This is a genomic window from Donghicola sp., assembly GCF_025210255.1.
GTDB classification, from domain to species: Bacteria; Pseudomonadota; Alphaproteobacteria; order Rhodobacterales; family Rhodobacteraceae; genus Donghicola; species Donghicola eburneus.
Window position 1 is genome coordinate 1 of sequence record NZ_JAOARZ010000004.1, and the last position, 43,280, is coordinate 43,280.

Annotated in this window: 45 protein-coding genes; 27 read left to right on the forward strand and 18 right to left on the reverse strand. The window is 58.0% G+C overall.

Annotated features, from left to right (window positions below):
* Positions 1-241 precede the first annotated feature (241 nt).
* Both N4A58_RS00075 and N4A58_RS00080 read left to right on the forward strand, forming a co-directional pair.
* A complete protein-coding gene (locus N4A58_RS00075; protein WP_293706863.1) occupies positions 242-1,264 on the forward strand; it encodes a ThiF family adenylyltransferase in 1,023 nt (340 codons plus the stop codon).
* A gap of 4 nt (positions 1,265-1,268) precedes the next feature.
* The gene (locus tag N4A58_RS00080; protein ID WP_219929054.1) at positions 1,269-1,676 is read left to right on the forward strand and encodes a DUF6527 family protein; all 408 of its coding nucleotides are present in this window, start codon (positions 1,269-1,271) and stop codon (positions 1,674-1,676) included.
* 60 nt (positions 1,677-1,736) lie between these two features.
* Here N4A58_RS00080 and N4A58_RS00085 read toward each other — a convergent pair whose 3' ends face one another.
* Positions 1,737-2,360 (reverse strand): SMC-Scp complex subunit ScpB, encoded by a 624-nt coding sequence (locus N4A58_RS00085; protein ID WP_009574263.1) that lies wholly within the window; start codon positions 2,358-2,360, stop codon positions 1,737-1,739.
* Positions 2,361-2,362: 2 nt separating this feature from the next.
* Positions 2,363-3,247, reverse strand: a complete 885-nt coding sequence (locus tag N4A58_RS00090) for a DUF1403 family protein (protein WP_009574264.1) — start codon at positions 3,245-3,247, stop codon at positions 2,363-2,365.
* A 517-nt stretch (positions 3,248-3,764) separates the two neighbouring features.
* On the opposite strand from N4A58_RS00090, the gene N4A58_RS00095 reads away from it, so the two are divergent.
* The 3 genes from N4A58_RS00095 to N4A58_RS00105 are packed head-to-tail and all read left to right on the forward strand — an operon-like array spanning position 3,765 to position 5,448.
* Positions 3,765-4,022 carry a CopG family ribbon-helix-helix protein gene (locus tag N4A58_RS00095; RefSeq protein WP_293706865.1) on the forward strand — a complete coding sequence of 86 codons (258 nt, stop codon included), beginning with the start codon at positions 3,765-3,767 and terminating at the stop codon, positions 4,020-4,022.
* Positions 4,023-4,030: 8 nt separating this feature from the next.
* Entirely contained in the window at positions 4,031-4,375 is a 345-nt protein-coding gene (locus tag N4A58_RS00100; protein ID WP_293706867.1) for a type II toxin-antitoxin system RelE/ParE family toxin, read from the forward strand.
* Positions 4,376-4,404: 29 nt separating this feature from the next.
* On the forward strand, positions 4,405-5,448 hold the full coding sequence (locus N4A58_RS00105) for a tyrosine-type recombinase/integrase (RefSeq protein ID WP_293706910.1): 1,044 nt from the start codon (positions 4,405-4,407) through the stop codon (positions 5,446-5,448).
* Between the two features lie 12 nt (positions 5,449-5,460).
* Here N4A58_RS00105 and repC read toward each other — a convergent pair whose 3' ends face one another.
* The 4 genes from repC to N4A58_RS00125 form a co-directional block, all read right to left on the reverse strand.
* Positions 5,461-6,744, reverse strand: a complete 1,284-nt coding sequence (gene repC / locus N4A58_RS00110; protein WP_293706868.1) for a plasmid replication protein RepC — start codon at positions 6,742-6,744, stop codon at positions 5,461-5,463.
* Between the two features lie 234 nt (positions 6,745-6,978).
* Complete coding sequence (locus N4A58_RS00115) at positions 6,979-8,022, reverse strand: ParB N-terminal domain-containing protein (RefSeq protein WP_293706869.1); 1,044 nt, start codon at positions 8,020-8,022, stop codon at positions 6,979-6,981.
* Positions 8,019-9,374 (reverse strand): ParA family protein, encoded by a 1,356-nt coding sequence (locus N4A58_RS00120; protein WP_367176498.1) that lies wholly within the window; start codon positions 9,372-9,374, stop codon positions 8,019-8,021. Before N4A58_RS00120 ends, N4A58_RS00115 begins: the two co-directional genes overlap by 4 nt.
* Positions 9,375-9,600: 226 nt before the next feature.
* Positions 9,601-9,939, reverse strand: a complete 339-nt coding sequence (locus N4A58_RS00125) for a DUF736 family protein (protein WP_293706871.1) — start codon at positions 9,937-9,939, stop codon at positions 9,601-9,603.
* A gap of 400 nt (positions 9,940-10,339) precedes the next feature.
* Here N4A58_RS00125 and N4A58_RS00130 point away from each other — a divergent pair, with 400 nt between their 5' ends.
* A complete protein-coding gene (locus N4A58_RS00130) occupies positions 10,340-10,567 on the forward strand; it encodes a DUF6429 family protein (protein WP_293706873.1) in 228 nt (75 codons plus the stop codon).
* Between the two features lie 255 nt (positions 10,568-10,822).
* Here the strand turns inward: N4A58_RS00130 and N4A58_RS00135 are convergent, their stop codons facing one another.
* Together N4A58_RS00135 and N4A58_RS00140 are read right to left on the reverse strand one after the other, a co-directional pair.
* Positions 10,823-12,688: a ParB/RepB/Spo0J family partition protein gene (locus N4A58_RS00135; RefSeq protein ID WP_293706875.1), complete on the reverse strand. Its 1,866-nt coding sequence runs from the start codon at positions 12,686-12,688 to the stop codon at positions 10,823-10,825.
* A 121-nt stretch (positions 12,689-12,809) separates the two neighbouring features.
* A complete protein-coding gene (locus N4A58_RS00140) occupies positions 12,810-13,178 on the reverse strand; it encodes a hypothetical protein (RefSeq protein ID WP_293706877.1) in 369 nt (122 codons plus the stop codon).
* A 670-nt stretch (positions 13,179-13,848) separates the two neighbouring features.
* On the opposite strand from N4A58_RS00140, the gene N4A58_RS00145 reads away from it, so the two are divergent.
* From N4A58_RS00145 to N4A58_RS00155, 3 genes are all read left to right on the forward strand, one after another.
* Positions 13,849-14,313, forward strand: a complete 465-nt coding sequence (locus tag N4A58_RS00145; RefSeq protein ID WP_293706878.1) for a helix-turn-helix domain-containing protein — start codon at positions 13,849-13,851, stop codon at positions 14,311-14,313.
* Entirely contained in the window at positions 14,310-14,879 is a 570-nt protein-coding gene (locus N4A58_RS00150) for a putative toxin-antitoxin system toxin component, PIN family (RefSeq protein WP_293706880.1), read from the forward strand. Before N4A58_RS00145 ends, N4A58_RS00150 begins: the two co-directional genes overlap by 4 nt.
* 147 nt (positions 14,880-15,026) lie before the next feature.
* Positions 15,027-16,802: an AAA family ATPase gene (locus N4A58_RS00155; protein WP_293706881.1), complete on the forward strand. Its 1,776-nt coding sequence runs from the start codon at positions 15,027-15,029 to the stop codon at positions 16,800-16,802.
* A 54-nt stretch (positions 16,803-16,856) separates the two neighbouring features.
* Here N4A58_RS00155 and N4A58_RS00160 read toward each other — a convergent pair whose 3' ends face one another.
* From N4A58_RS00160 to N4A58_RS00175, 4 genes are all read right to left on the reverse strand, one after another.
* Positions 16,857-17,327: a hypothetical protein gene (locus tag N4A58_RS00160; RefSeq protein ID WP_293706882.1), complete on the reverse strand. Its 471-nt coding sequence runs from the start codon at positions 17,325-17,327 to the stop codon at positions 16,857-16,859.
* 241 nt (positions 17,328-17,568) lie between these two features.
* Positions 17,569-18,513: a toll/interleukin-1 receptor domain-containing protein gene (locus N4A58_RS00165; RefSeq protein WP_293706884.1), complete on the reverse strand. Its 945-nt coding sequence runs from the start codon at positions 18,511-18,513 to the stop codon at positions 17,569-17,571.
* Between the two features lie 8 nt (positions 18,514-18,521).
* Entirely contained in the window at positions 18,522-18,830 is a 309-nt protein-coding gene (locus tag N4A58_RS00170) for a WGR domain-containing protein (RefSeq protein ID WP_293706886.1), read from the reverse strand.
* Positions 18,820-19,638: a WYL domain-containing protein gene (locus tag N4A58_RS00175; protein WP_293706888.1), complete on the reverse strand. Its 819-nt coding sequence runs from the start codon at positions 19,636-19,638 to the stop codon at positions 18,820-18,822. The genes N4A58_RS00170 and N4A58_RS00175 overlap by 11 nt, the downstream gene beginning before the upstream one ends.
* 72 nt (positions 19,639-19,710) lie before the next feature.
* Between N4A58_RS00175 and N4A58_RS00180 the strand changes: the two genes are divergently transcribed.
* The 3 genes from N4A58_RS00180 (at position 19,711) to N4A58_RS00190 (ending at position 24,214) form a co-directional block, all read left to right on the forward strand.
* Positions 19,711-20,856 (forward strand): exonuclease SbcCD subunit D, encoded by a 1,146-nt coding sequence (locus N4A58_RS00180; protein WP_293706889.1) that lies wholly within the window; start codon positions 19,711-19,713, stop codon positions 20,854-20,856.
* Positions 20,853-23,909 carry an SMC family ATPase gene (locus N4A58_RS00185; protein ID WP_293706891.1) on the forward strand — a complete coding sequence of 1,019 codons (3,057 nt, stop codon included), beginning with the start codon at positions 20,853-20,855 and terminating at the stop codon, positions 23,907-23,909. The genes N4A58_RS00180 and N4A58_RS00185 overlap by 4 nt, the downstream gene beginning before the upstream one ends.
* 152 nt (positions 23,910-24,061) lie before the next feature.
* The gene (locus N4A58_RS00190; RefSeq protein WP_293706911.1) at positions 24,062-24,214 is read left to right on the forward strand and encodes an HNH endonuclease domain-containing protein; all 153 of its coding nucleotides are present in this window, start codon (positions 24,062-24,064) and stop codon (positions 24,212-24,214) included.
* A 77-nt stretch (positions 24,215-24,291) separates the two neighbouring features.
* Here the strand turns inward: N4A58_RS00190 and N4A58_RS00195 are convergent, their stop codons facing one another.
* The 3 genes from N4A58_RS00195 to N4A58_RS00205 are packed head-to-tail and all read right to left on the reverse strand — an operon-like array spanning position 24,292 to position 30,373.
* A complete protein-coding gene (locus N4A58_RS00195; RefSeq protein ID WP_293706893.1) occupies positions 24,292-26,475 on the reverse strand; it encodes a DEAD/DEAH box helicase in 2,184 nt (727 codons plus the stop codon).
* Positions 26,476-26,484: 9 nt separating this feature from the next.
* The gene (locus N4A58_RS00200) at positions 26,485-27,795 is read right to left on the reverse strand and encodes an ATP-binding protein (RefSeq protein WP_293706894.1); all 1,311 of its coding nucleotides are present in this window, start codon (positions 27,793-27,795) and stop codon (positions 26,485-26,487) included.
* Complete coding sequence (locus N4A58_RS00205) at positions 27,782-30,373, reverse strand: TerB N-terminal domain-containing protein (RefSeq protein ID WP_293706896.1); 2,592 nt, start codon at positions 30,371-30,373, stop codon at positions 27,782-27,784. Before N4A58_RS00205 ends, N4A58_RS00200 begins: the two co-directional genes overlap by 14 nt.
* Positions 30,374-30,592: 219 nt before the next feature.
* On the opposite strand from N4A58_RS00205, the gene N4A58_RS00210 reads away from it, so the two are divergent.
* A complete protein-coding gene (locus N4A58_RS00210; protein ID WP_293706898.1) occupies positions 30,593-31,348 on the forward strand; it encodes a hypothetical protein in 756 nt (251 codons plus the stop codon).
* A gap of 114 nt (positions 31,349-31,462) precedes the next feature.
* On the opposite strand, the gene N4A58_RS00215 is transcribed toward N4A58_RS00210, so the two are convergent.
* From N4A58_RS00215 to N4A58_RS00225, 3 genes are all read right to left on the reverse strand, one after another.
* Positions 31,463-31,693, reverse strand: a complete 231-nt coding sequence (locus N4A58_RS00215) for a hypothetical protein (RefSeq protein ID WP_293706899.1) — start codon at positions 31,691-31,693, stop codon at positions 31,463-31,465.
* A gap of 172 nt (positions 31,694-31,865) precedes the next feature.
* On the reverse strand, positions 31,866-32,123 hold the full coding sequence (locus tag N4A58_RS00220) for a helix-turn-helix transcriptional regulator (protein WP_293706900.1): 258 nt from the start codon (positions 32,121-32,123) through the stop codon (positions 31,866-31,868).
* Positions 32,124-32,247: 124 nt separating this feature from the next.
* Positions 32,248-32,508 carry a hypothetical protein gene (locus N4A58_RS00225; RefSeq protein WP_293706912.1) on the reverse strand — a complete coding sequence of 87 codons (261 nt, stop codon included), beginning with the start codon at positions 32,506-32,508 and terminating at the stop codon, positions 32,248-32,250.
* Between the two features lie 202 nt (positions 32,509-32,710).
* On the opposite strand from N4A58_RS00225, the gene N4A58_RS00230 reads away from it, so the two are divergent.
* The 14 genes from N4A58_RS00230 to N4A58_RS00295 are packed head-to-tail and all read left to right on the forward strand — an operon-like array spanning position 32,711 to position 43,144.
* Positions 32,711-33,064 carry a hypothetical protein gene (locus tag N4A58_RS00230; protein ID WP_293706902.1) on the forward strand — a complete coding sequence of 118 codons (354 nt, stop codon included), beginning with the start codon at positions 32,711-32,713 and terminating at the stop codon, positions 33,062-33,064.
* A gap of 43 nt (positions 33,065-33,107) precedes the next feature.
* Entirely contained in the window at positions 33,108-33,728 is a 621-nt protein-coding gene (locus tag N4A58_RS00235; protein WP_293706903.1) for a lytic transglycosylase domain-containing protein, read from the forward strand.
* The gene (locus N4A58_RS00240; protein WP_293706904.1) at positions 33,725-34,018 is read left to right on the forward strand and encodes a TrbC/VirB2 family protein; all 294 of its coding nucleotides are present in this window, start codon (positions 33,725-33,727) and stop codon (positions 34,016-34,018) included. Before N4A58_RS00235 ends, N4A58_RS00240 begins: the two co-directional genes overlap by 4 nt.
* Before the next feature lie 12 nt (positions 34,019-34,030).
* Positions 34,031-34,309, forward strand: coding sequence for a VirB3 family type IV secretion system protein (locus tag N4A58_RS00245; protein ID WP_293706905.1), 279 nt, complete (start codon positions 34,031-34,033; stop codon positions 34,307-34,309).
* A complete protein-coding gene (locus tag N4A58_RS00250; RefSeq protein ID WP_293706906.1) occupies positions 34,299-36,674 on the forward strand; it encodes a type IV secretion system protein B4 in 2,376 nt (791 codons plus the stop codon). Before N4A58_RS00245 ends, N4A58_RS00250 begins: the two co-directional genes overlap by 11 nt.
* Complete coding sequence (locus N4A58_RS00255) at positions 36,671-36,838, forward strand: hypothetical protein (RefSeq protein WP_293706907.1); 168 nt, start codon at positions 36,671-36,673, stop codon at positions 36,836-36,838. Before N4A58_RS00250 ends, N4A58_RS00255 begins: the two co-directional genes overlap by 4 nt.
* Positions 36,822-37,982 carry a lytic transglycosylase domain-containing protein gene (locus N4A58_RS00260; protein ID WP_293706908.1) on the forward strand — a complete coding sequence of 387 codons (1,161 nt, stop codon included), beginning with the start codon at positions 36,822-36,824 and terminating at the stop codon, positions 37,980-37,982. Before N4A58_RS00255 ends, N4A58_RS00260 begins: the two co-directional genes overlap by 17 nt.
* Positions 37,982-38,809, forward strand: coding sequence for a type IV secretion system protein (locus tag N4A58_RS00265; RefSeq protein ID WP_071974212.1), 828 nt, complete (start codon positions 37,982-37,984; stop codon positions 38,807-38,809). Before N4A58_RS00260 ends, N4A58_RS00265 begins: the two co-directional genes overlap by 1 nt.
* A 17-nt stretch (positions 38,810-38,826) precedes the next feature.
* A complete protein-coding gene (locus tag N4A58_RS00270) occupies positions 38,827-39,489 on the forward strand; it encodes a virB8 family protein (RefSeq protein WP_071974211.1) in 663 nt (220 codons plus the stop codon).
* Complete coding sequence (locus N4A58_RS00275) at positions 39,486-40,187, forward strand: TrbG/VirB9 family P-type conjugative transfer protein (protein WP_071974210.1); 702 nt, start codon at positions 39,486-39,488, stop codon at positions 40,185-40,187. The genes N4A58_RS00270 and N4A58_RS00275 overlap by 4 nt, the downstream gene beginning before the upstream one ends.
* Positions 40,184-41,575: a TrbI/VirB10 family protein gene (locus N4A58_RS00280; protein WP_071974209.1), complete on the forward strand. Its 1,392-nt coding sequence runs from the start codon at positions 40,184-40,186 to the stop codon at positions 41,573-41,575. The genes N4A58_RS00275 and N4A58_RS00280 overlap by 4 nt, the downstream gene beginning before the upstream one ends.
* A gap of 3 nt (positions 41,576-41,578) precedes the next feature.
* Positions 41,579-42,577: an ATPase, T2SS/T4P/T4SS family gene (locus N4A58_RS00285; RefSeq protein ID WP_071974208.1), complete on the forward strand. Its 999-nt coding sequence runs from the start codon at positions 41,579-41,581 to the stop codon at positions 42,575-42,577.
* Positions 42,564-42,743 (forward strand): hypothetical protein, encoded by a 180-nt coding sequence (locus N4A58_RS00290; RefSeq protein ID WP_071974207.1) that lies wholly within the window; start codon positions 42,564-42,566, stop codon positions 42,741-42,743. Before N4A58_RS00285 ends, N4A58_RS00290 begins: the two co-directional genes overlap by 14 nt.
* On the forward strand, positions 42,740-43,144 hold the full coding sequence (locus N4A58_RS00295) for a hypothetical protein (RefSeq protein WP_071974206.1): 405 nt from the start codon (positions 42,740-42,742) through the stop codon (positions 43,142-43,144). The genes N4A58_RS00290 and N4A58_RS00295 overlap by 4 nt, the downstream gene beginning before the upstream one ends.
* The last annotated feature ends 136 nt before the right edge of the window (positions 43,145-43,280 follow it).

Consider the following 43,280-nt stretch of genomic DNA (forward strand, 5'->3'; position numbering starts at 1 on the left):
GCAACTGAGTCTTCGCCATCATTTTCCATCGATATCTGCCGCACAAGCCTGTGAACCCTGTCTCAGGTTTAAGGGCAAAAATATCGGAATTAAAGGCAAAATCTCATATTTAAGGGCAAAACACAGTCGTTGAATTCATTGCATTTCTCATCTCACAATTAAGGGCTACGCGACAACACAGGACGAAAAAAACGAACGGGAACTGTATCGACTGGCGCGGAACCGGAATGGTGCCGGCGTCATGTTAGCAAGCCTGCTGCTGATTGATGGTGATATCTGTGATTACGCAGCACGTCTGTGGATCGACGACACCCAGCCGATCGACAGCGATGCTGTCATAGCCGTTGGTGCACGGCTTCGTGTTCTGAATGGGCTGAGCGGGTTTTCCGGAGAAGCCTTCGAGCGGCAAGCGCTTGCCTTCGGACCTTCACTGAATCTTCTGCTGGCCCGGCTGAAAATCGGTGTCGTGGGCTGTGGCGGCACGGGTAGTGCGGTTGCGATGCTGTTGGCCCGGCTCGGCGTCGGCCAGATTGCCCTTTTCGACGAAGACATTGTTGAAGTGAGCAATCTGAACCGCTTGCATGGAGCTCGACGGGACGATGCCGATGGCATGCGGCTTAAGGTCGAAGTCGTCGCGCGAGAACTGGCGGGTCTTGGTCTTGGTGTCCGCCCGGTTGTGATCCCGCACTGGGCGGATGCAGATGAGGCACGCGATGCCTTGCTCTCCTGCGACATCATCTTTGGGTGCACTGATGATCACGCAGGCCGACTGTTTCTAAGTAGGTTCGCATATTTTTACCTGCGCCCGGTCATTGATCTGGGACTCGCACTCACACCGCGTGGTGAAGACGGTCAAGTTGGGAACATGATTGGCCGGGCGACGGTCTTGCGCCCTGGCACACCTTGCCTGCTGTGCCGCGGTATCGCACACCCACATCGGGCGGCGGCGGAAGAACTGCGTCGTGCCGCGCCGGCGGAGTATGAGCGTCAGAAACGTGAAGCTTATGTGCGCGGCGGCGGCAATCCAGCACCAGCGGTCGTCACGTTCACGACGGAAACAGCGACTATGGCCGTCAACGAGCTGCTGCAGGGTTTGACCGGTTATCGAGGCGATGGCGGCTGGGCGGCGCAGCGCATTCGGCGTTTTGATCTCGGGATTGATCGATTGCAGGGGGCAAAGCAAAATCCCGGGTGCATCCTGTGTGTCGATCAGGGTTACTGGGGCCGGGGTGATGTCGACCCTTTCATGGATAGGGTGGGTTGAGAAGATGTTTGGTAACATTGCACGACGCTTTCTGACCTGGTGCCGGTTTATCCCCCGCGTCGACCTAGTCGGCCGGGTGCAGGCCACGCATCCCGAGACCACTGCCCTAACGGCAGATGCATTGGTTGTCGTCCGAGACGGCAGCATCGAAAAATGGGCTTGCTTCCAGTGCCCGGGCGGCTGCGGCCAGAAGATCCAGCTGTCGCTGAGTAGAAGTCGGCGCCCGCGTTGGTCGGTGCGGCTTGACTGGCTCGGTCGGCCGACTGTGGAGCCATCGATCCGGCAAACTAACCAGTGCCATTGCCACTTTTGGGTTCGTCAAGGGCAGGTACAATGGTGCGCGGACAGTCCGAAAATTAAGTCGCACCCAAATCGAAGCCGAGAGATGGAAGCGGCCATAAAAGCAAGATAGAATTGCTGGTGGTCAGAGCAAAAGCCGCTGGATGGCTCATCTCGCACACGTTGTTCAACTTTAGGCTTGCTGGGAACACACTACCTGATCTGGAACACCCATTACACCGGCATCCACCAGCTGCTCCCGATCGGGAAGATCGCGCAGGCTCTCCAACCCGAACGCGACAAGGAACTGCTCGGTCGTCACAAATGTATAAGGCGCCCCACGCCGAGGCGACCTTGGCCCGGTCCCGATCAGGCCACGGGCATGCAGCCGCCCGATCAGGTCGCGGCTGATCTCCTTGCCGAAGATGTCTTTGAGCCCGTCGCGCGTAATCGGCTGATGGTAGGCGATGGCCGCCAGCACCGCGACGTCGAATTCACTCAAGTCCAGCAGTTGGTCGCCGACATCTGCCGCCGCGCGGATCGCGGGGGCGTAGGTGGCGCGCGTGCGGAACATCCAGCCGCCAGCGACCTGGGCGATCTCGAAGGCCCGCCCCTCCAGATCGGCGGCGAGGTCCTCAACCAGCAGGTCGACCGACGCCCCCTGCCCCACCACGCGCGCCAGATCGTCGCGCGGTACCGGCGAAGCTGAGGCAAAGAGCACCGCCTCGATCCGGCGCATCCATTCCCGCCAGCGCAGCTCAGGCGGCAAGTCGGGCAACTCGCGATCAAGTTGGGCTGCGGGGCGATCCTTGGCCATCCCTACACCCCATAAAGCCGGAAGGTGTCGCGACCGGTCAGTTCACGGATCGCGCCAAGATCGACCAGCCGGTCGCAGAGCCGCCGCGCGGCGCGATCCGGCAAGGGCAAAGATGAAGGCGCCACGGCATCGTGGGTCAGGAACATCTCAACCGCTTTTCCCGCCCCCTTGGCGCGCAGCTTTGGCGCGACTGTGTTCAAGTGTGCCGCGCGCCGGGACAGGTCGACCGCCACACTTACGACTTCCATAGCCGAAGCCGTCACCGCGCGATAACAGGCCATGCGCAAATCGTCCCTGCGCTTGCGTAAATCGGCGCGTTTCAAACCGATCACCATGAGAGGCAGCAGCGTCTCCCAGCCAAGCGCCTGTGCCAAAGCGGCATCGGCGAGGATCAGTGCTGACGTCTCCGCGCGCGACCTGTCCGTCAAAACAGTTTCCAACACCCTGGCGGCTCGGGCCACCGGCGCGCCCTGCCCTGCATCCAGCCAGTCCGCGATTTGTCCTGTACCCAACCCGCCTATGGCCCGAGACAGTACCCTGATCGACACCGGCCGCTCCACCGCACGCCGCCACGACAGGTATGTTTCCCCTGCTGGCCCCGGAAGGTCTCCGGGGCGCAAAAGGTGTACAGCGTCGCGCAACTCCGCTGCCCGCTCCGGGCGGCCAGAGAACGCGACACAAACCTCCGCTGCGCGCAGTGCCAAGCGGTCCCGCAACAAGGCGTGGGGCACCTCCGTGTGTCCCAACACAAGATGCAGGTGGTTCAGCGTCGCGCCCAACAAAAACGCAACATCTTCAAGGGTTTCAGCACGCGTGGAGGTGACCCAGGCAGGCATCCGGGGTAACGTGTCGAGGTCGCTGATGTGATCTAGCCGGGCAAAAGTCATGCCCGAAGCCTACATCACGACGGCGCTTTTTGCCAGAAAATAGCACATAAACCGCCTCTCTTTGCCGATGCTATTTATGTCCAATAAGTTTGCCTTATCGGACATAATTGGGATAGGCTCCAAAACATGGATGTCAGCTCATGTTTCACCAGTGGACTCGCCCGAAATCGGCTCTCTGGCCGAGTTCGTTCGTATTTCATTGCTGGACAAGGCTTTAGGTCCATCGTTGGACTCCCGACGCCGAGCCAAATCGGTTCAATGTGGTCCAAGTTCACGACGGTATTTGTGAGACTGGACAGGCCGGAATTCGTGAGACTGGCGTCGTTTGGAGGCTCTTTAGCAACCTGGCGCTCTCTCGTCGCGCTGAGTGCGCTAATACCGGGCAGAGATGCGTCGTTTCAACGAGAGAGGCCACGATTGAGGAATCAGAACCCCCGCTCCTTGAGTGATCTTCTTGACAGCGCAAGCGGTCCACCTACATTGTAAGACAACTGAACTCGAGGTCCAAAACAGCTTCATGGCCACAACATCTTTCACCACCCGCATCGACACCGATCTCAAAGCACAGCTCGATCGTATCGCGCGCTTCGAAGATCGCTCATCTTCCTATATGGCCAATCAGGCGATCAGGGCCTTTGTCGAAGAACGCCTGGCGACGCGTGATCTCGTTGAGACCGGGCTTGCCCTTGTCGAACGGAATGCACCCTCTCTGGCTCCGGATGCGGTCCACGATTGGCTGAAGGCTGATGACGACGCCCCCTTCCCCGACGCGTGAGTCCACGCATGGACCTTCGATATCTCGAAACCTCTGAGCCGGGCTTGCGCTGGTTCAGAGCCTATTACCGCCAAAACCCGCAGCTCAACCTGGCCAAAGCCATTGATGCCTTGATCCAGGCAGAGCACATGCTCAAGGAATTTCCTTTTTCGGGGCCGTCCTTCGAGGATTTTGACTTGGTGCGCGAATTCAAGATCAAGGGGACCGCGTTTTCGCTGCTCTACACAGTCGCTCGAGACACCGTCTGGGTCATTGATTTGCGGGATCAACGTGGACAACGCAGTGCAGAAGCTATCCGATTGCACGCCCAGGAACTCCAGGCCCAATACGGAATTGGGGAGGGTAGCACGTGACACGACGCCTACCAGCCCAGGGTCCCGCCATACCGCACGAGACACCGGCAGAGGTTTCGGACAGTGCCATCGCCCTGCCATCTCATGTGGCCGGATCCGGCACTCTCGATCGCCTTGTCGACACTGCCCGCGACTATGCCAAGGCCTCAACGGCCGAGAACACCAATAAGGCCTACGCGGCCGACTGGAAGCACTTCGCGCGGTGGTGCCGCCTGAAAGGCACCGATCCCCTACCCCCGTCACCGGAGATGATCGGTCTTTACCTGACCGACCTGGCCGCGCCATCAGGCTCCTCCCCTGCTCTTTCGGTCTCGACCATTGACCGTCGCCTCTCCGGTCTCGTCTGGAACTACGCGCAGCGCGGATTCGCGCTCGACCGCAAGGACCGGCACATCGCCACCGTGCTGGCCGGGATCAAGCGCAAGCATAGCCGCCCGCCGGTGCAGAAGGAAGCAATCTTGCCGGAAGACATCCTCGCCATGGTGGCCACCTTGGGTTTCGATCTGCGCGGGCTACGTGACAGGGCCATCCTGCTTCTGGGATATGCTGGCGGGTTACGTCGGTCCGAAATCGTTAGCCTGGATGTCGGGAAAGACGACACAATCGACTCTGGCGGTTGGACCGAGATCCTCGACGACGGCGCCGTGCTGACGCTGAACGCCAAGACCGGATGGCGTGAGGTGGAGATCGGTCGCGGATCCTCGGACCAGACCTGCCCAGTCCATGCGCTCGAACAATGGCTGCATTTAGCGAAGATCGACTTCGGGCCAGTGTTCGTGCGCACCTCCCGCGATGGCAAGAAAGCCCTGGAAGCTCGTCTGTCGGACAAACACGTCGCGCGCCTCATCAAAGCCACCGTCCTGAAATCCGGCATCCGCGCCGAGCTGCCCGAGAATGACCGCCTCGCTCTCTTCTCGGGCCATTCCTTGCGCGCCGGGCTCGCCAGCTCGGCAGAAGTTGACGAACGCTACGTCCAGAAGCAGCTCGGGCACGTCTCGGCCGAGATGACCCGCCGCTATCAGCGCCGCCGGGATCGGTTTCGGGTGAACCTGACGAAAGCCGCGGGTCTCTGATCCGCACTTCCATCACGCTGCCTGTCCGCTGAGCCTGCCGTAGAAACTGCGCTCGAGATGCAACTCCCCTGCCCCGGCTTTCTGGACAATGCCCCGCAGGTACCCGCCCGGAGAGGCCACTTCGCCGGCGCAATGCTTGTCGAAAGTCAAAACCAACGCTGCGGTTGCGATTTGAGGCCCAAGCCGGTCCTGAGCGAGGTTCCAGGCATGTTCGGAAACGCCGATCATCGGCCTCAACTGCCCTGCAACCCGGTGCAGATCGCCCCAATCCTTCATATATCCGCCTATATTGCGCGCCCAGGAGGCAAATTCCGGACAAGCCTGCATGACTGTCGGCAAATCGAGTGCTACACCGCGTTTCTTGCGCGTTTCCGCAACCCAATCCTCCAACTCCCTATCCAGCTGCTCTTCGGGTGGCGCATTGGGCACCACGCCCGCCGCTTGCTCAGTTTCTGAGCGATTACAGGTTACAGGATTAAGTTGGGTTGTAATTAGTATATGAGGTTCAGAATTGACCTCCCTGGGGTTCATTTCTTGAGTCTTTTCACTGACTTGTTCATTGGTTTCCGGCGTGTTTTCCACAACTTCATCTGCACGAACTGCCTTGAGATATGCCGCTTCGACGCGCTCCTGAAGCTCCCTGAACCATGCCAGGAGTCGCTCAAGCGTCTCAGAGGCCGTGTTCCGGCGCGGAAGACGGTCCAGGAGGTCCTCGAACAGCCCTGAAAGATGATCCCAGGGGCCTCTCAGCGCCGCGTGAGACGCCGCTTCGATCCGGGCGCGGATCATCCGACGCGCGACCGTAATCTGACGCTTCAGGCGCTGACAGAGCTCACGCTCGGCCTGCAGCTCGGCCTGCAGGTGCTCGAATTCCTCGACACGGGCCGACAGCGGCGACAGATCGAAGCCATAGGCCTCAATGATGCGCCCGTCAGCGTCTCTGTGACCCCAACGTTTACCATTGGGGCTGTCCTTGAAGGAAATCACGCCGATCTCGGCCAGGCGCCGGGCATGGCGCTTAAGCGCCGAGAGCGAAAAGCCGGTCTGCTCCATCAGGTAGGCGTTTGACGCCCAGACGATCGGGCGCTGCCCCTCTTCCCAGTCCTGGGCCTGTGTGAAGGCCCCAAGCGTGTCGAGAAGCAGCATGTCGCCGGCCTTGAGGCCGATGTGGGCTCCTACGCGCTTCACCGCCACAAAGGCCTGTGTTTTGGGAATAGCTATCACTTCACCGGCTTGGGCAAATTGCTCTGCAATGCCAAGGCCCGGTGTCGGCTTGCGCCAACCAGAATGTTTCATGAGATGTTTTGCCTCCTCTGCTCGATGGAAGGCAAAAGAAACCCGTTCGCTCAGGAGCGTTCGTCGTTGACAGTGATTCGCCGGAGAACTATCTTGATAGCGACCAAACAATCTTGATTAGCTCTCAGGCCCTCAGCTTGGGGGCTTTTCTTTTGCCGTTATCTCAAAGCATACGCGCTCCTGTTTCTTACCTCGTTTTTGATCGAAGATGACCGTCTCCGCGGCTCCTGCCTCTTACTTCGATCCATGTTTCTCCAAATACTCGGCGATGACATCGCCTAACCCATTGAGGACATCTTCATCCAATGCGAGCCCCGTGGCGGCAACAGAGAGCTTCCCGCCCTGCCCCGTAACACTCAGCTTCCGGGAACCGATCTTACGTTGCACTGTGAGCTTTTTGGGTTTCGTTGACTTCTTTTTCGCCGGCTTAGCGGCCTTGCCAGACAAGTCATTGAGGACCTTTTCGAGATCCCGATGGCTGAGATCGTAGACGTTTTTGCACGCGTGCAAAATCTCGTCCCTGGCCACAAAAACTGCACGGCCGCGCGAAACGGCACTGTTATGAACTCCGACACGTTTAGCAAATTCGGTCGCAGTCAATTTCTCATCTGGTGTTGCTTCCTGAAGCCGCTCAAACATTTCGCCGATGGATACAAGTCGCTCAAACGCACTAAGGTTTTCCCGTTCCTCATTTTCCCGAAACCGCATGAACAGCATTTCAAACTGCTCTTCGCGAGAACCGCGAGATGCCTGCGGAACGAGTAAGGCCCGAACTGGTAGGCCCAACGCTTGAAGGATCGCATGGCGTCTACGCCCTACGATCAAATGAAAGGTTACTCCGTCGACATTCTCGGGTTCGCGCTCATCTGGGCGCCAGTCCGGGTCCGCGGGCCAAACATGAATAGGCGTGTCTTGCCCATTATTCGTGATGCTTTCTTTGAGCCTTTCGAACGCATCCTGGTCACGCCAATCTTCACGCCGATCGGATCCAATCACATCGATGATCTGAGACGGATCGATCCGAAGCTCGTGACGACCAGACAGGATTCGTTCGACAACCTGTGTCCGTTCGACTTGAAGGATTTGGCTCGCATCCGATAAAGCTCCGGCTTTCCAGGCACTGCCGGAACCGCCCAACCGAGGTTTGACCCCACCAACAAGCTTGGAGTCACCCCCAGAAACCCGCTCGGTCGTTTCGGCCTCAGAAACAACAGCCGCATCGTCATCAGGACGCACGGCTCTCTTCTTGAGGACCGAACTGCTTAGAGTTCTTTTCATCCGGCTTCCTCCTCAAAGTCGTAGAATTTCTGCATCCATTCATCCGCGTATCCGCGCTCGAGCCCAGGCCAAAGCCGCGAAACGATCGCATCGTTCACAGCGTCAGCGTTTTCAATGAAGCGATTGATGCCCTTGCGCTTGCCAGGCGTATCGGGGTCATACTCATAGACCGACTGATAGACGTCAGAGGCGTTCGAAATGGCATCTGAGCGGAGGTAAAATACCGGAAGGACTTCATCGGGGCAGTTTTCAAGGAGGTTACCCACTTGAGTGAGGTCCTGCTCATTTGTCCGCTGAACAATGGTAGGCAATAGCATGTGCGCCGCTCCACCCATATCGATACGATCCGTCGCGAAGATATGGCGCAGCATCGTGAGGAGACCTGTCACAAATGTGGACAAAGTCGCAATGTCGAAACCCTTCATTGTCTGGGGAATAATCAACGACGTTGAAGCCATGACGTTGTTCAATTGGAACAGTGTCAACGCAGGCTGATAGTCGATGATGATACAGTCCAACGTTTCGTTCAGGGCCTGATCTAGCTTTCCTTGATCAACCATGCCGTTGCTCACCAGCTCGTTTGGTCGTGTGACAGGCGGATGCCCTTCCTTCCACCGATCGATAGAGTCCCTCAGAAACCGATAAAAGCGTTTCTCGGGCGTGCCAGCCCGCAACAGTCGGGCGATTTGGATTTCACCTTCGGACGTCTCTCCATGGGCCGGAACCAACCTCACGCCCGGCCAAGACGTTTTCTTGAAAAAGCCGTCTAGAGTTTCGGCATCGTAGTCAGTGTAAGGAACGGCCTCGTCAGTTTGAAACAAACCCGCAAAGTCGACCATCGTTGGTGTCTCATCATCGGGCAGCGCGGGCATTTCTTCACCCCCGACAAAATAGAGAGTAATGGTGCTCTGCGGGTCCGCATCCATAACGCCTACGCGCATTCCGTAGTTCAGGCTCAAATACTGCGCAAAATGAGCCGCACTCAGGGATTTTGCAGTGCCGCCTTTCTGGCTTGCGAATGAGATTACAGGCAAAGGATCGTCAGGCTTTCGCCATGCGAGGAAGTGCTCAGGTCTCTTGGCGGACGCAGCCATCAATGCCCGGATATGCATCAGCTCGGCAAGTGTGAAGACTCGTTCCCGTCCAACATGCTTTCCCGCAGGAAAATCCTCATTGTCTTTGGCAAACTTCGTCAGATGCTGATGACTGATGTTCAAGAAACGAGCACACTGGCGCATGGACCAGGAACGCTTAATTCGCTCCCTCATCGTTAGCTCTTTGTTGACCGAGACCATCGTCCGACCAAGGCCTCGCTCGAGCTCCTGGAGAAATTGTTCTATGCTTCCGCCCATAACACCGCTCTCTTTCGATTCTCTCTTGGAATCGCTTCCAGAGATAAATAGCACGGTTTTTGACGAAATGTACATATATTGTACGCCTACGGGAATTTTGGCGCACAATATGGGCTGCACTGGAGAGAAAACCGAACAGCAATTGGCCGTCAACTTGGGTTTTGCACGCGTGCAAAATAGCCCGCATGGGAAAAGAGCTGGCCGGTTTCCCGGCCAGCTAAAAGCTTCAAGCAGCTTCCTTCGGACCCCAAGGGATCACGGCCTGAACCGTGTCATCATCCTGGTTTGCGGCCTTGCCGAGATTGGCGTTGAAGCCGAAGTCCCGGATGCTCAGAGTGAAGTAGTCAGCGCCGGTGTCACGGTTCTGCTTCTTCCAGATGCCGCCGCATTCGACCAGGCGGCCGCGTGGCGAGCGGCCGAGAACACGGTGCGTGGGGGCCATGGGATTTTCACTTTCGACCGGCTCCACCGTGATATCGATGTCGAAGGTCAGGGTGGAGATCGAACCGACGCCTTTGGCAGTCTCGATGTCAGCGGTTTCGAATTTGATGCAGTTGGTGGTCATTGCTTTGCTCCTTTTCTGGTGTTGCAATGATGGTCACCCGGCAAGGGCAAAGGGCCGGAACACACCAATGGCGGAGCGCAGCGAAGAAGGGCAGGGGGACTGAATTTTGTTTCGCGAGGAATGACCCGAAGGGGCAGGGGACAATTCTGGCAACCGCCCTTTGTGTTCAGGACAGACCTTGCGACCAGCATGTTATGCAACACAGGACAATGGAGCATCGTAGACACCACGCACAATGCAAGAAACGGCTGCGATAACTGGGCAGCTAAAGGTGCCGAGCGTCGCCACCCGAGAAGCGCGACAATCGACGGACCAAGACCAGGCGTCGATTGTGTAGAATTGCGTCAGCGCCGGTTTCGCCATCAAATGCGATAACGAAGGTGGACAACGGATTCAGGCCATGGACATTGACACCGACAAACTGGATGCCGCCGCATTGGCCATTCTCAGCCTGACGCTTCTTGACGGGTCGCGGGTTTGGAAGGGGATAGACTGGGACGTCACGGATCGGCTCTATCAGAAAGGCCTGATCGAAAACCCGACGAGCAAAGCAAAGTCCCTCGTTCTCACAGCACAGGGTTTGGAACTGGCCAGGCGCGCTCTGGAAGAACAATTCGGCGAAGGCTGAAAAGAGCATCGCCTGAATCTCTCAAACTTTCGGGCAACAGAGCAGAACGATCAAATCCCAAGACGCGTAGCGTCTGAACCCCGCACCGCCCAGGCGGTGCTCCCGCGCGGACAGCGCCGGTCCTGCGGCGGGGCAGGGGGCTTGTCCTTCTGCCCCGCCGCAGGACAATATTCCAGGCCCTGCCTATGGATAAACGCTGAACAAAAAGAAGCCCCGCCGAGGCGGGGCCAGTTGGGTCTCCCCACGAAGGAGCCGTCAGGTGCAGTCGGGCACCCATTTCTCGAGTTTGGCTTTTTGATCCGTTGTCAGCCCCATGAGCTTCTGGGTGGTGGGATCACTGACCAGTTTTTCCATCTTCTCGGCCTTTTCCGCTTTCTTGAGCTTGGCGAAAGCAACGACCCGCTCGTCGCGGGCGTCGCAGTCGATGAATTCGCAGAGCAAATCGACCAGATGACCCGCTGACACTCGCGAGAAGAAATTCTCTGCCGTGGGCGTCCAGTGCTTGCGGATATCGGCCCCGGCCTCGTCCGCGATCAGGTCGAAGAACTCCGCGCCGCCAGCCTGGTAGGGCAGGGTGCGTGCGATCGCCTCGGTAATCTGGGCGTTGCGGGCTTTCTTGCCGTCCTCGCGGAATGCCGTGAAAGCCTCGGAAAGGTCTTCAACACGGGTGCCGTTCTGCCAATATTCGCTGGCGTCGATCCCATGCTCGAGGCGCGGCTCGTGGTCAAACCCGTCCTGAACGCTTGGCGCGTTTGTCGGGCGGCCCAACCGAATACCGAACACGCTCTCAAAGCTGCCCGACGCCTCCGACAGTCCAAAGCCCAGCAGGTCCAGAACCAGTTCCGGCTTGGCCAGAAGCGCTGCCTGAACCGAGGCCAGCCGGATCGCCTGCATATCCGCCACCAACTTCTGCGAGTAGGGGGATTTCGGGGTGTCTGATTTGGTGGTCTGCGGTGCTTGCAGGACTCCTGCCTCGATGGCGGCTTTCTTGTCCTCGGGACGGACCAGACCGGCAGTGATCTCGGGTTTGCCCGACCCATTCACAAGGATGATGCACCCCGCATGGGCCTTCTGGTCCTCAGAATAGTCACCATCGAGAATGGCCTGTAATTCGGAGAGCCGCGCTTCACCGTCCTCGTCCAGAACCCCTCCATTGGCGAGGTCAGCCAACTCGTCGTATTCTTGCGTCTCTTCCTCGCTCAGATCGCCTTCGATGGGATAGAGACGGGCCAGCTTCATCTGATCGAGCTCATAGTAGTTGAGCCAAGCCTCGCTGCGGGTCTCGGCCCATGCCCAGGCTTGGGTCTCGACCAAATCGGCCCGTGCCGCTTCCAGCTTCTCAGCTAAGAGCCGATCCAGAAGGGCAGGGGAGGCGAGGAAGACCTCGTCGGAGAAGAGATCGCGCGTGACCGTCCCGCCCTCGGCCTCGTAGGTCTCAAGACCGACGAACTTGGCGCGGCGGTCTGTGGCCTTGATCGCATCGGGATGCAGCGCGTTCTTGATTGCGCTCTCAGAGACGGCTTGACCTTTGACCTGATCCAAAAGGTTCAGGGTGAGCGCTTCATCATCGGAGAGGGTAAAGGCCTTGGCGGTGCCGAGGCTGATTTCACCCGCCGCAAGCGCCTCGAGCACTGGCTCGGGCAGGCCTGCCAGTGCCAGCCGCTGATAGACGCGGGCCTCGGTGACGGCGAAGGCGAGGGCGATTTCCGGCACGGAGGCCCCGCGTGACTTCATGCGGCCAAAGGCGCAAATTTCGTCGGCGGGGGTCATGTCTTCGCGGGCCGCGTTCTCGGCGCTGGCCCAATCCTCGGCCTCAGTCGCATCAGCGGCCAGCTTGACCGGCAACGTCGTGAACGGATGGGCCTTGGACCGCTCTGCAATCATCTGGACCGCGCGAAGGCGGCACCCACCCGCGACGATCCCGACTTTGCCGTCCTCGTCCATGAGACCGGCGAGATTGTGGATGAGGCCGAAACGCTCAATGCTGTCTGCGAGGCTTTCAATATGAGCATCAGAGACCGCCTTGCGCGGGTTCAGATCGGAGATGTAGAGCATCTCCAAGGGGATTTGCAGGATCACGGCGCTGGCGGTGTCGGTCTGGATGGGTTGTTGCTTGGTCATAGGATTGTCCTTTCTAATGGATGTCAGGCCCGCCCAGAGCGCAGCACAGGCGCTCGGCGGCTGGTTTTGTTAATGGGGTAGGGGAGGGGGCCGGGGCGTCGGAGACCCCAGCCCGATGGCGTCACCACCAGCAGGAATAGATCACGGTCGATCCCTGTTCGATCTCGGCCCGCGCCCAAGCGCAGAACTCAAGATCGTAGTCGCGGGACTCGGCTGCCACCTCGTCTTGGAACTGGTGCCCGTAGAAGAACCCGCCCTCGCACTGGGGCAGGGCGCTTCCTTTCACGGCTTGCTCCAGCGAGTCGATGTCGGCGGTTTCCAGATTCAACTCGCCACAGTTCAGATCGGACGCCGAAAGCCCGGTCCGCTCGGTGTAGAGCGCCTCCATAAAGGTTTGCAGCTTGGAATGCTTGCGCCAGACGAATTTCGGGCTTTCGCCCTCGTCGCCGCTCTCGGGGGTTTTGACATATGCGTATTGATCAAGGCCCATGGCCTGCTCCTTTCGTGGTTAGAGCGGCGCGGTATCTTCTTCTTGAGACCTCTCGGTCTTGTCGTGGATTCGGGGTAACGCTCCACTGGAGCGTTCCCTGATCCTCACCACTCCGCCAGTGGCGGAGGCCTCGACTGATCTGTCAGTCCGAAAAGCCCCCGTGCTTTTCGGCTGGGCAGAGCAGGGGAGGGCGAAGCCCGTCCTGCGGCCGGACGGCGACCCGACACAGGGGGCCGGAGCGGTGAAATCGGGAGGGACCCACGCGCCCGCGTGGGAGGAACCAGATTTCTCCGCAGAGGCTGGTGCGGAACGCGACACCAGAGCCCCTGTTCGGGACACCGGCCGGATGGCAGGCGGAATCAAACAACGAAAACCTGCCAGCCGGGTTAGAGCGGAGCGGAGACCCGGCTGACCGCTGGCTCAAGCGATCGCGGTCTCGCCCGCGATCTCACCTGAGACATGCACGAAGGATCGGCACCGAATGGCGGAGACGCGAGTCACGCGGCTCCGGGCGCAGCCAAGAGCCTGGTCAGCGCCAATGCGCTGGCGTGCCAAACCAATCATTTCTAACAACCAGATTCACCGAACAATGCATGATCTACACTTAATTCATTTGTTGCATTTATTGCGTTTATGCCTATATTGAGGTTCGCAGCAAAGGAGATGGCACATGAACATGATGGCTCACCGGCAATTGCCTCCGAGCGCCCAGGAGGCCGCAATCGCACGCGCATCCGGGCAGCTCCTGTCGCGCTATGCACGGAGCAAAGCGCCTCTCAAGCTGCGTGTTACTGATGGAGAGCAGGCCGAACCAATTGAACTGCCGGCAGGCGCCGTCGCGCTTCTGATGGATATCCTGGAAGCCATGGCAGCGGGGCAGGGGGTCACGATCATTCCCGAGAATGCCGAGCTGACCACGGTTCAGGCAGCTGATGTGTTGAACGTCTCCCGTCCCTTCCTGATCAAGCTTCTGGATGAGCAGAAGATCCCGCATCGCAAGGTGGGCAAACACCGCCGTATCCGGATGGAAGATGTGATGGCCTACAAGGCCTCCATCAATGCCGAGCGGGAAAGCGTGCTCGATCAACTGGCAGCTGAAGCGCAAGAGCAGGATATGGGTTACGGCAAACCATGAGCCACTATACGGCGCTTCTCGACGCCAACGTTCTCTATCCAGCGCCGATGCGCGACGTGCTCATGCAGCTCGCTGTGACCGATATCTTCAAGGCCAAATGGTCGGAAGACATCCACCGTGAGTGGATCGACGCTCTGATGCGCAACGAGCCGCACAGAGACCGCGAAACACTCGAGCGCACGCGGGATCTGATGAACCACGCGACACGAGATTGCCTGGTAACAGGCTACGAAGCCCTGATCCCGTCGCTTGACCTCCCCGACCCCGACGATCGGCATGTCCTGGCAGCAGCCATCGTCGGCAGATGCGATGTGATCGTGACGCAGAACCTGAAGGATTTCCCCGAGGACGCCCTCGAGCCTTACGGCATCGAAACGCTGCATCCGGACGACTTCCTCAGCAACCACCTTGCGCTCGCGCCGGGCCTGTTCTGCTCAGCCCTTCGCAAGGTCCGCGCGCGCCTCAAGAACCCGCCTTACTCAGCCGAAGACTACCTCGCCATCCTCACCCAGCAGGGGTTGGTGGCGACGGCGGCCGAGTTGGAGCAATTCAGAGATTTGATTTGAAGGATTGCCGAAAGGCGGACATGAATTTCGGCAAGAGCCTGAAGAGAGTTTTGTCGGCATCCACGCCGCGCCTACAAAAGCCGCCACCCGTTGCAACTCTGCAACCGATAGGAGAAAGTTGTCTCGCTTTATTTGTGTGAGGGTGAGATGCACCGAATTTCTAAAATCAAGATCGAAAACTTCAAATCCATCAAAGAAATCGAATTACCCCTTGCAGCCTATACACCGATGGTCGGCTACAACAACGCGGGCAAAACGAATATCCTTCAAGCGATGTCTTGGGTAATCAAGAAATCCTCGTTGCAAGCGTCCGATTTCTTTGATCCAGAACTTCCCGTTGTTATCACCGCCGTAATATCAGGAATAGACGCCGCCGTTCTCGAAGCGTTGGAACAGAACCACCGGAACCGTGTTGAACCACTTGTAGTGGACGGCACAATTCAGTTGCGTCGAACCCAAGCGGTACCTGGCGTAAGCGCCACCCAAATTCGCTTGGAAATCAAGCAGGAGCAAGAAGGTGAAGAGCAGTGGGTCGTGAACCCAGCTGGTATCGACCAAGCAATAGCAGCGATGTTTCCCGAACCGATCTTCATTGGCGCAATGGAGAACGCGACGGAAGACGTCGGCAAGTTCGCCTCAGGAACCACAATTGGAAAGTTGATCAAGGAGATTATTGGTCCTGTTGCCGAACGGAATGCAGGTCCTGTCACGGATGCGCTCGCACAAGTCTCCAGCCGACTATCTGCCGAAGGGGCCGAGAAGGACGAAACACTGGTTGAACTCGACAACCAGATCCAGACTGAACTTGGTCGCTTCTTCCCGGGCGTCGTTGCTAAAACCCACATTCAAACACCTGAGTTTTCCGACTTCCTAAAAAGTGCAACAATCAAAATCTACGACCAGCAGTTCGATCACGAAACAGGTCGAGATGCGTCGTCCTTCGGACATGGGGCTCAGCGGTCGGTTCAAATTGCCCTAATCAAATGCTTGTCCGAAATCCGCAGGCAGGCGATTGCCAATGAGGCGCGGACAACCTTGCTGCTGATCGACGAACCTGAGCTCTACCTGCACCCCCAAGCCATTGAAGTTGTTCGGGCATCGCTAAGCCGCCTTTCAGAGGAGGGTTATCAAGTCGCATTTTCAACTCACTCGGCCAACATGATTGCTCGATCGGATGCACCGAACGCACTACTGATCCGCCGCACGCCTGAGGATGGAACGATTTGTTTTCCCAGGATGGCAGATGCCGTTCAAGGCGCAATTGCCGATGCCGAGCATCAGTCAACGACTCTTTTTGCATTATCAAATTCGACCAAGCTGCTCTTCTCAGAAAAGGTGGTACTGGCCGAAGGCAAGACCGAGCAAACGCTACTACCGGACCTGTTCCAGCATGAGGCCGACTGCTCGCTTGAGGAAGACAAATTGGGATTGGTTTCACTTGGTGGCTCGAGCGACGTGCCCAAGGCGTTGCCCGTACTTGCGGCAATGGGAATCCCTACAAAAGCTATCGTCGATCTTGATTTCGCATTTAGACCAGCCATCCAGCACGGCCTGATTGGCAACGACAACGCAGCTGTAGTCGGGTGCAAGGCGGTGCTGACGCGCCTTCAAGGTGAGGGGAAAATCGACCTGGCCGAAGACGGTTTTCCAAAAAAGTTCGGCGAAGTTAACGCAGCTAAAGCGTACGAGATCATGGCTGCTGAGACAGACGCTCGTGAGCACGTGTATGCCATCCACGAGCACTTCAAAGAACACGGCATCTGGGTTTGGACGGACGGCACAATAGAAACGCATTTGGGCTTGGAAGGCAAAACCGCGTCAGTACACAGCACCTTTTTATCTTCATTCCCAAACGAGGAATTTCGGGACGCGCTCCCGAACTACGAGAGTGTCCAAGGGATGTTGAATTGGCTGAGGCAATAATAGTTGTTGTGCCGCAATCCTGATCACTCCCCTCTACCAAGCTCTCGACCGCAGCTAGGGGTTGCCGCTGTCCGGCATCGACCACACAACGCGCGTGTTTTGTCCCTCTCCGACAACGACCTGCCACTTCGTAAACGCTGCCTGATATTCACCTGCTGACGTGAGGTTGTCGTGAAGCGTAATCAGCGTCGAACGCCCAAATGATCCCTCGCTCTTGCCTGCCACAACGAGCCTTGTGTCTATCCTTGTCACAGATAGAAACGGTGCGTCTGTGTTATAAGCGTCAACACAGCTCGTTTCATCTATCTCAATACGAACATCCGGGATGATTAGTCCACCCCAACTCTTGTTCCCCTCGCTTTCAATGAAAAGCGCCTTGTGGTGCCCAGTGAGAAATACTGCCACCGCAGCTTTGTTGGATTGGCCAACAAGCATTGTTTCTTCGTACTTGCTTGTAGGCAAGATCAGGCTAAGCGGCTTTGCATCCTCGATTTTTCCGATTGTGAATTCATATGGCGATAGCATTTTTTCTCTCTAGCTCAAGGTCGTCAGGTGACAAACGTGAAGGTAAAAAACAGTGCCATAGACCTTGGTTCTCCGGTATCCTGATCAATCCCAACCCCGCCGAATGTCGGTGCGGCGGCACTCAGGGCAATGCACTGCACTAGTTGGGCGATCTTCACGACGGGCTTCTCGGCGCTCAGCTTCATCAAGCACATCGGCTTCAAAGCGATGCCCACAATTTTTGCAGCGGAAGCGGGCGCGTTCAGGCATGGGTGATCCCCGCTTGTTCGATAAACTGGTTCCACAGGTATTCGGCCGCTTGCTCAAAGTTTAGCCGCTCTGGTGCGTTCCCGAACATCGCCATAGTGACGACTAGGAACTGCTCGTACTCGTCCGAGGAGACGTTGAACCCGCCATTTGCGGTGTTGTCGCCGGCGTTTTCGTTGAAGGAATAGTAAATATCTCCCAACGCGAATCCTGCGTTTCGGCAGTGCACCGTGATGTGTGCGGTTCCGTGCTGACGACCGCGGTTAACAACCGTGCCGCCAAATGAGTTCGCACCTCGGTCGACAAATCGGCCCCGCAGGCCATCGACCGCATCTATTTCGCTAATCGCCCGTTGGAAATAGTCTTTGATGGTGGCGAACGCCGCATCGCGATACTCTCCACGGTCAATCTCATCAAAGTCACGTTGAACTCGGTAGCGTGGAATGCCGTGTTGCGGTGCAGTCGGCACGAATTCATCCCCTGCAAGTTCGGGAGTTTCAATCTCTACTGCATCAACAATGCGGCGGATCTCCTGCACAACATCAAGATAGGCAGTATTCGCGTTCGCCCATTCAGATATCGGAACACCGTCTTTTGGGATTGCTTTCAGTTGTCGAAGTTGTGGCATCGCTGCCCAATCACACGGTTCGACGATGATCGGCACAACCCGCACTTCCCCAGCGTCATGCCGTTGCAACGCAAACCGCATTTCGTTTTCGACACAATAGTTGGACGCAATAAAATCGGGACTGACCATTAATAGGAATAAGTCGGCTACTTCAAGTTCTTGGTTAATCTCATCGTCCAAAACGTCTCCCGCCAATATTTCGCGGTCGTACCATGTTTCGATCCGGCCTTCCCTTTGAAGGTTGGCAAGATGGACGTGCAAACGGTCAAGCGCGGCTGAATCTTGGTGGGAATAGGATATAAATGCTCGCATTTTCTGGCCTAGTTATCTTTAGTTTCATTTTGTTTTCGCGCAAGCGAAGCGACGAAACCGATGAGATTGTTGTTGGGCGGTTCCCTTGTTTCTATAGGAGCGTAACCTCTTTTCAGTTTCGCTTTGACCAGTTTGGTCATTGCCGAGGACGCATCCATTTCGCTTTGGTACCAATCAAGCCGATGCCGCCCCGAGGTGCCACGTCGACCCCAAAAACGCTCGACGCCTGCGTCACCGAAGATCCCTTTTGTCAGTTGAACGTAATAGAACCTGTTCATATTCACGTCAGGATCGGTTCGTGCCAGATCAACCCTCATGGATCTCATCCTCGGTCATGGCCTCATAGTCACGAGATACACATTTAAGCCGCGGGTTTTCCTGATCGAGGCCCCATCTTCGTTCCGTGTAAAATTCTAACGCTTTGCGAATGCGAATTTCGAGACAATCTCCATCAAAACCAAACTCGATGCGCACGACCCTCTTTTGATCATCCGTTAGATCGTCGTGTGGTTTCAGTTTCAAAATCGCCCAGGAATACCAGTCGTCATCTTTGGGCACATCCGACGCGGCTCGTCGGTTGATGAAAGACCTGGACACATCAATGCGTGAGGGTATGAAATCGCGAAATCCCTGCCGAGTGTAGCACCATGCCCGCAAATGGAGGCGCACACCATCAGAAGCAAAACGGAGTGGCGCAATCCAACGCGTTTCAGGTTCCGGGTCGCGCATGGATTGGTAGACGATCTCGATAGCCTCGTTGGCCAGAACGGCGCGATAAAGAGGTCTAAATACTCGGACATTCTGTGTGCGTTGCAGGTCAGGCAACATATCATACAGAGCCCCGCGTCGACCCCCCAGCAATTCCTCAAGCTCGTCCGTGGAAGCTTCGCCGCTTAGTCGGGAAAAGCGCTCGGTCGCCAGATACCGCTTCGAGGAGGCATCATATTTCAGCGCCTCGCGGCCTGCGGCTTGCAGGTACATCTTGAAGTCCAGCGCCGCTTGCGGGTTCGAGATCCCGAACCGATCGATAAGCGAACTCCGTGTCGCCGCGCCATCCCAAAACAGCAGACGATCAAGGTACTCGAGACGTTCTTTTTGGGCATGTTTAAGGTCGTCAAAAGCCATGTTTCATTCCTACCTTGACTCAGCCAAAATGTCCATCTAAAAATTATACGTATAAAAATTATTGGTGCGAAAATGAGAGTACTTCACACAGCGGACTGGCATCTTGGCAAGACCTTGCGAGGCGTATCACTTCACGAAGATCACGCGTACGTACTCAATCAGATCTTTGAAACGGTCGTGGCTGAACAAGTCGATGTCCTAATCGTCGCGGGTGACGTTTACGACAAGGCCTCTCCATCCGAGGCCGCGATAAAACTCTACAGCGATTTCCTTGAGCGGGTTCATATTGAGACTGAGGCCGCCATTGTGGTGATTGCCGGAAACCACGATTCAGGACAGCGGCTTGGAGCGGCATCGAAGCTCTTTGACCGGAACCGCATCTTAGTGCGCGGTCCTGTCTCGAGCGATGAGTTGCCGCTCGTGCTCGAGGACGGTGCTGGTCCAGTTGCTATCTCTGCGCTTCCATATGCGGAGATTTATGCCGCTCGTCGTGCCTTCGGAGACGAAAGCATCCGCTCGCCAGAAGACGTCTTGCGCGCACAGATCGCTGCAGCCAAGGCGCACGTCCCAGAGACCGCCCGCTGGATTGTCGTCGCCCACGCCTTTGTGACGAATTGCCAACCATCCGAAAGCGAACGGACGCTTTCCGTAGGCACAGTCGAAACCGTGCCAAGCTCCATCTTCGACGGCGCGAACTACGTCGCGCTTGGTCATCTGCATCGCCCGCAGATCGCGGGTCGTGACTCGATCCGATACAGCGGGTCGCCTTTAGCCTTCGGGTTTGACGAGGCCGGAACCACAAAATCCATGACGATCTTCGATCTCAATCCGGATGGACAGATTGTTGACCTTAGAACTGTCGCCTTCGAACCCCTGCGGCACGTGCGAGAGGTGAAAGGACATCTGGCCGATTTGGTCGCCGACGCGGCTAAGCACCCCAGCGACGACTACATCCGTGCAATCTTGCTTGATGAAGGTGCCTTAATCGAGCCGGCCGCTCAACTTCGACCCTACTACCCCAACATCCTGCAGACCCTTCGAGAGAAAGCCCGTGAGCTCGTGATGAGCAGTGCGGGTCGTGCCCAATCCAAGTTAGATGATCCTATCGGCGTGATCGGCGAATTCCTCGAATACGTTCGCGGAGAGGGATCGACGGACCAGGAACTCGAAGTAACCAAGGAAGTGCTGGATCAACCCATTCTGGAGGACACCGAATGAAACCGATCCGTCTGACAATGACCGCGTTCGGGCCTTACGCGGGCACCGAGGTCGTCGACTTTTCAGCTCTCGAAGCGAGTATTTTCGGCATTTATGGGGAAACCGGTGCCGGCAAGACCACGGTGTTTGACGGAATCTCTTTCGCTCTTTTTGGCCAGTCTTCTGGGGCAGAAAGAGCGCCTGAAGATATGGTGTGTCATCATGATCATGCGAAAGATATCACTAAAGTAGAACTGGTCTTTGATCTGGGAGAGGACCGCTACGTCATCCGGCGTATTCCCGTCCAGCAACGCGCTGCGCTTCGCGGTTCCGGCACCACAACGCAGGCACACGAGGCTTATCTCTTCCGGGCGACGGGAATGAAACTCGAGGAAATCTCCGAGGACAATCCAGGTGAAGTACTTGCGGAAAAGAAAGTCGGCCTTGTTGACGCACGGGTCGAAGAGCTTCTCGGATACAATGCGAAACAGTTTCGGCAGATCATCTTGCTGCCGCAAGGGGATTTCCGTCGCATCCTGACTGCCAGTTCAGACGAGCGCTCACCAATCCTGAAACAGCTCTTTGATGTCGGGCTTTACGAGACATTCGCCGCCCAGATTAAGGCCAGGGCAGCCACGCTTTATCGTCAGATCAGCGACGAAAAAATCCGACGCTCAACTCTTCTTGACGATCAGAGCGAAGACCAGCTCTCGCAAGCGATCCAATCAATGATCGATGAGATCGCCGTGCTCGATACGACCATCGAAACTGAAACAAGGGTACTTGAGAAACGTCAAAAAGGCTTGTCTGCGGGCGAGGTACTTGCCCAGAAATTCAAAGCCCTTGCAACCGCACGAGAGGAAGACTTGGAGTTGCAGGCAGAATGCAAAACGATCGATGCCGTGCGCATCCGGCTAAAGCAGGCGCGTGCCGCCCAACACGTTCTAGTTTCCGAGGCGGCACTGCAGACTGCCCGCGACGAAAGCGCCACAGCGGCGGCCCGCGAACACGAGGCAAGAGACAACCTAAAGAGCGCAACCGATGCCATCATGCGGGCACGGGAAACGCTGTCGCGTACCCATATGCAGAAAGAGGAGCGGGAAGACGCACAGGCCAGGGTGTCAGAACTTCAACGTCAACAGGTGACGCTCGATCAATCCAAAGCACTGCTGGAAGAGTTGAATGCTGCGAATTTGACCTCACAAACGGCTGAGGAAGCCAAAGCCGCCGCCGACCAGAAGAACGTAGAAGCCCAACAAGCATTGTCGGCCCTGCGCGACCTGCAAAAGCAGCACCCCCAACACGTACGCGCGCTTCAGGAAGCAACAACCGCAATGAGCGCACTTGACGCAGAGTCGCAAGCCCTGGATCAGTTTGAGACTGCCGTTCTCAAGCGGGACCGTCAGTCAAAGGAGGTGGATCGCCTCTCGATCCAGCATGACGAGGCGCTTGAACAACTTGAGGCAGCCAAAGCGGCCTTTGAGCATGCGGAACAGGACTTAACCGAAATTCAGGCGCTTCACATCGCCCGAAAACTGAAGCCAGGCGAGCCCTGCCCAGCCTGCGGAGCCCTAAACCACCCCGATCCCGCCAGCGGGGATCCAGAGCGTCGTGGTCGGCATGATGAATTCGAGCGAGCAGGTAAGATACTGCGCTCCGCCGAGAACGACGAGCTTGAAGCCAGAACCACGTTGGCGGCGGCGAAAGCTACGCTTGTCGAGCGGCAAAATGAGGTGGATGCGCTTGAACGCCCCAAGAGAGATCGCGTGGCACTGGCCCCGATCCTCTTGGCGGCACGCGAGGAGAAAACTGCGCTCGAAGCTGATAACAGATTTGCGGATCTCGAGGGTGAGATTTCTTCCGCCGAAGCTTTCGCCAGCAATGCAGCCCAAGCACTAGAAAACGCAAAGTCGGCCGAATCGGATGCCAAAGGTGTCGAGGTCCGGGCACAGACCGCCTATGACACGACGCTCAAAGGCGTACCCGATGAGCTGCGCCCCGTGAACGCGCTTTCTGAAGCGCTCTCGGCAGCTATTGCAAAGCACGACGAACTGGCCGCCGATCATGAAGCTGCCGTTGCCGACGAAAAGGATGCGGCCGTTGTCTTCAGCGCAGCCGAGGAAGCCGCAAAGATCGCGCAGAACGGTGTCGCAAAAACATCCGAGGGCTTGAAGAAAGCACAAGGTGAATTCTTCGGCCAACTCGAAAAAGTCGGGCTGAGCGAGGAGGCTTTCCAGGCAGCAAAAGACGATGTTGCCCAGTACTCCGTTCTAGAGGCACAGATAAGCGACTACGAAAATCGTGTTGCAGCAATTACCGCACGGCTTCGTGGATTGACGGAGGACATCGGGGATCAGCCCACTCCTGATCTCTCCTTGCTGACCAAGGCTCGAAATGAAGCGCGGGCAGCGTTGGAACAGAGCCGGGATGCCCAGTCTCGCCTGAAAAACGAACTCGACGGACGGCAACAGGTGCTAGGTCAAGTTCAGCGCCTGACCACGCAAATCAATGACCTTGAGAAAGAGTATGGGCCCGTTGGTGGGCTTTCGGACCTGGTCAACGGAAATAACGATCGGAAAGTACGTCTCCCGGATTTTGCCATCGCTGCAATGTTTGACGAAGTGCTTTTGGCTGCCAATCACCGTCTCGGGCCAATGACTGAAGGGCGATATCAATTGATGCGGCCCGAAGTCACCGGTGGCGGCCGTCAAAAACAAGGTTTGGAAATCTCTGTCTTCGACGGGAACACTGAAAAATCAAGACCTACAAAGACCCTGTCAGGGGGGGAGGGGTTCCAGGCATCGCTTGCACTTGCCCTTGGACTTTCAGACGTTGTTCAGCGCAACAGCGGTGGCATCAAGCTGGACGCGATCTTCATCGACGAGGGCTTCGGAACACTCGACGAGGACACGCTGAATACCGCTCTCGAGACGCTTTATGACCTCACCAACGACATGCGTTCGGTCGGTTTGATCTCCCACACCGAACAGGTGAAGACCATGATCACCGAAGGCTTCGATATCGAGATCACGCCGACCGGCTCCCACATTCACCCACGAAGAAACGCTGCCTAACGAAAGGAAAATTTATGCCCTATTCAAACAACTGGAAAGCTCAGCACGCATGGGCCAAAGCGCCCCGCGTCAAGGGAAAAAACCCAAACCTCTATCGCAGGGATAGCCAGGGTAACGTAATCTACAAACCGGCCTATGGCAGAAACAGCCCTATGGGTTGGCAAGTCGACCACATCTGGCCGAAGTCAAAGGGCGGAACCAACGCGCGGAGAAACCTCCAGGCGCTACAAACTCGTGCCAACCAGCGAAAGTCTAACAAAACACTTACACGCACAAAGTCACCCTATCGGAAACGTAGTTGGTAAACCTACGGAAACTGGCGAAGATTTTGCGATGCCGAAAAAACGCAAAAAGCCTGATACGAAAGCCATTTGCGGCTCCTTCAGATAGTTGCTTTCTGCGCTCGCAAATCTGAACAAAGGCTTTGCAAGCAGGAGCGGTCTACCCGCGCGGAAAGTGCATCCAATTTCAATAGATCAGGAGTGAGGTAGGAGTGATACTTCTCAAAAATCAGGTTCGGCGAATGGGCGAACAAATCAGGGGTCGCTGCGTTGGCCATTTCTGATAGCACCTGATCCAGAGTTTGCTCTGCTTCACCGGATTCAACCAGCAGAAACCCATCGTGCTGAGTTATCTGAAAGCCCTCGGCACCTAACGCCATTGCCAAAGTAGTGGTTTTCACTGTGCCGCAGCGTGTTGCTAGAATCCAAGCTCCGTCACCCATTTCGACAACAGGCGTTTCAGCAAATCTCCACCGCTCAAAGTTGGCCCGTGCCTCGCTAAGCAGGCGAAGGGATATCTTGTCCATGTAGCTTGGCTCAACCTCTCCCTCCAGAACGTCAAACATCTTTTCGATGACGCGATCATGGATCATGCCAGGGTCGCCGCCGAATAGTGGCGGAACCCCTGCCTTTGCGGGCTTCACAAGGATGACTTTCTCCAGATCATGAATTTCCTGCACGACCCACCTGCGCCCCGAGAAGATCAGAAGCATTCCAGGTGTCAGAATATTGTCGATCGGCAATGTGCCCAGTTCCTTGCCATCGGCAACAAGGCGGAATTCCTCGGGCGTCTTGAATACTGCATAGAAGCTATAGTGCTCGACAATTCGCTCGCCTGCCGCACCGAGCAACAGCAAGCCGTCAGAGGATTGTTCTATCAATTCAGCCTCAGGTCGCCCCATTGCCCGGAGAACGTCCAGAAACAACCCGGTGTCCACCCGCCGGAACGGTCCTTCCTGACAAAGGACGCGATACAGCCTGTTTGCCTGCGCACCGCCTCTCTCAGCAATTACCGACAGGATCTGATGCACCAACGTGGAAAGATGGAGGGCCTCAGGTCTTGGTGGCTCACACCAGCCCTCCAGCAATAGCTCGATCATGGCAATCGCGCGGATCAGTCCGAGGCGGAGTTGATCGACAAAGCTGCTTTCGCTATCCAATCTGGCCTCAACCGAATATTGGCGCAGGATTGCAGGCTGCCCTTCGCGGCGCCCGGAACGTCCCAGCCGTTGACGCAGGGCTGCCACGCTGAACGGAGCACCTACCTGGGCCACACAGGCCACGTCACCAATGTCGATGCCCAGTTCCAACGTCGAGGTGCAAACGGCGGTTGTTGGAAGGTTCGCATCTTTCAGGCGTTTCTCGACAAAGTCCCGATGTTCCCGTGCGAGACTTGCGTGATGCGGGTAGAACTCCTGCGGCAAATGAGCCTTTTCACAGAGGTTGCGCAACCGGTCGGCATAGATTTCGACCCATTGTCGCGCTCCGGCAAACACCAAGTTGTCACTACCGCGTAAGTGCTTGAACAAGTGCTCGGACACCGCATCCGTGGCAGATGGCGCGTCTTCATCCTCACCGCCGGACACATAACCGCGCAGCTGCAGGAGCAGCTCGGCCTCTCCACCTTTGGCCTCGATCAGCTGCACAGCCTCTGCATTATCAGGTCGCAAATACGCGCTCGCCATATTCATGTCACCGAGCGTAGCCGACAGCCCGACACGCCGGATCGGACGCTTCACGGCTATCTCCAGTCGTGTCAACAAAGAGCGCATCTGAACACCGCGCTCGCTGTCCAGAACGCTGTGCAACTCGTCGATCACAACCGCCCGCGTGGCTCCAAACAGGCGCGGGATTTCCAACCCCCGGCGCACGAACAGCGCTTCCAGGGATTCAGGCGTGATCAGCAGGATGCCCCTGGGGGCCTTTAGGGCTCGCGCCTTCACGCTGCCCGACACGTCCCCATGCCAGGGGTAGACAGGCAAACCGGCCTCTCGGCAGATGTCTTCGAGCCGCATCGCCTGATCGGTGATCAGCGCCTTCAGCGGCCCGATATAAACCAGATCGAACCCGTCGCGCTCCGACGGAGCGTCCAGAACCTGCGAGATCAGGGGCAAGAAGGCAGCCTCGGTTTTGCCGCCCGCGGTCGAGGCTGAAACGATCAGGTCGGCATTGCCATCCATGACCACATGAACCGAATCCGCCTGTATCTGGCGCAGTTCCCGCCAGCCTTTGGAGCGCACCCATTTTTGAACCGGACGTGCCAGCTTGTCGAAGGCAGAACTCATTGCACCAGATCAGAGCTTGAAACTGACCAGATCGTCGTCGCCCTCGGCTGGCTGTGACCCGGTTGCCTCGTCAATATCACTCATATCATCGCCCTGATCGTTAGCCACGTCCAGATCATCGATCAGGTCCGACCATTCCACACCGGGGTTTTGCTCAAGCACCGCAAGCAGGTTGACGAAAGCTGTCACAGTGTTGCGCGGGGTACGGAAATACGCTTCGCCTATCCGCTCGGAACAATGGGTCATGAAGGCTTCCAGCGCGGTATCGGGCAAGGCTGTGTCTTCGCCCTGCATCACCCGGCGCACATTGGCCAGCAGAACGAACAGATCTTCGGGGGTCAGGCTGGCCAGACGGATTACAGGGCCGGAAAGATCCACAAGTCCCTCGCGGGCAAAGGTGTTTTCCGCTAATCGCGATTGCAGAGCCTCATAGCTGTAAAGTCCCCGGCGCGTGTTCATCAGAAACTCGGGCGTTCCGCCCATCAGGAAGCCCAGATTCTCAGCGCTGCCTTGCAGAACATCGTTCAAGATGCGCAGGATTTGCTCGTAATTGGCATTGCGGGCCTGCGATGAGGTGAGCTTGTAGAGGTTCACCATCTCATCCATGCCCACGAGCAGCCCTTTGTATCCGGCCTCGACCACAAAGGCGGACATCAACTTGAGATGGTCATAAACGCTGGCGTCATTGATGATCGTGCGCACCCCAAGCGCCTTGCGGGCGTCGGTGCGGGTGGCGAACTCACCGCGCAACCAGCGTAGGGCCGAGGACTTCAACTCCTCGTCCCCGTTTTCATGCCCCTCCCAATAGCGGCGGATAACCTCCGCAAACTCGAACCCGCCGGTCAGTTCCTCAAAATGGGCCAGCTTCTCACGGATCACATTGCCAGTGGGCAGATCGCGAGCCTCAGCCTCTCGATGGGCGGTTGATACAAATCGCTCCACAACACTGGCCAACGCCCCGCCATCAGGCTTGGTCCGGGTCGATAGGTTCCGCGCCATTTCAGCGTAAAGCCCTCGCGCCTGCCCGCCGGTCGCGTGAATGCGACGATCCGGGGCTAGGTCGGCGAACATCACCACCAGCCCTTTTTCCAGCGCAACAAGGCGGATCAGGTTCATAAAGAATGTCTTGCCCGAGCCATACTCACCGATGATGAAGCGGATCGCAGACCCACCATCCGCAAGGCGATCCATGTCCTTGACCAGTTCCTCGATCTCGCGCACCCGTCCGACCTGAATATGCCGCAGCCCCAGCTTGGGCACGACACCCGCCCGCAGGGCCTGAACAATTGCATCGCGTTCACGGGGTTTAAGCCTCGACATGGGGCATCTCCTCTTCAAATTTCTTTTTCAACTGCGCGGCCAGGTCGGGCGAAACGTCGTAACCATCATATTCATCCAGCAGCGCCTCATCATAGGTGTCATAGGCCCATTCATTGATGTCTTCGATGGCACCCGAAGCAAGAAGCCCTGCAGCGCGGCATAACTCCTCGAACGCTTCTTCCGTCCAATGATCCTGAGCGATCAGGGCTTTTACCAGATGCGAGTGCTTGGCGTCCAAACCACCAAGAATCGTTTCATCCGGCTCAGCGTCCTCGGGCACCTCCGGCGTATCATCGAAAATTTCCCCCAATACCGAAGAGACCCGCGCGGTGTCGGATTGGATGGCCGCGATCCGAGCGGCATCCAGCTTTGGCAGCCCGGAAGAGGCTTCATCAGGAATGGTCTCTCCCGAAGCACCGGGTTCAGCGGCGCGAACTCGCACCGGGCCGTCACTGACATCCCCGGCATGAAGGTCAGAATAGACCAAGGCCGGGTCCAGCCCCAACGCCTTGTAGATCTTCTCGATGCCAGCTACCTCCTCGGATTGGATCATGCCATCCGCATGGGCTGCCGCAACCAATGCCGACCTGATCGACGCCATGGCCTCTGGCCCAGTGTCCTTGAGCTTGCGCCGGAGCAAAGCCACGTCCGGCGCAACTGCCAGCATCCATTCCACATTCGCAGCAAGGCGGCGGTATTCCTGCCCACTCAACCCATCTACGTCCGTGGCCTTGGCCAACAACGACTTCCTTTCACTTTCTGTAATCTGCCCATCTGCATGTGCCACAAACGATCCCAACGCAGCCTCGACCAACGCGGCGCGGTAGTCATCAGACACGTTTTCCAGCTGCCCGACAGATTCACCCAACTCAAACAACACCACAGGTTCATCCAGCTTGGGTGAGCGCAGAGCGAACCGAGGGTCCGGGGCAAAGCCATAGCCGATCCGTGCCAACGCATCCGCTGCGCCGGTGAGGATACGCTTGCTCAATTTCTCTGGCCGCGTTCCTTCAAGGCGTTCAACAACGTCGAGAACAGGGATTAAACCACCACAACCAACACGATCCGCAGCCCAAGTCTTGAGTCTTTCCAATTCTTCGCTGGGAAACAGCTCCCACAATTCCTGAGGCAAAAGGGCTTGTGCCTCTACGCTACCCCGTCCATCGGGGTTCCGCCCGAGATAACGGCTGAGCTTGTCGAGATCGTCCATGACCTCATCTGCGATTTCCTGTGCGATCTCGACGGGTTTTCTAAGTCCAGAAATATCTGGTACCTTGGCTCCATCCAACGTGGGTTCAATTTGCGCCTGAAATTCACTTGATGCGGATTGATAGGTGGATTTAAGCGATTTACGCGGCTTGTTCACCTTGAGCCCCTCAGGAAACCGCTCTTCAAACCGCAGCCTGAATAGAGCGTGGAACTCTTCTACACAACGTGTCGCAGGTGTGCGCAATCGGCGCTCAGGATGGCACAATAGCCAACTGAGAGCCCAATCTGCCGAAAGGAGTTCTCCGCGCCCCACGCGGCTCCCGATTGCGACTTTCAACGACAGGGGCAGTTCCCAGCCTCGGTAGTCGAAAACCGGCTCCAAATCGCTATCGTCGTTCACTAGTGATAATTGCGCTAGCTGAATGAATTCCCCCAAATACCGCTGCACCGAGCCGTTATCCGGATAGAGACTTTTCAAACGCCGGACTTCCTGCAAGATTTCCCGCTTTTCAGCATCTAAGGGTTGGTCCAAAACGAAACGGCGCTCCAATCCATAGAAATAGAGGAACATGTAGCCCGGATCATATGATGGATCGGAACGTCCACCTGCCAGCCAATCCAAATAGGTTGCCCGGCACTGCGATGGGATTTCCGAGTAGCCAGGCCAATAGGGCATGTAGTTCCCCACCTTGTCGGTGCCTTCACGGGCGACAGACAGGGAGGGGTCAATGTAGGCCCGGCACTTGTCCCGATAACCATAGTCGTTCAAGCGCGGCGGCGTGCCGACATAAATCATTCCGCCAATCTCTCGCCCGCCGATACTGACAGATTCAGATGACGGAACCCATCCGGCGCGTCGGGTGGCTTTGCGGGTGGCGCTTCTCGCGCGTTCCTTCCTGTCAGCGACTTGAGAGAGATCCGCTGACGACGCTCTACCTGCCTTTACAATGGCGGCATAGTCCTGCTTGGGCGGCTGATATTTTGGCTTATTTTCATCCACTGGTGTGTGCAGGCTACGAGAGGAATCCGAAAGGATGGCGTCGCGATTGCGTTCCATCAATGCCTGTTCTCGCCTCTTGGCTCGCTCGTTTTGGTCTCGTCGATCACGCCGTTCCGCCTTGGTTTGTGGTTTGGGTGATCTTCGTGCCAGTTCGGCATCCGCTCGAGGAATGTCGTCTTTTGATTGTGACTGCCGATTTGCTCGCCTTTTCTCGCCCCACCAAACCATCGCAATTGGCGTCCCGAACGAAAACAGCATCTGTGCGCCATCGGGCCAGTTTTGAAAAATGGTCGTCACAGCAATCATGCAGAGGACGAAATACAAAATGAGAAAGAAAACTATCCTGAATACTTTTATGATCATCGACATCTTAAACGAACCTTTTCGATCACCCTAAGTCGCAGGAGATCGTTTGCAACAGCTATCGCTTAAGTTGCTGAGTGTTTCCTCGGAAAGCACCACTACATATGCTCAGCTTGGCGCGAGGTCATTTACTTAACATAATAAATCTTACGCGCCGATATACTTTCAGTTGCGATAGTATATTTTCGCATGTATGTTTGGAGTCGCCTTCCGAGGAGCCAAAGCATGCATCTCCCTTTCAAAACCCTCGTTTTCCCGTTGGCGGCGACCCTGGCGCTTGTCGCCGTGTCGCTTCCCACCCGCGCCAAGGCACAGACCTACCCGATTGATTGCGCGATCCTGCTTTGCTTGTCCGGCGGTTGGCCCGCATCCGTTCCCTGTGCGCGAGCCCGCGCCGAATTCATTCGCCGGATCACGCCGTGGCCTGTGGAACCGCCATTGCAGATTTGGCGCTGCCCGATGGGCGCTTCGTATGAGATCGAGCGACACCCGCGTGACACAATTCGGTTCTTCGACGCCCTGTATCACGAAGATGCCAATCCACAGCGCCAGTCCTTCGCCGAGATCGATCATGCTTCTGTTGCTTCGCTGACAGATGCTGTCCGGCGCCACGGCGATGACGCCACCGGCCATGTGCCTCCAGATTTCGCACTACGTCTCGTTCAGGATCGTGCGGATATCGACATCAGCGGGCCGGAATTCAATTTCGTGCGGTCTATCCGCGTCTTTGACGTGCGATATGCTTGGCAGCGTGAATCTCCTCGAGATGGTGACTGCTACCGCAGTGCGGCGGTCTTCCTCGGCACCTACGGTACCCAAGGTGACTTCTCCTGGCGGAGATCTTCCACCTCTGGCCTTCCCTCGGCACATGAAGGTCTGGACCAATGGGAGGATCGTTGCCCCAGCATCTATCATCGGTCCGTCTTCGTGGACTGGCGCGACTATGAGGGCAATTATGGTTTCGAACAGGTGAATTACTGACCCACGGGAATCCAACCTCGATCTGGAAGGTCTCGTTCAATCTTGAGCAAGCTGCCTCTCGGTCTGCACACCAGCTCCAGCCAAACACGCTCACTTTTCACAGCGCGATCCCAATCAGTGCCCGCTGTCGCGACGCCCAATCCTCTTCAGGCCATCGAAGTCGATTTCGCGCTTCTCTGCATCACCTAGATCCGGCCGGATAGCAGATATTGGCTGTGGGCCGTTGACGTCCCACCGCACTGCAAGAGCACCTGTATTCCAGCGATACACCCAACCGACCACGCTCCGCTCGTCCATCCCGATCAAATTGGCGATCGCGACGCCTTCCACCTCGACTTCGTGCACTGATTACTGACTTTCTTTTCTGGGGTGAACCGAATTGCAGCGCGGAAATTCCTGTGCGCGAACTGCTTTCGCATCACGGTCTTCGTTTATTTCTGATTGGCTAAAACCTGTCACGACAGCGATTTTTGCATCGGGATTCAAGGATCCAGGCGTAGCTAATTTTTCATTGGGTTCAAATCCTGTGGTCGGGCTCGGTGGCGGCCTCCACGGTCGCAAGCAATTCGAACGCATCGAACCCGATGGCGCGGGCCAACACAATGAACTCCACAACATCGATCCGGCGCTCACCGCTTTCAATGCGTGCCACAAATGATTGGTGGTGCTTGAGCTTCGCTGCCAGGTCTTTCTGACTGAGACCTGCCTTTTTCCGGGCGTCGACCAACGCCCGGCAGAGTGCCGCTTGTCCATTGGTTCTGATTGTTTTCGCCACGCGTCACACACCTTTCGTGACGTCGCTAGCGGAAGAAATCCGTTATCTAAAAAGTGGATATTTGCGGGCGTTATCGATGTCGTCTTTTCACGAAGTGCAAGTCTGGTGTACCCTGCGCCGCCCATCAATCCCCCACCAGTTGCAGGAACCTGCCGTAGTCTTCACTGACCTCGTGCGCTTCCTCGAAGGCGCGGGCGCGTTCCACTTCCAGGCAGCGGAAGTATTCCTGGATGTCGCGAATGTAGGCCTCGAAGTCCCGCCGGATGATGTCAGCGTAGTCTCTGGCGGCTTGCGAATCGGCTGGAACAAATGGACGGGTCGGCGCGAGACAGGAGCCTGCAAGACTTACACCCGGAAAGAGAATGAGTATGGCCCAAGCCTGCAATGAGAGCAGGTTTCTCAACCGGAGGTTTCTGAAACCCCTATTTTCCTTGATAGACGCCAATGGCCGTGCCTAGAGTTTGAGTAACCGAGATACAGCCGTATCTGTCGCAATATATCTTGCGGTCACTAATATACTATCGTAACTCTGAGCTTCAAGTAGGAATGCCCGGATGTTGCGCCTTTGAGAAAGCGTGAGCCGGGCCATGAACTGGGACATCGAAGCACCAAATGTGGTTACGGAAGCACGTTTCCGCGAACTCGTGGAAAGTGGCTATAGCGCTGAAATCCTGTGCCAGGCGTCTGCGCACAAGAAGGGCCCGAGCTATTACGGGCTCTGGGTCATGCGCGTCGTCTCCGACGAAGGCGTGGAAAAGCTCCTGGTCACCGCGCGTACACGGACCACGTATAACGACATCAAGATCCGCGAGTTCAAGACGATCACTGGCGTGGTGTCCTTCCTCATCGGCATCGGCTTCTCCCATGCCGACGTGCCTCTCGAAGAAGGCCAGAAGACCTCGCACAAGCTTGTCTCGCAGGACAAAGGCAGCAGCGGCTAGCTTTCTCCTTTCCTGGCTTCTGGCCGCGCCTGCACCCGCACAGATGGTGCTGGTCATGGAGAGCGACGGATCGCTCCGGCCCTCGCAATCCCAGCACCGGTTTTCGCGCAACTACAATGACGGGATCGGCCAGGGCTCGGCCGCTGACGGTCTGCGTATCTTCGGTGACACTGAACCCACCGAACAGGGTGGCGCGGTCCGGGTCGCCGCTGTTGCACCCATGGCTCCGGTTGCACGCCCGGACATACTCGCTGCCATCCAGGAGACAGGCCTGCGCTATGCAAGCCATGGCGGCCTTCGCGTTGCAGACATCTCGGTCACCGACTGGCTGAACCTCTATCGCGCCAATATCGAGATCGAGAGCGCCTACAATCCGCGCGCCATCTCCCATGCCGGGGCGATTGGCCTTGGACAACTGATGCCCGCGACAGCGAAGACGCTTGGTGTTGACCCGAATGACTGGCGTCAAAACCTCGATGGATCGGCCCGCTACCTCGCGATGATGCTGAAAGAGTTCGGTGATCCGCGCCTGGCGCTGGCCGCCTACAATGCCGGTCCCGACGCGGTGCGGCAATACAAGGGCATTCCCCCTTACCGAGAAACCCAAAACCATGTGGCCCGCGTCCTTGCCGTCGTGGCCCGTCTGGAAGGAAAGAACTTATGAAGAACTACACCTCTCTATTCATAGCCGCATTGGCGGTTTGCCTCATCGCCGCGGAACCGGCTTTGGCCCAAAGCATCGATCTTTCCCCGATCCAGAGCCTGCTGCAGGGGATCGTCGACGCGCTCACCGGCCCGCTCGGTATCGTCATCGCCACCCTTGCCGTCATCGGTGTCTTCCTCAGCTGGTTCTTCAACATCATCGACCTGCGCCAGGCGCTCTGGGTTCTGGTCGGCATCGCAGGTGTTGCGGCCGCACCGACAATCGTTGCTGCCGTTTGGGGCGGGGCCTGAGGGCTTGGATTGATGGCCAAGCGATCCCCTCTCTTCCTGGGCCTTGTGCGCCCGCCGAAGCTTCTTGGGCTACCGATCATGTATGCCATGGTCTGGCTTTTCGGCACGGTGCTCCTGTTCGTCTGGACGCAGCAAATCGTGGTGCTCGGGATCGCTGCCATACTCTATCCCATCCTGTGGAAGGCCGCGGATTGGGATCCACGTTTCATCGACGTGATGCTGACGGCCTTGCAAGAAACCCCACCGACGCGAAACCGGGCGATCCACGGGGGCGACAGCTATGCGCCATAGTATAGCCCTGGACGACACCATCGATGACCGCACGCTGATGCCGGAGTGGTACGCGCGCGAAAAACACCTCGCGCATATGCTGCCTTACGTCAGCCTGGTCGATGACAACACGGTCCGCACACGGGTCAACGAGCTCTTCCAATGCATCCGTCTCGGCGGTGTGAACAGCTATACCAGTGACGACACCTATCTCGACAAGGTGACCGCGCTCTTTGCCCGAATCATCGCCCAGCTGGGGCCTGAGTTCAGCTATTATGTGCACAAGGTCTCGAAGTCGATCGCCCCGGATTTGCTCCCTGTCCGGGGTGAGAGCTTCGCGGCGGCGGTGGATGAGGCCTGGCAGGCAAAACTGGGGACTGCCGGCCTCCGGGACAAGACCCTGACGCTGACCGTCATCCACCGCCCGCCGCCCAAGAGCTTTCTCGGGTTCGTGAACCGTTCTGCACCGGAACGGTTCAAGGAAGAGACAGCGAAGCGCATCAGACGCCTCAAGGAAGCGGTCGGCGTCTTCACCTCGGGCCTCGCCGAGCTCAAACCCCGCATCCTTTCTGCAGCCTCCGGCGAACTCGTGGGCTTCCTCGGCGCGCTAAACACCGGTCGCGAACTGCCGCTCTACCCGGCCAACCGGTTTGGGTTTCTTGCCTACAATGTCGCCAACACCCGCGTGACCTTCTTTGAGGATCATTTCGAACTCTCGGACGGCGTCGCGGGCCATCGCTACGGTAAAAGCTTCACCATCGGAGAATATGCCGAGGCCACCACCTGCACCATGTTCGACATGCTGAACCTGCCGGTCGACATGATCGTCACCCACTCCTTCACCCCGATCAATTCGAACCTGATGGCGGGGCGGATCAAGCGACAGAAACGCCAGATGCAGGCCTCCCAGGATGCCGCCCTCTCACTCCTCGAGGCGCTCGATATCGAGCATGACGATCTCGAAGCCAAGCGCCAAAGCTTTGGCGAGCACCACATGGTGATCACCGTGTTCTGCGACAGCCTCGACGAGCTGCAAACCCTCGGCGCCGAAATCGTCAACGCCGCTGCCGCCGAGGGCGTGAAGATGATCGGCGAGCGGATGGCGGCCAAGTCGCATTATTTCAGCCAGCATCCCGGCAACCAGCCGAAGCGTGTTCGCGCTAGTGCTGTCACCAACCGCAATTTCGCGGATTTTGCGGCGCTGCATCGCACCCAGCTCGGCAAGGAAAAACACCAGCTGCCCTGGGGCCAGGAGATCACACTCTTTCCGACCCCGGAACAAAGCGCCTACCGCTTCTCCTATCACGAACAGGGATCGCCCGACAAAGAACCCACCGGCGGGCACACCCTCATTCTCGGTCGACCCGGCTCCGGCAAGTCCGTCCTTTCGGCCTTCCTGATGACCCAAGCCCGCCGCATCGGCGCCCGCATCTTTGTCTTCGACTACCGGCTCGGCATGGAAATGGCGGTACGCGCCAATGGTGGGCGCTATGCCTCAATCAAAGCGGGCCAGGCGACCGGCCTCAACCCCCTCTGGACCGAGATCGACGACCGGGGTGCCGCCTGGCTTTCCGATTGGCTAGCCTCGCTTCTTTACCGTTCAGACAAACCCCTTACGCCCGCCCAGACAAATCGCATTCAGGAGGTGGTTCGTCAAAACGCCACCGCAACCGACCCTGCCCTGCGGAACTGGAAGGATTTTGCGTCGCTCTTTGTCTCCACCGACGACAATGGCGATCTGCACCAGCGGCTGCTCGAGTGGACCGAGGATGGCCGCTACGGCTGGATCTTCGGCCAAAGCCTCGAAGACACCTTCTCGCTCGAAGGCGATGTCGTTGGCTTCGATCTCACCGGCATTCTTGACAGCGAAAGCGAGAAGGAACGCATGGCGGTGCTCTCTTATCTCTTCCGCCGCATCGAACGTGAGATCGAAGACCGCCGGCCCACGATCATCGTGATCGACGAGGCCTGGAAGGCGCTCGACAATGAATACTTCGCCGAGCGGCTGTCGAACTGGCTGGTGACCGCGCGGAAGCAAAACACGGTCGCGGTGATGATGACGCAATATGCCAGCCAACTCGAACGCACGCGCACCGGCAAGACCATTATCGAAGCGGTGCCGACGCAGATCCTGCTCCCGAACATCCGGGCGCATGCCTCCGACTACGCGATGCTGAACCTTTTCGAGAAGGAACTCGACGTCTTGCTCAACACCGGCAGCGCCAGCCGCCTGGCGCTTATTCGCGACGATAGCGGCTCCGTGGTTGTTGACGCCGATCTTTCTGCCCTTGGTCCTTACCTCACCATCCTTGGCGGCATGGAAAAAGGCGAGGCGCTTGTGGGCGCGGACTATCGCGACCGAACCGACTTTTGGAGACAATCATGATCCGCTTTCTCATCTTCCTGGCCGTATTCGGCGCGTTGGCATCCTGCGCGCAATACCAGGAACCCGAAGCCAACTGTTTCGCGTTCCGCGCCTCAGCCACACCAGGCGAACCGGACTGCATCTTCACGCCGCTTGGTGCACCGGAGGATGGCGTTGAAGTTTAAGCTCTCCCTTGTCCTGCTCATTTCCCTGCTGCCCGCTGCCGCCCTTGCCCAGGGTGTCCCGGTCAATGACAGCGGGCTGACCGCGCGTGATATCGTCGAAACCGGCGATCGTGAGGCCGATCTCGCCGTTCAGCGCGAGAAGCTGACGGTGGAAGAGCAGCTGACTGAGATCGAGCAGGAGCAACTGGCCGTCCTGCGACGTATCCTCGAGGCGCAGACCAGCTTCGGCGGCATAGGCGTGTCCGGCATGGTCTCAAATCTGGAAGGTGGCAGCGGAAACGCGGATCGCTCGGTCCTCGCCGTCTATGGCTCGGGTGATGTCGATCCCAACCCCGGCGGCGCGCAGATGTTCGGGGATGCGGCGGCAAACATTGAGCAGCTGATCATCCGGGTCGCCCGGGAAACACATGGGCGGCCCGGGGTCGGCCGTGCGGGCCTTTCCGTCGTGCAATGGCGCGCCCTGTTGCAGGCGCTCATCTGGCAGGAGAGCCGCTTCTCCATCGGCGCCCGCTCGCATGTCGGTGCCTACGGCCTCACCCAGATCATGCCGGGCACGGCCAGCGATCTCGGCATCAACCCAGGCTATTATGACAGCCCCTATCTTCAGGTCGAAGGCGGAGCGCGCTATCTCGCGGCACAGCTCAACACCTTTGATGGCAACATCATCAACGCGCTTGCGGCCTATAACGCCGGCCCGGGTCGCGTGATCGAATACGGTGGTGTGCCGCCCTTCAAGGAAACCCGGCACTACGTCACGGTCATCCCGGAGCGCTACAACCTCTACCTGGCGCGGATCGGCGGGATCGAAGCGCTTGGTACGATCGACCCTGCCCTCCTGGCCAATGCCAATCTCTCGCTCACCGGCCATGGCGCCGCCTTCTATGGCAACAACGCGCCCGCCGCGATCCAGCAAGCCGCGCTGCGCATCCAGGACATCGTCACCCGCGTCGGCAGCACGTCGGATGTTCAGGAGAGCATGGCGCTCAACACCTATGCCCGCTCAGAGCTGGTCCGTCTGATAGCTGCGCGCATTCGACTGAAGGCAGCGCGCACACAGCCCCTCACCGCGGCCCAGCTCGCCCAAGCCGCCGCCCACATGGCCGAGGGCAATTACATGGAATTCACATTGGAGGATTTGGATTGATGTTTTGGTCACGTCGTTTCCCGCAGTTTCTGCGCAGTGCGTCACTTGTCAGCACCATCGCGATTGGCAGCTGTTTCTTCACCAGCACTCCGGGCCAGGCCCAGGGTGTGCCGGTCGTCGACACCCAGAACATCACCCAGAATATCCAGCAGCTTCGGCAGATGATCGAAGATGAAATCCTGCAGAACGAGCAGCTCACGCAACTTCGCGAACAGCTGGCCACACTCAGGGATCAACTCGCGGAGCTGCAACGCACCTATGAGGCGCTGACACGCCTCGCCGAGCTACCCGAGATTATCCGAACTCAGATGGAAGAGGAGCTGAACGGTCTCCTTGATCGGGAGTTCGGGGACATCATCGCAACCATCGAAGCAATCAAGACCGGCGACTTCTCCAGGCTCACAGGCTCCGGGGCCAGCAAGATCGAAACCCAGATGGACCGGGTGCTGGCCGATCTCGGCTTCGATGATGATACGCTCCGCGAGATGGCCACCAGCGGCAATGCAAGCGCCAACCGTATCGCGACGCAGGCGACCACCGGCGCCCTGGTCTCGGCCGCGGCCCAGAACAGCTACGACGATGCCGGGCAATCACTCGAGCGCGTTGATCGGCTCGTGGGCCTCATCGACGACATGGATGAGCTCAAGGAAAGCGTCGATCTCAACACCCGCGTCACGGCAGAGCTGGCCATCGCGCTTGTGGCCATGTGGCAGCTTGAAGCGGTGCAGACGGTGGGCGATGGCACCGGCGGTGTGATCGACGCCGCCACCATCGCCGAGGAGCAGCGCTTCATGGAGTTCACCCTCCCCACCCTACGTGCGGACTAATTCGAAACGTCAAAAGGATGACGAGTTTGGACGAAGAAACGGCCATCATCGAAGAAGAACTGGTCTACGGCGCCCTGCGCCGGGAACGGCTCTGGCAACGCCTCGGACTCCTGGGGCTGATCTTCGGCATCCTTGGCTGCCTCGGTGCTGCCGCGGTTGCGATCCTCGATGTGGATCCGCCACCCGTCGTCGTGCCCTACGATCCCAACACCGGCTTTGCTCTGCCCGAGGCCTCAGTTGGCGCCACCACCGTCACGGAAAACCAGGCCATCATCGAGGCGGAGGTCTTCCGCTATGTGACCGATCGTGAGGTCTATAACCAGCTCGACAATGATGTGCGCATCAGAAGCGTGCTGCGACGCTCGGACGGAGCCGCGCAGGCCTCTTTGCGCCAAATCTGGAACTCGGCGAACGCGCAATACCCGCCGACCGTCTATGGACCGAACGCAAGGCTTGAGGTCGAGATCCTCAGCATCAATCGGATCGGCAACAACCGGGCGAGCGTTCGGTTGCGCAAACGCCTGACCTCCATCAATGGCGTTCAGGCTGGGCTGTTCACGGCGACGATGCTCTTCGAGTTCCGCCCCGAGACCCGCCGCACCATCGATGAGGTCTGGACCAACCCCTTTGGATTTACCGTCATCGAGTATTCGATCCGCTCGGACAGATTGGAGAACTGAATTTGCGCCCCTTGAGTTTCATTCTAGTACTGGCGGTTCTTGTCCCCACTCTTGCCTTAGCCGAAGCTATTCCGCGCGGCGGCCCAAAGGACCGGCGCGTGCGGATCGCAACCTACCAGGAGGGACAGGTCTACCGGCTCAGCGTTTCGTTGACCCATGTCACCACCATCGAGTTTGGCGAGGGTGAAAGCATCCGGTCGATCATCGCTGGCGATACGGAAGGCTTCGAGATCGACGGCGTGCCGGGCGGGCGGGCCTTCGCCATCAAGCCGCTGGCCCGCGGTGTGCACACCAACGTCACGGTCTACACCAATCGCCGCAGCTACTATTTCAACGTGAATGAGGCCTCGAGCCCGACCTTCTACGTGGTCCAGTTCCGCTACCCTCAGGACAACCGCCGGGCGGCGGGTGCGATCGCACGTGCGGCGCCGAACTACAATTACGGCGCCAGTGCGCGTTCCGAGTTCACCCCGACGCGGATCTGGGATGACGGGACCTTCACCTATTTTGCCTTCCCGCGAAACGCACCGGTGCCCGGCATCTTCCGCTATGCGAACGGCCGTGAGCGCACGGTGAACACCGCCGTCGTGGAAGATGGCGCCATCCGAGTCTCCGGCGTGAGCCGCCAATGGGTGCTGCGGCTCGGCGAGGAAGTGGTTTGCATCGAAGCGACGACACCCTCGGGAGCGGGCTCATGAGCGACAATAACGCCGATCTTGAACAGCGCCTCGCCGCCTTGGAACAGGGCAACCCACGTCATGGGCCCGTTCAGAGGCGTCGATCGCCACTGCTCGCACTCCTCATTGTTGGATTGATCCTCGCCGGTGGTGCGCTGCTCTACCTCGTGTCAACGCCCGAGGAAGAGATCGCCCTGCCAACGGCGACGCCAGACGAGTTCCAATCCGAAGGGGATGGCTTTGGCGAGATCGAACCCTTTGTCCCACCCCCTGCCCCCGAACCGGAAATTGTCGTGGTTACGCCCGACCCGGTCGAACCCAATGCCGAGCTGCTTGCCCAGATCAAAGCCCTCCAGACCCAGATCGAGGAACTGAAGACCGCGCCGGAACCCGTGGTCGAGGAAGACACGGCTGCCGCAGATGCCATCGATGCGCTGACCGCGCAGATCGCGGCCTTGCAGGCGGCGTCAGAGGGAGCACAGGAACAATTCCGAGAGGAGCTTGCCGCCCGCGACCGGGCGATGCAGCAGTTGCGTACGGACCTGGAACTGGCTCGACTCGAGGCCAGCAAACCAACCCCTGCCCCGCTGGGCCCCTCTGAGGATGAGCTTCGTGCCCGGGAGGCGGAGCGTTTAGCCCGCGAAGAAGAAGCTCGGCGCATGGCGGAACTGCAGCGCCGCGCGGATGAGGAACGTGCCTTCCAGGAACGTCGGATTGCTTCGCCGGTTATTGCATTTGGAGGAACTGGCGGTGCCAATACCGGCGAGACGGCACTTTCCGAGCGCAGCTTTGGCGAAGTGACGGATTTCGTGCAGAATGGTGCACTGCCCAGCACCGTGACCCAGGCCGAGGTGATCGCCAACCCCTCGAACACCGTCATCCAGGGCACGATGATCCAGGCCGTGATGGAAACCGCCCTCGACAGCTCCCTGCCCGGCCAAACCCGTGCCATCATCTCCGAAGATGTCTTCAGCTTTGATGGCACGCGGCTGCTGATCCCGCGCGGCTCGCGTCTCATCGGCCGTTACCGGTCCGGCATCGAGATATCGCAGCGCCGCGTCACCATCGCCTGGGACCGAATTATCCTGCCTGACAATCAATCCATCCAGATCAGTGCTTTCGGGGGCGATGAATTGGGCCGGTCCGGCGTGACCGGATTTGTCGACACACGCTTTGCCCAACGCTTCGGCTCGGCCGCGCTCATCTCGATCATCTCCGCAGCCCCAAGCGCTGCCGCAGCCCAGGTCGAAAATGAAACCACAGCCGAAGTGCTCGAGGACGTTGGCGATGATCTGGCTGATGCCACCGATTCCGTGATCGGCGAATACCTCTCCATCGGCCCGGTCATCCATATCGATCAGGGTGCGCGCGTCACCGTCATGGTAGATCGTGATCTGGAGATCTTCTGACCCATGACGCTCTCCTATCTCCAGGCCTCGCTCGACAAGCTGCGGGATGCCGCCCGCGATGATGTGATCGAGATTTGCATCAATCCCGACGGCACCTGCTGGGGAGAATTCCAAGGCGACCATTTCATGCGAGTGTTGGACCAACGCCTTTCCGCCACAGAAGTCAAAGACCTCGGCAACCAGATCGCGTCCTCTGCCAGCACGACCATGAGCAAGGACAAACCCATCGTCTCGGTCTCGATCACCTATCGCGACCGGCCCATCCGCGCCCAGGTGGTGACGCCACCCGCCGTGCTTTCGGGCATGTCAATCTCGCTGCGCTTCTTCTCGAGCCTGCCGCTGGATCGGATTGAACTGAAGTTCCTCTACGGCGAGGAGCGCAAGCTCGAAGAGTTGCGACAGGAGAAGAACCGCGCTCTACGGGAAGTGGTGACCGCGGAAGACATCAACGATGCGCTGAAATTCTGCGTCGACAACAAGCTCAACATGATCGTCTCCGGTGGCACCTCAACCGGCAAGACCGTCGCCGCGCGCAAGATCCTGTCCCATGTTGGCGACGAGGAGCGGATCGTTACCATCGAGGAGGCCGCCGAACTTCTGCCCTCCCAACCAAATGCGGTCACCCTGATCGCCAATCGCGATGCGGAGTTCCAGACCGCCGATGTGCTTCTGACGGCAACCCTTCGCATGCGGCCCGACCGGATCATCCTCGGCGAGGTGCGCGGCAAGGAGGCCATGACCTTCCTCGAGGCCATCAACACCGGTCACGGCGGCTCGATGACCACGCTTCATGCCGAGACGCCGCAACTCGCCGTGCAGCGCCTGGCCATTGCCGCGCTCAAGACCGAGATCCCAATGACCTACCAGGACATGGTCCAATACATCGAAAGCTCGATCGACGTGATCATTCAGGCTGGTCGCGAAGATGGCGCACGCGGCATCACCGAATTCTATCTCCCCGGGACCAACACAAGCGGAGGCACCATCAATGAAGCAGTTTGAATACGACATCCTGTTCTTCGAAGTGAGGAAACAGAAGGACTTTGGCGAGATGCGCCGCATCCTGAACGAACGAGGTGCGGAAGGCTGGGAGGTCATCACGGCTGAGGCGGGTGACTACGGCTACACGACCTTCGTGAAACGCGAGATCACCGAGACGTCGAAATGAGGAAGGTCATCACCGTTGCATGTTTGCTGGGGCTTTGTTACGCGACACCCGGAACGGCCGAGCGCAACCTGATCCCTACGCTCGACAACCAACCCGATGTTTGCTCGGAACAGCCCCTCGAGCCGGAGTGGATGCAAAACATCGAAATGCGGGAGTCCTACAAGCGTCTCCTGGTTCAGCAAATCTACCGGGCAGAAAGCATGCAACGCATTGTTGATGCGCAGAGCTGCGAATGCGCCACACGCTATCCGCCCTGGGAGGCGGTCGAAGGCGTCTTCTTCGAGCGCTACGCGGCTTCAGAGTATTGGGATGTCGTCGAGGCAACATCGGAATACCGCAAGCGGGCAAACGAACTTCGGCGTGAGGCAATGCCGATTTGTGAAGCCGAAGGCAACTGGTAACCGTTCATGAGCGTCGTCACCTACTTCGTAGAAACAGCTGAAGGCTATCTTGACACGGCCGCAGAGACACAATTCGGCGCAGTGGCCGCGACAGTTGGCACATTGCTGGTTGTCGGAACGACGCTTGTGGTCATCC

Bases quoted from the DNA above. Each gene is read 5' to 3' on its own strand.
- N4A58_RS00230 (WP_293706902.1), top strand. From the start codon at position 32,711: ATGAACTGGGACATCGAAGCACCAAATGTGGTTACGGAAGCACGTTTC.
- N4A58_RS00180 (WP_293706889.1), top strand. From the start codon at position 19,711: ATGAGAGTACTTCACACAGCGGACTGGCATCTTGGCAAGACCTTGCGA.
- N4A58_RS00280 (WP_071974209.1), top strand. From the start codon at position 40,184: ATGAGCGACAATAACGCCGATCTTGAACAGCGCCTCGCCGCCTTGGAA.
- repC (WP_293706868.1), bottom strand. From the start codon at position 6,744: ATGAAACATTCTGGTTGGCGCAAGCCGACACCGGGCCTTGGCATTGCA.
- N4A58_RS00090 (WP_009574264.1), bottom strand. From the start codon at position 3,247: ATGACTTTTGCCCGGCTAGATCACATCAGCGACCTCGACACGTTACCC.
- N4A58_RS00190 (WP_293706911.1), top strand. From the start codon at position 24,062: ATGGGTTGGCAAGTCGACCACATCTGGCCGAAGTCAAAGGGCGGAACC.
- N4A58_RS00080 (WP_219929054.1), top strand. From the start codon at position 1,269: ATGTTTGGTAACATTGCACGACGCTTTCTGACCTGGTGCCGGTTTATC.
- N4A58_RS00245 (WP_293706905.1), top strand. From the start codon at position 34,031: ATGGCCAAGCGATCCCCTCTCTTCCTGGGCCTTGTGCGCCCGCCGAAG.
- N4A58_RS00155 (WP_293706881.1), top strand. From the start codon at position 15,027: ATGCACCGAATTTCTAAAATCAAGATCGAAAACTTCAAATCCATCAAA.
- N4A58_RS00100 (WP_293706867.1), top strand. From the start codon at position 4,031: ATGGACCTTCGATATCTCGAAACCTCTGAGCCGGGCTTGCGCTGGTTC.
- N4A58_RS00120 (WP_367176498.1), bottom strand. From the start codon at position 9,374: ATGGGCGGAAGCATAGAACAATTTCTCCAGGAGCTCGAGCGAGGCCTT.
- N4A58_RS00195 (WP_293706893.1), bottom strand. From the start codon at position 26,475: ATGAGTTCTGCCTTCGACAAGCTGGCACGTCCGGTTCAAAAATGGGTG.
- N4A58_RS00285 (WP_071974208.1), top strand. From the start codon at position 41,579: ATGACGCTCTCCTATCTCCAGGCCTCGCTCGACAAGCTGCGGGATGCC.
- N4A58_RS00150 (WP_293706880.1), top strand. From the start codon at position 14,310: ATGAGCCACTATACGGCGCTTCTCGACGCCAACGTTCTCTATCCAGCG.
- N4A58_RS00270 (WP_071974211.1), top strand. From the start codon at position 38,827: ATGACGAGTTTGGACGAAGAAACGGCCATCATCGAAGAAGAACTGGTC.
- N4A58_RS00130 (WP_293706873.1), top strand. From the start codon at position 10,340: ATGGACATTGACACCGACAAACTGGATGCCGCCGCATTGGCCATTCTC.
- N4A58_RS00200 (WP_293706894.1), bottom strand. From the start codon at position 27,795: ATGTCGAGGCTTAAACCCCGTGAACGCGATGCAATTGTTCAGGCCCTG.
- N4A58_RS00290 (WP_071974207.1), top strand. From the start codon at position 42,564: ATGAAGCAGTTTGAATACGACATCCTGTTCTTCGAAGTGAGGAAACAG.
- N4A58_RS00255 (WP_293706907.1), top strand. From the start codon at position 36,671: ATGATCCGCTTTCTCATCTTCCTGGCCGTATTCGGCGCGTTGGCATCC.
- N4A58_RS00135 (WP_293706875.1), bottom strand. From the start codon at position 12,688: ATGACCAAGCAACAACCCATCCAGACCGACACCGCCAGCGCCGTGATC.
- N4A58_RS00295 (WP_071974206.1), top strand. From the start codon at position 42,740: ATGAGGAAGGTCATCACCGTTGCATGTTTGCTGGGGCTTTGTTACGCG.
- N4A58_RS00125 (WP_293706871.1), bottom strand. From the start codon at position 9,939: ATGACCACCAACTGCATCAAATTCGAAACCGCTGACATCGAGACTGCC.
- N4A58_RS00165 (WP_293706884.1), bottom strand. From the start codon at position 18,513: ATGCGAGCATTTATATCCTATTCCCACCAAGATTCAGCCGCGCTTGAC.
- N4A58_RS00185 (WP_293706891.1), top strand. From the start codon at position 20,853: ATGAAACCGATCCGTCTGACAATGACCGCGTTCGGGCCTTACGCGGGC.
- N4A58_RS00210 (WP_293706898.1), top strand. From the start codon at position 30,593: ATGCATCTCCCTTTCAAAACCCTCGTTTTCCCGTTGGCGGCGACCCTG.
- N4A58_RS00075 (WP_293706863.1), top strand. From the start codon at position 242: ATGTTAGCAAGCCTGCTGCTGATTGATGGTGATATCTGTGATTACGCA.
- N4A58_RS00205 (WP_293706896.1), bottom strand. From the start codon at position 30,373: ATGTCGATGATCATAAAAGTATTCAGGATAGTTTTCTTTCTCATTTTG.
- N4A58_RS00160 (WP_293706882.1), bottom strand. From the start codon at position 17,327: ATGCTATCGCCATATGAATTCACAATCGGAAAAATCGAGGATGCAAAG.
- N4A58_RS00085 (WP_009574263.1), bottom strand. From the start codon at position 2,360: ATGGCCAAGGATCGCCCCGCAGCCCAACTTGATCGCGAGTTGCCCGAC.
- N4A58_RS00240 (WP_293706904.1), top strand. From the start codon at position 33,725: ATGAAGAACTACACCTCTCTATTCATAGCCGCATTGGCGGTTTGCCTC.
- N4A58_RS00115 (WP_293706869.1), bottom strand. From the start codon at position 8,022: ATGAAAAGAACTCTAAGCAGTTCGGTCCTCAAGAAGAGAGCCGTGCGT.
- N4A58_RS00095 (WP_293706865.1), top strand. From the start codon at position 3,765: ATGGCCACAACATCTTTCACCACCCGCATCGACACCGATCTCAAAGCA.
- N4A58_RS00170 (WP_293706886.1), bottom strand. From the start codon at position 18,830: ATGAGGGTTGATCTGGCACGAACCGATCCTGACGTGAATATGAACAGG.
- N4A58_RS00175 (WP_293706888.1), bottom strand. From the start codon at position 19,638: ATGGCTTTTGACGACCTTAAACATGCCCAAAAAGAACGTCTCGAGTAC.
- N4A58_RS00260 (WP_293706908.1), top strand. From the start codon at position 36,822: ATGGCGTTGAAGTTTAAGCTCTCCCTTGTCCTGCTCATTTCCCTGCTG.
- N4A58_RS00250 (WP_293706906.1), top strand. From the start codon at position 34,299: ATGCGCCATAGTATAGCCCTGGACGACACCATCGATGACCGCACGCTG.
- N4A58_RS00140 (WP_293706877.1), bottom strand. From the start codon at position 13,178: ATGGGCCTTGATCAATACGCATATGTCAAAACCCCCGAGAGCGGCGAC.
- N4A58_RS00145 (WP_293706878.1), top strand. From the start codon at position 13,849: ATGAACATGATGGCTCACCGGCAATTGCCTCCGAGCGCCCAGGAGGCC.
- N4A58_RS00265 (WP_071974212.1), top strand. From the start codon at position 37,982: ATGTTTTGGTCACGTCGTTTCCCGCAGTTTCTGCGCAGTGCGTCACTT.
- N4A58_RS00235 (WP_293706903.1), top strand. From the start codon at position 33,108: ATGGTGCTGGTCATGGAGAGCGACGGATCGCTCCGGCCCTCGCAATCC.